Below are 57,671 nucleotides of genomic sequence, written 5' to 3' on the forward strand. Positions count from 1 at the left end.
TAGCCAACCAAGTAATTCGTGTGGACTCTGACCGAAGCATTCGGCTTCGTTTAAGGAGGTGATCCAGCCGCAGGTTCCCCTACGGCTACCTTGTTACGACTTCACCCCAGTCATGAACCACACCGTGGTAATCGTCCTCCCGAAGGTTAGACTAACTACTTCTGGTGCAATCCACTCCCATGGTGTGACGGGCGGTGTGTACAAGGCCCGGGAACGTATTCACCGCGACATTCTGATTCGCGATTACTAGCGATTCCGACTTCACGGAGTCGAGTTGCAGACTCCGATCCGGACTACGACGCGTTTTAAGGGATTGGCTCACTCTCGCGAGTTGGCAGCCCTCTGTACGCGCCATTGTAGCACGTGTGTAGCCCTGGCCGTAAGGGCCATGATGACCTGACGTCATCCCCACCTTCCTCCGGTTTGTCACCGGCAGTCTCCCTGGAGTTCTCAGCTTTACCTGCTAGCAACCAAGGATAGGGGTTGCGCTCGTTACGGGACTTAACCCAACATCTCACGACACGAGCTGACGACGGCCATGCAGCACCTGTCTCAGAGTTCCCGAAGGCACCAATCCATCTCTGGAAAGTTCTCTGGATGTCAAGGCCAGGTAAGGTTCTTCGCGTTGCGTCGAATTAAACCACATGCTCCACCGCTTGTGCGGGCCCCCGTCAATTCATTTGAGTTTTAACCTTGCGGCCGTACTCCCCAGGCGGTCAACTTAGTGCGTTAGCTGCGCCACTAAGACTTCAAGAGTCCCAACGGCTAGTTGACATCGTTTACGGCGTGGACTACCAGGGTATCTAATCCTGTTTGCTCCCCACGCTTTCGCACCTCAGTGTCAGTGTTGGTCCAGGTAGCCGCCTTCGCCACTGGTGTTCCTTCCTATATCTACGCATTTCACCGCTACACAGGAAATTCCACTACCCTCTACCACACTCTAGTCTGACAGTTCGAAATGCCGTTCCCAGGTTAAGCCCGGGGCTTTCACATCTCGCTTACCAAACCACCTACGCGCGCTTTACGCCCAGTAATTCCGATTAACGCTTGCACCCTCCGTATTACCGCGGCTGCTGGCACGGAGTTAGCCGGTGCTTCTTCTGCGAGTAACGTCAATCCTTAAAGGTATTAACTTTAAGGCCTTCCTCCTCGCTGAAAGTGCTTTACAACCCGAAAGCCTTCTTCACACACGCGGCATGGCTGGATCAGGGTTGCCCCCATTGTCCAATATTCCCCACTGCTGCCTCCCGTAGGAGTTCGGGCCGTGTCTCAGTCCCGATGTGGCTGATCATCCTCTCAGACCAGCTACGGATCGTCGCCTTGGTAGGCCTTTACCCCACCAACTAGCTAATCCGACTTAGGCTCATCCAATAGCGCAAGGTCCGAAGATCCCCTGCTTTCCCCCGTAGGGCGTATGCGGTATTAGCAGCCGTTTCCGACTGTTGTCCCCCACTACTGGGCAGATTCCTAAGCATTACTCACCCGTCCGCCGCTCGTCAGCGGGGTGCAAGCACCCCCTGTTACCGCTCGACTTGCATGTGTTAAGCCTGCCGCCAGCGTTCAATCTGAGCCATGATCAAACTCTTCAGTTTAAATCATACAAGAACCCGAAAGTTCTTAATTCTTGCTCAAGACAAAACTCAATATTTCGACGAGTCACTGTCCTGATATTTCGTATCCGAAATACCTCGGCCAGCGCCCACACGAATTACTTGGTTAACTTGTTAAAGAGCGTTTGAGCTGTTGCTCAATCAAGGCCGCGTATTCTACATCGTTCCGCCGCCTTGTCAACCGTTGATTTCGAATAATTTCTGAAGCAATTTTTCGAATACTTTCAATCGGTTATCGCTGAGGTTTTGCTCCGTTTCCGGCGTTGCCCCTCAAGCGAGATGCGCATTCTACAGACCTGGCCGCAGGAGTCAACGGCCAATTTGAAAAAAATTCAGACTGGCCGTTCACCCTCCTTATTCAGGCAACAATTACCACCCGCGCGATCTTCTTCTTGCCCGCCTGGATAACGCAGTCATCACCTTCGGCAAACATCCGCTCGCCTTCAAACTGGGCACCATCTATATAAACAGCACCGCGACCCAACACATCCCGGGCGGCCGCGCCGTTCTTGACCAACCCTGCCAAACGCAGCACCGCCGGCATTGGCAGACCTTCCTGCCCTTCCAGCGAAACTTCGACTACCGGTACATTTTCCGGAATCTCACCCAGGGCCACCCGGTTACCCGCCGATTTATGCGCAGTTTTTGCCGCTTCCTCATCGTGGAAGCGAGTGATCAACTCTTCGGCCAACACCTTCTTATAGTCCTGGGGATTGGCCCCTGCCGCTACAGCAGAACGATATTCTTCAATTTCCGCCATCGGGCGGAAGCTGAGCAATTCGAAATAACGCCACAGCAATTCATCCGGCATGGACAACAGCTTGGTGTACATCTCACCCGGGGAATCACTCACACCTATATAGTTGCCCAGAGACTTGGACATCTTCTGGACGCCATCAAGCCCTTCCAGAATAGGTACTGTGAGAATCGCCTGCGGTTTCTGACCATAGTGCTTCTGAAGAATCCGACCCATAAGGAGGTTGAACTTCTGGTCGGTACCGCCGAGCTCGATATCGGCCTTTAACTCGACCGAGTCGTAACCCTGGATCAGCGGATACAGGAACTCGTGGATTGCAATCGGCTGCTCGGAACGATAGCGCTTGGTGAAATCATCCCGCTCCAGCATCCTGGCAACGGTGTACTGACCCGCCAGCCGGATCATGTCAGCCGCAGACATCTTGCTCATCCACTCGGAGTTGAACACAACCCGGGTCCTGGCAGGATCCAGGATCTTGAACACCTGCTCTTTATAGGTGATCGCATTCTGGCGCACCTGCTCTTCGGTGAGCGGAGGGCGGGTAGCACTTTTTCCGGTCGGGTCACCGATCATGCCGGTGAAGTCGCCGATCAGGAAAATTACCTCATGGCCGAGGTCCTGGAACTGACGAAGCTTGTTGATAAGCACGGTGTGGCCAAAATGGAGGTCCGGCGCAGTGGGATCAAAGCCGGCCTTTACCCTTAAAGGGCGACCTTCCTTTAATTTTTCAACCAGTTCCTCTTCGGGAATCAGCTCGTCAATACCGCGCTTGATGATAGCCAACGCTTCGTCTAGTGATGCCATGAACCTTTTGTCCCCAGTTTTTAGGTGCAACAGGGCCTGCCGGTTACAGAGATCTACAAAAGAAATCTGCGCGTTACCGGCTCCCTTGGTAAAGTAGCCTTTGATCACAAATCGATCAGACTGTATATAATAAGGCCGGCATTATATCAGCGGCACAGCAGGTTGTACGACCAACCAAAGGCGCGAACTGTAATGTTGCGCACTGTCCTGTTTATGTCATATGCGGTAATCTGATGGTCTATACTTGAACTGGCGCTTTAATTAGCCGGCACAAATTACTGGAATACCGATTAAAACGGGTGAGCCACGTGCTGAAAAAATTTCCCAAGACACATATTACTCTGGCTGCAGCCGCCACCGTGGTTGTTACCACCGCTGCGCTCATGAGCCCCAGCGCCGATGTTGAAGCCCGGCGCATGTCTTACACCATCGACCTTGAACAGGGTGCCGCACTGGGCAACCCTGCTCCCATCAAACAAGCTATCAAACAACCGGAGCCTGTCGAAGCTGCCGCAGAAACCGCAGCCGAGACAGCCGAACTGCCGGCCACCAGCGAAGTGCCCGCGGTTGTTGATGCCGAGCCGACGCTGAACTGGAAAGAGTTTGATATCAAATCCGGCGAGACGCTGTCGTCCCTGTTCAAAAAGGCCGGCTTTAACGATGGCGTGATGCTTTCCGTCATTCACGGTGACGGCGAAGCCGACAAGCTTCAGCGCCTGTACGCCGGTGAGCATATCCGCTTCGGCATCGATGACGAAGGCAGCCTGGCCGCTATCGAGTTGCAACGCAGCCTGCTGGAAACCCTGAAGATTGAAAAGACCGATTCCGGCTTTGTTGGCGAAACCGACATCCGCGAACCGGAAGCCCGTCCGGCGTTTGCAACCGGCGTTATCGACGGCTCCCTTTACCTGGCAGCCCGCGATGCCGGCCTTGATGACCGCCTGACCATGGAACTGGCCGGTATTTTCGGCTGGGATATCGATTTTGTTTACGATGTTCGCAAAGGCGACAGCTTTGAAGTGGTCTACGAAGAGTTGTATGTAGACGGTGAAAAGTTCAATACCGGCCGCATTCTGTCTGCCCGCTTTATCAACCGGGGCAAAGAAAACGTTGCCCTGCTGTACACCGACACCAACGGTGACAGCGACTATTACACACCGGAAGGCCAGAGCATGCGCAAGGCGTTCCTGCGGGTACCGATCAACGCCCGGGTATCGTCGCCCTTTAACCTGCAGCGCCGGCACCCGGTTCTGGACGTGGTGCGCCCCCATGAAGGCACAGATTATGCTGCGCCTCCGGGCACACCGATCAAAGCCGCCGGTAACGGTCGTGTTCAGTTTGCCGGTTGGAAAGGCGGCTATGGCCGCACCGTTGTTCTCCAGCATGGTGACAACATTTCCACCCTGTACGCCCACATGAGCAAGCTGGGTAAAGGCATCAAGAACGGAACCCGGGTAAAGCAGGGTCAGACCATCGGCCACGTTGGCTCATCCGGCATGGTTACCGGCCCGCACCTGCACTACGAGTTCCGGATCAATGGCGTAGCCAAGAACTCCCGGACCGTAAAACTGCCAGACGCCCAGCCGGTGCCCAGCACCGAGATGGCCCGCTTCAAGCAGTTTACCGAACAGCGCCTGGCGCAGTTCAATGTGTTCCGCGAAAGTGGCCGCCAGCTGGCATTCGCTTCGGATAACTGATCATGACACTCTGGCTCGGCCTGATGTCAGGCACCAGCATGGACTCAGTCGATGCTGTGCTGGTGTCCTTCGGCGAGCCAGGCGTAAACATCCACAGCACGCTCTCCCTGCCTTACCCTGAACAACTTCGCCACCGCCTGCTGCAGGCGGTGCGTAATCAGGCCGACCCGGATGAAATTGGCGAACTGGACACCCTCACCGGCAAGCACTTTGCCAAGGCCGCCAGCGACCTTATCAACCAGTCCGGAGTCAACCCGCAAGAAATCCGCGCCATTGGCAGCCATGGGCAAACTATCCGCCACCAACCGTCCGGCGCCGCGCCTTTCTCCATGCAGATTGGCAATGCCGCCTGGATTGCCGAGGCCACCGGCGTAACCACCGTTGCCGATTTCCGTTCGCGGGACATGGCTGCCCATGGCCAGGGTGCCCCCCTGGTTCCGGCCTTTCATCGCTGGCTGTTCGGTTCGGCGCAGCAGGATCGCTGCATTTTGAATCTTGGGGGCATTGCGAACATCACCTGGCTCCCTGCCGGGCAACGCAAACCGGTTATCGGTTTTGATACCGGGCCGGCGAACGCACTGCTCGATGCCTGGTGTCTGGACCAGACCGGCCGCCACTATGATGAGAACGGCCACTGGGCCCATGAAGGTGCCACTAACCCGGATCTTCTGGCCAGCCTGTTATCAGATGCCTATTTCAGCAAGGCTCCGCCCAAGAGCACCGGCAAGGAACGCTTCAACCTGGACTGGATTCACACCCACCTTCAGCGTTTTCCGGATTTGCCACCGGAAGACGTGCAAAGAACCCTGCTACAACTGACCACAACCACCATCCTCCAGCAACTGCCCCAGGAGAATGCCGATATGGCCGTGTTCGCCTGCGGCGGCGGCACCTTCAATCCGGTATTGATGAATGAGTTGAGACTGGGTTTGGGGTCGGTACACCTGGCCACAACGGCAGAGCTGGGGCTGGATCCGCAATGGGTGGAACCGGTAGCGTTTGCCTGGCTGGCCCGGCAAACCATAGCCGGCCTGCCGGGAAATCTGCCTGAGGTAACAGGCGCTTCAGGGGAAAGAATTCTGGGCGCGATTTACCCGGCCTGAATGCTCAGATAGAGAAGGAACTACCACAACCGCAGGTGGAACTGGCGTTCGGGTTTTGTACCACAAACTGAGAGCCCTGGAGTCCTTCCTGGTAATCGATGGTTGCGCCAACCAGGTACTGGTAGCTCATGGAGTCCACCAGCAGTTTCACGCCGTCCCGCTCGATCACCGTATCGTCGTCTTCCTGGTTCTCATCAAACGAGAAACCATACTGGAATCCGGAGCAACCACCGCCCGTAACAAATACGCGCAGCTTGAGACCAGGATTCTCTTCTTCCTCGATCAGCTCACGCACTTTGGCAACGGCGTTGTCACTGAAGAACAACGGGGTGGCCATTTGTTGGACTACACTCAAGATCTGCCTCCGGCAACGTATGACTGACTAACGATTATGGTATTCCTGACTAAAACAATCAACTATTCGGATTTACCCTCATCGGCTTCGGGCTTTGCGCCGTCATGGGTCAGCAGGCCACTGTTTTCGGTTTCCCGAACCAGGTTGCCGTTTACCGAAGCCCCCATGGCCATTTCGACCAGTTTGTAATAGACATTACCGGTGATCGACGCTTTTTCCGCCAGCTCAAGGTGGGCAGAGGAACGCACGTCACCCTTCACCTGGCCATTGATGATGATGTGCGGGGCAATCACATCGCCGGTGATCTCGCCAACTTCCGACACGCGGACTACCGCGTCGCTGCCTTCCTCGGCAATGACGCGGCCGCGAATCTTGCCGTCCACATGCAGGCCACCGGAAAAGTGCACATCACCTTCGATGGTGGTCCGGGACGAGATCAGGGTATCGAACTGCCCGGTCGCGCGGCGCGGTTTCTGTTTTTTCTTGCCCATCATCTATTCAGTACTCCGCTATCTGTTGCCAGTCGAAGGTGCGTTCAGCCTGTGACGCCTTGCGCCCTTCAGCCTGAGCCACTACCTGGATTTCAAGGGGTTCAAAGTTTTCAGGAAGCATCAGGCTGCCTTCTACATCCTGAAAATACCGGAACCGGAATGCCACGCCGAGGTCTTCGATTTCATCGGACAGGTCCCGCAGCGCGATCACTTCTTTTTCGCCGTCAAGGTTACCGATAACATTCACCGCCACAACCCCGGAAATGTAGCTTTTGTTATCTCCCACCTGGGTCAGCACCAGCTTGAAATCGAAGGCCCGGTTGTCCCGCCCGGGCAGCAGGGTAAAGCGGTCTACCTGCAGGCCCTCGGCCGTTTCTGAGGGTGCCATGATGTTGCGGTAGAAGGTCAGGTCCGCTTCCAGCTCGGAAATCCGGGTTTCCAGGTTGACCATAGTGTTCCGGGCTTCCCGGAGCGCGTGCTCGTCAATCGCCCGACCCCGCTCCAGGTTGACCATGTTCTGCCGGGCCTCACGATATTGGCCCCGCAACGTCTCTACTTCTTCCACCAGTTGCTCGCTGGATGCCTCGACCGAAGACAGCCGAAAGCCGCCCTGTGCCAGCCCGGCCACGTAGCCTGCCACGGCAGCAACCACGGTAAAGGTGAGCAGAATCACCGTCCGGCGCAGGCGGTGGCCCGGCCGGTGGCGGATAACAACATATTCTTCGGAAGGTTTGCGCGTGTCGCTCACAACTCAGAGCCTCAGGGCAGCAATGCCGGTGCTTGCAGCCCCAGGGTCTCATCCAGGCCGAACATGATATTCATGTTCTGTACCGCTTGCCCGGCGGCACCCTTCACCAGGTTGTCGATCACCGAGGTTACGATCACGATGTTGCTCTGTTCCTGGCGGTGCAGGGCCATACGGCAGCTATTGGCGCCGCGCACACTGCGGGTTTCCGGGTGGCTGCCGAAGGGCATGACATCCACGAACGGCTCGTTGCGGTACCGCTCTTCATACAGCGCCTGCAGGCGGTCGAAATCGGCGGCATCAGACAACTCGGCGTACAGTGTTGCTTCAATACCGCGAATCATCGGCACCAGGTGGGGTACAAAGGTAACACCCACGCCGGTTCCTGCGGCTTGGCTCAGGCCCTGGCGGATCTCCGGCAGGTGACGGTGCCCGGAAGCACCATAGGCCTTGAAGCTTTCCCCGACTTCACCATGCAACATGCCGATCTTGCCCTGCCGGCCGGCACCGCTGGCACCGGACTTGGCATCGGCAATCAACCGGGACGGATCCACCAGCCCGGACTCCAGCAATGGCAGGAAGCCAAGCTGCACGGCTGTCGGATAACAACCGGGATTGGCCACCAGCTGCGCCTGGCGGATTTCATCACGAACCACTTCCGGCAGGCCGTAAACGGCTTTCTCGGCCCACTCCGGGCTTTCATGGGGCATGCCGTACCAATCGGTCCAGACATCCAGGTCTTTCAGGCGGAAATCCGCCGAAAGATCCACCACACGCACGCCGGCTTTCATCAGCTCTGGCACTGCGCGCATGGCTACACCGTGGGGCGTGGCGAAGAAGACCAAGTCGCACTCAGCCAGTACCGCGGGGTCCGGCTCGGAGAAAGCCAGGTCATAGTGACCACGCAGGTTGGGGTACATATCAGCCACCGGCATGCCGGCTTCTGAACGGGAAGTGATGCAGGTAACTTCCGCTTCCGGATGAACTGCGAGGATTCTCAGCAGTTCCACACCTGTGTATCCGGTACCACCCACAATGCCTGTCTTTATCACACTAATCTCCAAGGTGTTCTGGCCAGAATTTGCCTGTAGTCTACCATGATAATCCAAGGACTTATTGCAGCCTTCAGACCCGGAGCTACAATGTCCGCTCAAACCCATTGACCATGCCGTGTCAGCAACCGGAATCCCGCGCCAATGCGTAGTATCAGGCAACAGATTACCGAACACCTGATCCCCGTTTTCCGGCGGAGACTGTCCGGTGTGGATGCCCTGCCCCAACTGGCAGTTCTGGGCCTGTTATCCGGCATTGTCACCGGTGTGGTCATCCTGCTGTTCCGCCTCGCCATCGAATGGCCGCTGGAGCACTTCCTGCCGGGGACCGGTTCCGAGAACTTCGAGCAACTGGATATCCTTACCCGGGGCCTTCTGCCCCTGGCCGGCGCGCTGGGGCTCGGGCTGCTGCTGCACCGGCTCGCCATCCACGATCGCAAGGTCGGGATTGTGCACATCATGGAGCGCCTGAATTACCACCAGGGCTACATTTCATTCCGCAGTGCCGTGGTGCAGTTTGTCGCCGGGGTGGCGACCGTGGTCAGTGGCCAGTCCGCCGGCCGGGAAGGCCCGGCGGTGCACCTGGGGGCTGCGTTTTCCAGCCTGCTCGGCCAGTGGATGCGCCTGCCCAACAACAGCATTCGTACCCTGGTGGCCTGTGGCTGTGCAGCGGCCATTTCCGCCTCGTTCAACACGCCCATTTCCGGCGTTATCTTCGCCATGGAAGTGGTGATGATGGAATACACCATTGCCGGATTTACCCCCATCATCCTGGCCGCAGTGAGCGCCGCCATTGTTACCCAGGTGGTGTACGGTTCCGAACCGGCGTTCAGCGTGCCCGCGCTGACCATGAACTCGATGCTGGAAATTCCCTGGATTATCGCCATTGCGGTGATTATCGGCATTGCTGCAGCGGCGTTTATCCAGCTGGTGGACAGCATGGGGCGCTTCCATCACCGGCCGGTGCTGTTGCGCATTGCCATGGCCGGCCTGCTGATGGTGCCTTTTGCTGTATTCATCCCGGAAACCATGGGCATCGGCTACGACACGGTCAGCCAGACCATTCACGGCGAACTGGCGTTCTGGCTGCTGCTCGGAGTGGGTGCCGCCAAGCTGATCATTACCGGCATTTCCATCGGCCTGGGCATGCCCAGCGGGGTGATCGGCCCCACGGTGTTTATGGGCGCCACCCTCGGCGGTGCCATGGGGCTGATCGGGGCCCAGATTTTTCCGGAGCAGGCATCATCTGTGGGTTTCTACGCCATGCTGGGAATGGGCGCCATGATGGGCGCCGTGCTGCAGGCTCCGCTGGCGGCCTTGATGGCGCTCATGGAACTTACCCGTAACCCGAATATCATATTGCCGGGCATGCTGATCATTACCACCGCCAGCCTGGTAACCAGTGAAGCCTTCGGCAAGAAATCGCTGTTCCTGACGATCCTGAAAAGCCAGGGGCTCAGCTACCAGAACTCCCCGGTGATCCAGGCCCTGCGCCGGGTTTCCGTGGGCGCCATCATGGACAGGAGCATTCTGCGCACAGAACGGGAACTGACGGTTGAGGAAGCCAGGAAGGCGCTCAAGTCCGAACCCAAGTGGCTGTTGATCGACGGCAGCAACGGCCCCACCGCACTGCTGCCGGCGGTAGACCTGGCCCGCTACCTTGAAGACACCGCCAAGCAGGTGGCCGAAGAAGGTATAGAGGCGCCGGAGACGGTTGACCTGATGGAGATTCCGGCTAACCGGCGGGACGTTGCCCCGGTACAATACCAGGCCACCCTGGAAGAAGCCCTGAACGAGTTCGACAACTCCCAGGCCGAAGCGCTATACGTACAACGCCATGTGGCTCCGATGATCCAGCGGGTTTATGGTGTGGTACTTCAATCCGATATCGAAAGTTATTACCAATACCGACGGAGCTGACAGATGCTGTGGGTTAAAGCCTTCCACATAATTTCCCTGGTGTGCTGGTTTGCCGGCATCTTCTACTTGCCCAGGCTGTTTGTGTATCACGCAGCTTGCGAAGACAAGCCCGGGCAGGAACGCTTCAAGATCATGGAGCGCAAGTTGTACCGCGGCATTACCACACCCTCGATGATTGCCACGGTGATCTTCGGTGTATGGCTGCTCAGCTATAACGTATCCGGTTATTTCAGCCAGGGCTGGTTACACGTAAAGCTGTTACTGGTGACCCTGCTGATTGTCTACCACTTCTATTGCGGCCACCTGGTGAAGGTGTTCCGTGATGACAAAAACCACCGCAGCCATGTGTTCTACCGCTGGTTCAACGAAATCCCGGTATTTATCCTGCTGGCCGTGGTGATCCTGGCCGTTGTTAAACCTTTCTGAGGAGGCACAGCATTAACAATTACACCCGCCCCCACGTTCTTGTACTGTCTGGCCTGGATCCTTCCGGCGGTGCCGGCATCCAGGCTGACATCCAGGCCATTACCTCACTGGGCGGCCACCCGTTACCGGTTGTTACCTGCCTGACGGTACAAGATACCCACAACGTGTATGGCGCCGAAGCCGTTGACGCCCAGCTGATCCGCCAGCAATTGCAGTGCCTGGACAAGGACATCACCATCCACGCGGTAAAAACCGGAGCCCTGGGCAACGCCGCCATTGTCGCTGTACTGAAGGACTTCCTGGACAGCCAGGATGACGAACTGCCCCTGATTGTCGATCCGGTCATCAAGGCCGCCGGTGGTGGCGACCTGGCCGATGACGAGCTGGTCCAGGCCATGAAGGACAAACTGTTCCCTCGCGCGGAAATGATCACCCCGAACGGCGAGGAGCTGACACAGCTCGGCGGCAGCGATGATGCCGACCAGGCCGCCTTGAACCTGCTGCAAGCTGGCTGCCGTTCCGTACTGGCAACCGGCGGCCACGGCACCGGCATTCACATTACCAACACCCTGTACAACCACTCCCCGGAACCCATGCACTGGGAAGTCGAGCGGGTTGGCAGTAACGAATACCACGGTACGGGTTGCACCCTGGCTGCCGCCATTGCCACCGGGATGGCCAGTGGGTTATCAGCCCGGGCGTCCATCTCCCAGGCCCAGAACTATGTACACCGCACGCTGCTGCATGCCCTCACCGTGGGTCAGGGCCAGCGGGTTCCGGACCGGGGCATCCTGTGGGAACGCTGAGCCAGAAGTTGCAACCGGGGCTGTATGCAATCACCGACAACCGGCTGACACCCCCGGAAACCCTGCTGGATTCCGTTGAAGCCGCGCTGCGCGGTGGTGCCGTGCTGGTGCAGTACCGGGACAAGGGATCCTCGTCTGCAGAACGGCTGCGCCAGGCTACAGACCTCAACAGCCTGTGCCGCAACGCCGGCGTACCCCTGTTGATCAACGACGACCCGCAGCTGGCACACCGGGTTGGCGCGGCAGGCGTTCACATGGGCCAGGACGACGGTGCTCCGGACGAAGCCCGGCGCCTGCTGGGCCCGGAGGCGATTATCGGCATCACCTGCCATCATCGCCTTGAACTGGCCCGGGCAGCAAAATCCGCCGGCGCCGATTACCTGGCCTTTGGCCGCTTCTACAACTCGGGCACCAAGCCCGGCGCGCCGGCGGCCGAAGCAACCGTGTTGACCGAAGCGAAAACACTGGCCTTGCCGATTACCGCCATTGGCGGCATAACCGCCGATAACGCCGAGCCGCTGATTCTGGCCGGCGCAGACCTGCTGGCCGTGGTCGGCGGTCTGTTCGGCGGCACTCCAACCGAGATTGAAACCCGGGCAAAGCAATTCTGCCAGCTGTTTGCCCGGCACCATCCGCTTTACACACATTCCGACTGACAGGAGCTCACTGTGACTCATTCTGAAGATCTGTTTGAACAGGCCCAGAAATACATTCCCGGCGGCGTTAACTCTCCGGTGCGGGCATTCCGTGGCGTGGGCGGCACCCCGGTGTTTTTCAACCATGCCGAAGGCGCCTACCTTTACGATGAAGACGGCAAGCGCTACATCGATTACATCGGCTCCTGGGGCCCGATGATCCTCGGTCATTCGGACCCGCGCATCAAAGCGGCACTGCACGCCCAGGTCGACCTTGGCGTTGGCTACGGTGCGCCTACCGCCATCGAAACCGAGATGGCCAAGAAGGTGTGCGAACTGGTGCCGTCCATTGAGCTGGTGCGCATGGTCAACTCCGGCACCGAGGCCACCATGAGCGCCATCCGCCTGGCCCGTGGCTACACCGGCCGCGACAAGATTGTGAAGTTTGAAGGCTGCTACCACGGGCACGTGGACTCGCTGCTGGTGAAAGCCGGTTCCGGCGCCCTGACCCTGGGCGTGCCCAACTCCCCGGGCATCCCGGCCAGCCTGGCCGAGCACACCATTACCCTTACCTACAACGACATCGACAGCGTAAGGGAAACGTTCAAAGAGATCGGCGACCAGGTTGCCGCGATCATCGTGGAGCCGGTGGCCGGCAATATGAACTGTATCCCGCCGGTTCCGGGCTTCCTGGAAGGTTTGCGGGAAGTGTGTGACGAGCACGGCACCGTACTGATTTTCGACGAAGTGATGACCGGTTTCCGGGTCTCCCTCGGCGGAGCCCAGGGTTACTACGGCATCACCCCGGACCTGACCGCACTGGGCAAAGTGATCGGTGGCGGCCTGCCAGTCGGGGCCTTCGGCGGCAAGCGGGAAATCATGGAGCACATCTCTCCGCTGGGCCCGGTTTACCAGGCAGGCACGCTGAGTGGTAACCCGCTGGCCATGACCGCCGGCCTGACCACCCTGAATACCATTTCCGAGCCCGGCTTCCACGACAAGCTGATCGAGAAAACCAACAAGGTTCGGGACGGCTTCAAAGCTGCAGCCGACGAAGCAGGCATTCCGCTGGCCGTGCAGTCCGCCGGCGCCATGTTCGGTTTCTTCTTTACCAAGGAAGACTCCGTTACCCGCTTTGACCAGGTCATGGAGTGTGACGTAGAGCGCTTCAAGAAGTTCTTCCAGGGCATGCTGGCCGAAGGCGTGTACCTGGCACCGTCTGCGTTCGAGGCAGGTTTTGTGTGTGCCGCGTTGTCTGAAGAAGACATCGAGTTCACCATCGCCGCTGCGCGCAAGGTAATGGCTACCCTGTAACGGGTAAGCAATCAGTCCCGGCCCGGGTCATAACCGGGCCGGGGCAACCTGTTGCTTTCAGAATACCCCTTCCAGCGAGACCGTCAGCGTATGCCGGTCGTAGTCATACCGGTCAATTCCACTGCCCTGGTTGCGATACAGCCACTGGTTGCGCACCAGCCACTGCCGGTTCAGCCAGTATTCCGCCATCAGCCCCAACTCCAGACGGGTGTCCTTCCGCCTGCGCTCCACCAACACATCCTGTTCCAGCCACTGGTGTGGTGAATCATAGCGGCTGTGCCGCAGCGCGCTCTCTGCGCCTACCAGCACATCCGGGTGTAACGGGTATATCGCCTCGATGCCGATTTCATGGTGGCGGGGCGAGACACTCACCACATAGCCTTCCTGGCTGAAATTGTCCCGGTTGTTGGACTCCCAGCGGTAGAAACCTTCAAGCAACCAGCCCGCAAGGGTCCGGTCCGCCCGGGCTTCAAACAGATACCACTGGCCAGCGTAGGCGCTGTATCCGGGGCCGCCGTTTACCTGCTCTGCCGCCAGCTCAAAGGAACAACCGTGCAACAGGGCCGCCCCAGTACAGGCATCGGTGCGGCCCAGTAACGCCAGCCCGGCCCGGGTTTCCAGTTCATCGCCGCCGAGCCAGGCTCTGGAGCCGCCCCCACGTATTCCCAGTTCCCAGACATCGACCACCTGCAAAGCGGTTATCCGCGCCTGCAGTACCGAGGTGTCATAGTCGCTGTCGTGGTGATAGTCCTGGCCATAGAACACACCATCCCAAACCAGTCGCCAACGCTCCGTGGCCTGGTAGCCAAGGCTGCCAGCCGCCACCAGCTCGGCAAAGGCGCTGCCGCGATTACTGGGAGAATCCTCGGGCACCCCGGCCATGTTGCTGTCGTAGCCCAGACCCGCAGAGAGATAGCCCTGTCGGGCCAACATGGACTGTTGCCGGGAAGCGTTGTCCTGAACTGAAAGGTCCGCAAGCTGGCGCTCCGCAAGCTGCCGCACTTTAACCGGTGGGTCATCGGCTGCCGCCTGGCCAAACCAGTCGCGGGCCTGTCCGGGCCGGCCCTCAGCCAGTGCCACCAATCCGAGGTTATATTGGGCCAGGGCCTGGCTGTCGCCATTGAGTAACGTCGAAAAATGATTACGGGCCGCGGCATAGTCGCCGGTTTTGTAGCAGACCACGCCCAGGTTGTAGCGGAGTGCGGGCGTGTCAGCACCCAGCGCCAGCGAGCGCTCAAAGTGCTCCCGGGCCAGCCGGTAATTGCCTTCGCGGAAATGTTCGATACCGGCGGTCATCGCTTGCCCGGCAGAGTTATCGTCACTGGCACAGGCAGCACCGGCCAGTACCAGCAGGCTCAGAACAAGCAGGAATCTGAACAACAGGAAACCCCGAGGCTAGTGATTAGCAGATAAGCCCGGGTAAGGCCGGGCTGTCAGGGTTTTGAGGTTACCATAAGTGAGAAATTACGGACGTGACGATTGTGGCGGCATATCTGGCTTGCGCTCACGGGCATCCAGAGCCGGCTGTGGCAGCCGGTCAATTCCCGGTTCCGGCTTTTTTTCCCGAGCTTCCCTGGCCCGTTCAGACACTGACTGGCCAAAGTCGCGGCCACGCTCGCGGGCATCTTTTGACACTTCACGCCCCGGAGCATCCGGACGAGCCCGTCCCTGGTCGCTTGCCTTGCCTTGTAACACCGGTAATTCCGGCAGGCGGATTTCGCTGGTAACCGAGTTGGTCAGGTCTTCGCTGTCTTCCACCATACGCATGGTGACATCCAGGTCATTCGCCGCAGCCAAGGGCGCCACAACCAGCAAACTGGTGGTCAGCAGCCAACCGCCAAACGTTAGGTTTTTACCAACACTCATGTTGCCGGTTCCTCCTGCTCATTGGGCACACTGTTACCGGGATGCTGGGGCACAACCGCCCGGAACACCTTCTGTCGCCCGTTGGCATCCAGTTCTGCAATCAGCTCACCGGCACCGGGAAACAGGATTTTCAGGGGCAGGGCCAGCACGTTATCGCCCTGTTCAAGGTTGACCTGCCAGCTAACCCGGCGCTGGCCCGGCAATCCGGACAGTTCCACATGGGGCGGCAACGCCAGGGTAAGCGTGACATTATCCAGGGGCTCACCGGCCGTGAAGGCCAGCCGTACCGTTCTGTCCACGGGCTCCGGCATCGGGCCAGCACTCTGCTCCTCCGGCGCCGGCTCACTGGCCAGTTGCGGCACAGGGTCCGGCTCCGGCATTACACGCCCCAGCATCAGCCCGAGTACCAGGGCGGCAGCTACCGCACCACCCCAGGCCAGGTGAACCTTGCGGCCCTGACCGGAACCGGATGCCGCAGCCAACACCCGGCTTTCGAAATCCGTCGAAGCAGCCGGTACCGCATAGCGACTGGCCAGCTCATCCTTCAGGACCGCTTCGATCTCTGCCTGCCGGGCACAGGACTGGCAGTGTTCCAGGTGCGCGAGCACCTGCTGCGCCTCCCCGGAAGCCAGCTGATTCCTGATAAAGTCAGGCAATTGTGATCGGATTTGCGAACAGGACATAGTCATCACCTCACAGTTCCTGACGCCCGGAACCGGGTTCCGGTTCCATGCATTCCTGAAGAAATTTTCGCAGGTTGGCCCGGCACCGGTGCAAGCGGGATTTTACCGTTCCCACCGGCACACCCAGCACCTCGGCAACATCTTCCTGGCGCCAGCCATCCACATCGTGCAGCAGCAACAACGTGCGCTGATCCGGTGACAATCGTGCCAACGCCTTGTCCAGCATCGGGCCCAGCTGCGCCTGCCCCAGGGCCAGTTCCGGTGAATGGTCGTCCGCTTCCAGTGAATCCAGCCAGTCTGACTGGCTGTCGGCGTCCATCAGGTCACTCACCGGCTGGTCCGCCTGGCGACGCTTCTTGCGCAGGCCATCAATAAACTGCCGGTACAGAACCCGGTTCAGCCACGGGCGCAGCTGGTCTACGGATTCGAGTTCATCAAGCCGGGGGTAAAGTTTGACCACCACATCCTGCACAAGGTCTTCGGCATCCTGGCTGTTGCCGGTCAACCGACAGGCGAAGCTGTGCATAGTTTGCAGGTGCGGCTGCACCATACGCTGAAAACGCTTCTGGGCTGAGGGACGAAACGGAAGGATTGCCAAAAAACGACTGCCTGGTTGCGGTTTCGGGATGCGCGCAGTCTATAACAGCTGCGCCCGCCATGCACTTGCCACGCACTATGGCCAAAACATGTGCAAATGTTAATCAAAGTGATGGAACCCCACCCGCAACGGCTTCGTGAGCTAAATACTGGCGACCACAACGCCGGACTTACAACGGAAAGAATACAAACCGGAGGATTTATGAAGAATTCAACCAAGGTATTCGCAGTTTCCGCCCTCGCCGGCGCCCTGGCTGCCTGCGGTGGCAGTGGCGGCGACGGAGGCAGCAGCGGACAGACCGGCACGGTCTCTGTGGGGCTGACGGATGCGCCTGTAGACCATGCCGAGGCCGTAAACATCGAAGTCACAGCGCTTGTACTCAAGCACCAGGATGGTTCTCCGGTGAGATACGAGCTGGAGATTCCCGAGCCGGTAAACCTGCTTGATTACCAGAACGGCCAAGTAAAGGCCCTTCTGGATCGGGAAGAGCTGGATGCCGGCGAGTACGAGTGGGTAAGACTGGAAATCGGCGAAAACAACAACATCGTGATTGACGGCGGGGAATACCCGCTTACCACTCCCTCAGCCCGAGGCATTCAAACCAGCGGATTCACGGTGCCTGCTGGCGGCGAAGTAGCAATCACCATTGATTTTGACGTCAGGAAGTCGATCGTTAACCCCCAGAACGACCCGAACAGTTACAAGCTGAAGCCGGTACTTCGCCTGGTTGATAACGCCCAGGTTGGTACGATTACCGGCGCAGTCAGTGCGGAACTGATCACTGAGGCTTGCGGGGGCGTGGCCACAACAGATGGTTTCTTGGGCAATATTTATGTGCATGCCGGAGCGGACCAGACCCCTGATGACATTGGCAGTGCCAACGAGCCATTGGTCGTGGTGCCAGTCGAATACGGAGAGGAGTACAGCTACCAGGCAAGCTTCATTCCGGAAGGTGACTACACGGTCAGCTACACCTGCGACAGCGACCTGATCGAGGATACGGAAGGCAACCCATCAGACGATGAACTGAACTTCACCAACGGCCAGAACGCTACCGTAACGGCTGGAGAAACAACCACTGTAAACTTCTAAACCATTACGGGGCTGCCAATTAGCAGCCCCGTTCAGCCTTACAACGCCCGGGCCCGATCCTCCGCCTGGCTGGCCCCCGCAACATTTCCCCTCGCCCGACGGATATCCGCCAGCAACAGCCAGCCTGAACGCTGCAGGCTTGAGTTGTTGCCCGCCAGCGACAGCCCCTTCAGGGTGAACTGCTCCGCCGCACCCAGGTTGTCACCGGCCACATAGGCTTCTGCCAGCTTGAAATAGACCTCTGCAGAACGGGGCGCGATTCGCTGTGCCCGCTCCAGACTGGAGATTGCTCCGGCAGAATCCCCTTGTTGCAAACGCTGGTCGGCATCCCGAATCAGGGTTACCGCCGCTGCAGGCAGGGCGTCCCCGGATTCCCGGTAGCTAGGGGTACGGGACGGCTGTTCCGGCTCGCTCACGGCGGGCTCTTCGCTTTTGCGCCAGACACGAGGCTCCTGTTCAGAATTCCGTTCAGGCTCCGCAGTTCTCGGCGGCTCGGGTGCCCGGGAGGGCTCGCCGCCGCCCATCGGCACATAAATGGAGCCACCACCGGGGCCGCTGGCACAACCCGCCAGGGCCAGCGCCAGGGCAAGCGGTGCGAAACGGATACTGGTTACTTTTATCATTGGAACAATCCTTCAAACCAACTGCGAATTTGCCGGCCGATATCGCCGTTGCAATCTGTGCTCATTACCGGCTCGCTGCCGGTGATAAATGGCACCAGCCGGGCATTGGCACAGCCCTCACCGGTCAGGGCCTGGGCCTCGGCATCTACCCAATGATACTGCACGCCGTCCGGCATTACCGGTGAAAACCCGTGCTGGGGAATCTGCGACATCATGGATGACCACACCGGCAGCGCGCCAGAGGCGCCGGTCAGCACCGTTGGCCCGTTGTCGTCACGGCCCACCCAGGCCACCGCCAGCAAGTCGCCGCTGAAGCCGGCAAACCAGGCATCCCGGCCATCATCGGTGGTGCCGGTCTTACCGGCCAGGGTGAGCTGGTCAGGCAAGGTATAGTAGGCAGAGCGGCCGGTGCCTTCCTGCATGGTTTCCTGCATGGCGTACTGCACCAGGTGCACGGCGGCCGGGTCTGCCACCTGGTCTACTTTCAGGTTGTAGCGGGACAACGGCTCGTTATCGGCATCGGTCACTTCCCGGATGGTGCGCAAGGGCGTGTTGAAACCGCCGGTGGCCAGGCCCTGATACAGCTGGGCCACATCCACCGGAGCCAGGGACACAGAACCCAGCAACATCGACGGGTAATCGGATATCGGCGTGGTTACCCCGAAATCCCGGAGTGTTTGCTGAACATTCGGAATGCCGATATCCAGCCCCACCCGCACCGCAGGCAGGTTATAGGATTTGGACAGGGCCAGGTGCAAGGGCACTTCGCCGCGCTCTTCCTTATCAAAGTTTTTTGGCTGCCAGAGCCGGCCGTCATCGAATTCCAGGGTGAACGCCTGGTCTTTAACCGGCGTGATCAGCGTGTAACGATCCGGCTGTTCCAGGGCAGTCAGGTAAACAAACGGCTTGATCAGAGAACCCATCGGCCGGTGGGCATCCACCGCCCGGTTAAAGCCGGCAAATTGCGGATCCTTGCCACCCACCAGTGCCAGTACCTCACCGGTATCCTTTGCGGTAACCACCAGTGCGGCTTCCAGTTCATCCGCATTGGCCAGTTTCGGCAGGGTTTTGCTGACCGCTGTTTCCGAAGCATGCTGCACTGCAGGGTCCAGTGTGGTGAAAATACGCAGCCCCTCGCTCTGCAGGTCTTCCTGCTGGTAATCCCGGGCCAGGTGCCGGTGTACCAGGTCGATGTAGGCAGGGTAACGGTTCTCGGTAAACGAAGGCTTTGCGCTTACGCCCAGCGGCCGTGATTTCTGCTTCGCCAGCTCCGGTTCGGCCAGCAGCCCGGCCTCGGCCATTTCATCCAGCACCAGGTTCCGGCGCGACGTGGCCCGTTCCGGGTGTCGGCGAGGATTGTAATAGCTGGGGCCCTTTACCATACCAATCAACAGTGCCAGCTGGTGCGGGGCCAGGTCTTTCAGGCTTTCACCGAAATAGAACTGGCTGGCCAGGCCGAAACCATGAATGCTGCGGGTGCCCGCCTGCCCCAGATACACTTCGTTCAGGTAGGTTTCCAGGATGTCGTCTTTGTCGTAATGCAGTTCCAGCAAAATCGACATCAGGGCTTCGTTGCCTTTACGAACCAGTGTCTGCTCCCGACTCAGGAAGAAGTTTTTCACCAGCTGCTGGGTCAGGGTGCTACCGCCCTGAACAATCCCGCCCGCCTTGATATTGGCCAGCATGGCCCGGGCAATGGACAGCGGCGCAACGCCAAAGTGGTCGTAGAAACGGCGGTCTTCCACCGCCATCAGGCCCAGCGGCAGCAATTCCGGAACCTCTTCCAGCTGCACCAGTACCCGGTCTTCCCGATGGGCCGGGTAGATACCCCCAATGCGTGCCGGTTCCAGCCGCACAATCGCAGCCGATGGCCCCGCCAGCACTGAAAACGAGCTGACCCTGTCGCCACTCACCACCAGCGATAACCTGCGCCGGGCTTCTTCACCGTCCGGGAACAGGAAACCACGGGTACTGATGACAAAACGGCCACCATTACGCTGATAAGTGCCGGCCCGCACGCCATCGCCCTTGCGATAACCGGACAGCTCCAGTTCACGCACCAGGCCCCCTGCGCTTACGCTGGCGCCGTCATACAGTTCCAGTGGCCGGGCATACACGCGGGATGGCACCTCAAAGCGCCGGCCTTCGAAACGGGAGGTGACCACTGCATCTAGGTACACCATCCAGCCGGCCAGCAAGACCAGCCCCAGGGCACCGGCCCGGAACATGAAACGCCAGAAGCCGGATTTCTGGTTTCCGGAGCGGGATTTGGGAGATTTTTTACGGGAAGAAGATGATTTACTCATGCCGCGATTATAACGAAGCCACATGGGCGACCGGCAGGCCTGTAATGTGTTATTTCTGTAATCTGCCCGCTATGATAGGCCAAGAAAAATCAACGAGTTCAGGGAACCCAGGAGAACAATGTGAGCGAGAACGCCCCGGATACACTGGTGAAGGCACTGCAGAACCCGGAATTGTACGACCACCCGGTGAAGGATTTCCGGGTTATCGAAACCCATATTTCCCAGGTTCTGCTGACCGGCGACTACGCCTACAAGATCAAGAAGCCTATGGATTTCGGCTTCCTCAACTTCTCGACCCTCGAACGCCGCAAACATTTCTGCGAAGAGGAGCTGCGGCTTAACCGCCGGCTGGCCTCGGAGCTTTACCTGGATGTACTGCCCATCACCGGCAGCCCGGAGCAACCACAAATCGGCGGTGCAGGCGAGCCCTTCGAATACGCCATCCGCATGCGCCAGTTCAACCAGGACGAGCTGTTCGACCGTCGCCAGGAACGGGGCGGGCTGACGGCCGAGCTGCTGGCCAGCGTGGCAAGGCAAGCCGCAGAGTTCCACGACAGCCTGCCCGCCATTACCGATGACAAGCCGCTAGGCACACCGGAAGCCGTCTACGCCGCCATGCAGGAGAACTTCGACCAGGTCCGCCCCCTGCTGGAAGACAAGGCCCTGCTGACCCAGCTGGACGCCCTGGAAGACTGGACCCGCACCACCTTTGAACGCCACCGCGAGCTGATCGCCAGCCGCCGGGCCAACGGCCTGGTGCGGGAGTGCCATGGCGACCTGCACCTGGCCAATATCACCGTATTCAACGACAAGGTAACGGTGTTCGACTGCATCGAATTCAACGAGCCGTTCCGCTGGATTGATGTGATTAACGACCTGGCCTTCCTGCTGATGGACCTGGAATCCCGGAACGAGCCGGCGCTGGCCAACCTGGTTCTGAACACCTACCTGGAATACCGCGGCGACTTCGAAGGACTGGCACTGCTGCCCCTGTACAAAGCCTACCGCGCCATGGTTCGGGCCAAGATTGCCCTGTTCACCATGGGCAATCCGAGCCTGAACGAGCAGGAGCGGGAAGAACTGATGCAGCGCTATCGCGGCTACGCCCAGCTGGCGGAAAACTACGGCGCCATTCCCAACCATTACCTGCTGGCCACCACCGGGCTTTCTGCCAGCGGCAAGACCTGTGTAAGTGCCGCCATGGCCGGCGAGTTGGGGCTGATTCGGCTGCGTTCGGATGTCGAGCGCAAGCGCCTGCATGGCCTGGGGCCGCTGGACAGCAGCAAGTCAGGCCTGGGTGAAGACCTCTACAGCCCGGAAGTAACAGAGCAAACCTATCAGCACCTGGCGAACCTGGCCGGTGACCTGCTGGCCTCCGGCGCCTCCGTGATCGTAGATGCCGCCTGCCTGAAGGAACATGAACGCAACCTGTTTGCCAGTGTCGCGGAAAACCAGGGCGTGCCCTTTGCCCTGCTGCACTGCGAAGCACCGGAACAACTGCGCCGGGAATGGGTGCGCAAACGCAAAGGGGATGCCTCCGAGGCTACCGAAGAGCTGCTGGATGCCCAGCAAAGCTGGTTCGAACCCCTGACCACGGAAGAGAAAACCCACACCGTGCACCTGCACACCGAGCAGGAGCATGTGGCCGAGGCAGTGGCAGACCGTATCCGCCAGCACCTGGGCCTGGCTCCGGCCCAGTAAGCCCTCAGGGTACCGGTCAGGGCTCCAGGTTGACCGGTACCGCTTCTGTCAGGTCCAGCCGGCCGGTGGGGTTACCATCGTCACCGGCCAGGGCAGACCGATAAGCCACCACTTCCACCCCCGCTTCACAAGCCTGGCGCAGTAACTGGCCATAACGGGCGTCGATGTGGTCTGCCGGGCGTACTTCTTCGATACCGGTGTGGTTCACCAGGAAGAACAGCACCCCACGGTCGCCCTTTGCCACCTGCGCCATCAACTCACGCAAGTGCTTCTGGCCCCGCTCGGTGACCGCATCCGGAAAATAGCCCCGCCCGCCTTCGGCCAGGGTGACATTCTTGACCTCCACCCAGGCATCCGGCTCGCTGGCATGGCCGGAGAGCAGCAGGTCAATCCGGCTTTTTTCCTCACCGTACCGCACTTCGCTACGGACCGTACTGTACCCGGCCAACTCCTCTACCACGCCGCTTTCAATGGCATGCCGGGCCTGGGCATTGGGCCGCGCCGTATTCACACAGGCCAGCACCCCGGGTGAGGTTTCCACCAACTCCCAGGTGTATTGCAGCTTGCGCTTGGGGTTGTCGCTGCGGCTGAGCCACACCCTGGCGTTCTCCGGCTGGCACCCCAGCATGGAACCGGTGTTGGGACAGTGAGCGGTTACCTCCTCGCCACCGGGCAGGCGGACATCCGCCAGAAAGCGTTTGTAGCGCCGGATCAGGCGCCCTTCCACCAAAGGTTCAGGAAACTTCACGTGATCTCCCCATAAAGTCGGCGTTACAGGGCTGGCACCCCCGTAACTTATCTGCTATTTTCCGCAAACTCCCGATTCAGGACGAATGCTTTATCCAGGGTTAAACCGCGCAGCCACGCTGGCGCGGCGGAAGCAAAGCGTTCTTGTGAAGTACAAACAAGAGGCCGGGTTCAATGGCAAACACTGCAGAACAACCACGCGAACGTTTTACCAACTTCACCCCTTATGAAATGAAGAAGGGTGAAGAGTATATGAGTGCTGACATGCTGCAGCACTTCAAAGATCTGCTCCTGCAATGGAAACAGGAGCTGATGGAAGAAGTGGACCGCACCATGCACCATATGCAGGAAGACGCCGCAAACTACGCGGATCCCAGCGATCGCGCAACCCAGGAAGAAGAGTTCAGCCTGGAACTGCGCACACGGGACCGTGAGCGTAAACTGATCAAGAAGATTGACCAGACCATCGACCGCATCGACAAAGACGACTACGGTTTTTGCGACCAGTGCGGTGTGGAAATCGGTATTCGCCGGCTGGAGGCCCGCCCGACAGCCACGCTCTGCATCGACTGTAAAACCCTGGCAGAAATCCGCGAGCGCCAGACTGGCATCTGATCACGCCTCAATGGCCGGCAGCACCCGCTGCCGGCCAGATGACTCCCTATGAAGCAACCCCGCTACCGCGGGCGCTTTGCGCCTTCCCCAACCGGCCCCCTGCACTTCGGCTCACTGGTTACGGCCCTGGCCAGCTGGCTGGAAGCCCGAACCGCTGGCGGTGACTGGCTGGTACGAATCGAAGATCTGGACCCCCTGCGGGAACCACCCGAAGCCACCGGACAAATCCTCCATTCCCTGGACTGCCACGGCCTGTTCCCGGACGAACCGATACGCTTTCAGTCAAAGCGCCATGGCGCCTACCAGGCCGCCATCGCCCAGCTGCTGGAATCCGGCAAGGCATATCGCTGCCGCTGTTCCCGCAAACAACTGCAAGCCCATGGTGGCCGGCACCCGAACCACTGTCGCAACGGCACTGCCGGTGTCGGCAACGAGCCTTTCGCCATCCGCTTTGCCCTGCAGGACGAAACCAGCCACTGGCATGATCAGCTGCTGGGCCCGCAGCAACAGCAGGTACATGCCGAAATCGACGACCCGGTCATCCTGCGCAAGGAAGGCTTCTACGCCTACCAGCTGGCGGTGGTGGTGGACGACATCGACCAGGGCATCACCCACATTGTTCGTGGCTCAGACCTGCTGGACATGACCGCCCAGCAGCAACAGATCTACCGGGCCCTGGGCGCACAGCCGCCCCACTGGCTGCATATTCCGGTGATCCTGAATGACCAGGGCCAGAAACTGAGCAAACAGACCCATGCCCCGGCACTGGACGATACCCGCCCGGCAGAGAACCTGGTTCAGGCACTGCAGGCGCTGGGACAAAATCCGCCACCGGAACTGGCCGCTCGCGGTGTGGACGCGATACTGGCCTGGGGCCGGGCAAACTGGCAGCGACAGGCTATTCCCCTGACATCCCGGCAGGCCCGTGGTATAACCCCCGGTACACACACCCGTTCGGACCACTGAGCCGATGTACATTTACCGTCTGGTTTTTCTGCTGGTACTGGCCATCTATATTTTTTCCCCGAACATCCTGGATTGGTGGACGTCGCCGGATAACGTCTGGTACAGCCCCTATGTGATCTGGGGCGGGCTGATAGCCATCGGCGTCTGGCTGGAATGGCGACGGGATCCCAATGAGTTTTAGTGCCACCGGCCTGTTACTGGCCAGCCTTCTTTACCTTGTCCTGCTGTTCGGTATTGCCTGGGGCACCGAACAGGGCACAATGATGCGCCGCTGGGTGCGTCACCCCCTGGTGTATACCCTCAGCCTCGGGGTCTATGCCGGCATCTGGGCCGTGTATGGCGCCATTGGCATGGCAGCGGAGTCCGGCTACGGCTTCCTGGCCTATTACCTGGGCATCAGTGGTGCGTTTTTGCTGGCACCGGTGCTGCTTAACCCCATTCTGAGAATTGCCCGGGCCTACCAGCTCACATCCCTGGCCGACCTGTTCGCCTACCGGTATCGCAGCCAGTGGGCGGGCACCCTGGTAACCCTCTGTTCCGCCGCCGCTATCCTGTCCTTGCTGAGCATGCAGATACAGGCGGTTACCGTATCTGCCAGCCTGCTGGCGCCGGCCACCTCACCGGAAGCCATCAGCGTGATGTTTGCCCTGATCGTGGTGTTGTTCACCATGCTGTTCGGGGCACGACGGCATCAGAGTTCCGGCAACCATCAGGGCCTGGTACTGGCCATTGCCTTCGACTCGCTGGTGAAGGTCATCGCCCTGCTGGTGCTTGGCGGCGTCATCCTGTTCGGTGTCTTCGATGGCACCCGCGGGCTGGACGACTGGCTGGCGCAGAATTCCCACCCGGAAGCGGCCATGACCATGGCTATCAACGACGGCAGCTGGCGCGCCCTGCTGCTGATGTCCTTCGCCGCCGCCCTTGTGCTGCCGCACATGTACCACATGACCTTCAGCGAAAACCCGTCACCCCGGGCGCTGGCCAAGGCCAGCTGGGGCCTGCCGCTGTACCTGCTGCTGGTGGGCCTGCCGGTTCCGCTGATAGTCTGGGGCGCCCAGGCACTGGACGTAACCTCGCCGCCCGCCTTCTTCAGTATCGGCGTTGCCCAGGCGCTGGGCAGCCCGGCCCTGACCATGCTGATGTACATTGCCGGTTTGTCTGCCGCCAGCGGCCTGATGATTGTCAGCACCCTCGCCCTGGCCGGCATGGTGCTGAACCACGTTGTGCTGCCTCTGAAAACCCCGAAGGATCAGGGCGACATCTACCGCTGGCTGCAGTGGGTCAAGCGCCTTCTGATCGCCGTTATCCTGTTCCTGGCCCTGCTGTTCCACGAAACCATCGGCCAGAAGCTGGACCTGTCCATTCTGGGCGCGATTTCCCTGTCCGGCACCCTGCAACTGCTGCCCGGCGCGCTCGGAGTCATCTACTGGCCGGAAGGCAATCGCCGGGGGCTGGTCGCGGGTCTGGTTACCGGCCTGACCATCTGGCTGTTTACGCTGGTACTGCCGTTCTCGTCTGCCACGGATCTGCTGTACTGGCTCGACCTGCCCATCAACCCGGGCTACGACAACTGGCACATCTTTACCTTTATCAGCCTGACGGCGAATATCTCGGTCTTTGCCCTGGTCTCGATCATCAGCCCCGCGTCGGCGGAAGAAACCAGCGCTGCCCAGGCCTGTTCCTTGGGCGCACTGTCCCGGCCCCAGCGCCGGGAACTGCTGGCAGCATCCTCCAAGGAATTCATCCAGCAACTGGCGGATCCGCTGGGCCAGAGCGTGGCACGGCGGGAAGTGGAGCGGGCCCTGGCCCAGCTGAAACTGCCCAATGTGGAGTTCCGGCCGTACCAGCTGCGCCGGCTGCGGGACCAGATAGAAATCAACCTGTCCGGCCTGCTGGGGCCCTCGGTGGCCCGGGATATTGTAAAGCGGCACCTGGGCTTCAAGCCTCTGACCCACGGCGTCACCGGCCAGGATATCCGCTATGTGGAGCGGGCGCTGGGGGATTACCAGAACCAGCTGACCGGCCTGGCCGGGGAACTGGACAACCTGCGCCGGCATTACCGGCAAACCCTGCAGAACCTGCCAATCCCGGCGTGCTCGGTGGGCGAGGACGGCGAAATCCTGATGTGGAACCACGCCATCGAAGCACTCACCGGCATTTCCGCTGACGAAGTGGTGGGCGCCCGGCTGATGGCCCTTCCCGAGCACTGGCACACCCTGCTGGATGACTTTAACCGGGGCTCGGAGCTACACCGCTACAAGCACCGGCTGGACCTGCGGGGCAAGCCCCATTGGCTGAACCTGCACAAAGCGGCCCTGAGCGGCCCGGACCACACCGAAGGCGGTTCCATTATCCTGGTGGAAGACCAGACCGAAACCCGCCTGCTGGAAGACGAACTGATGCACAGCGAACGGCTGGCCTCTGTTGGCCGCCTGGCCGCTGGCGTGGCCCATGAAATCGGCAACCCGGTCACCGGCATTTCCTCCCTGGCCCAGAACCTGAAGCTGGAAACCGACGACCCTGGCATCCTGGAAACCGCAGACCAGATACAGCAGCAGACCCGGCGCATTTCCGCCATCCTCCAATCCCTGATGAACTTCGCCCGTACCGGCAACCATGCCCACGCAAACCGCTATGAGCCGGTCAACATTCACCGCTGCGTGGAAGAATCCATCAACCTGCTGTCACTCAGCGAACGGGGCATGGGCATCCGCTTTGTTAACGACTGCCCGCCCTCCATGCAGGTGCTGGGCGACGAGCAGCGGCTGGTTCAGGTATTTGTTAACCTGTTGGCCAACGCCAGGGACGCCTCGCCAGACGGAGGTACCATAACGGTCAATGGTAAGGGCGACGGCTACTCCGCTATCATCGAGGTGATTGATGAAGGCTCCGGTATACCGGCAGATCAGCTGGACCACATATTCGAGCCCTTTTACACCACCAAGGCCCCCAACAAAGGCACGGGCCTGGGGTTATCCCTGGTGTACAGTATTGTTGAAGAACACTATGGCAACATCCAGGTAGAAAGCCCGGCCGACAAAGCCACCGGCCGCGGCACCTGCATGAGGCTGCGCCTGCCCGCCTACGAGCCAGAAACCGATACCGGCAACAGCAGCCCGAACGAAAGGTCGTGAACGCAATATGCCCCGTATTCTGATAGTTGAAGACGAAGACATTATCCGCTCGGCAGTCCGAAAACTGCTGCAGCACGCCGGCTACGAAGTGGCCGATGCCGTCTCTGTAGAAGAAGCCGAAGGGCTGGACCCCGACAGCTTTGACCTGATCATCACCGATCTGCGCCTGCCCGGCGCGCCCGGCACCGAAATGATCACCCGGGCGCCGGACACCCCGGTGCTGATCATGACCAGCTATGCCAGCCTGCGCTCCGCCGTGGACTCCATGAAAATGGGCGCTGTGGACTACATTGCCAAGCCCTTCGACCATGACGAAATGCTGGCTGCTGTGGAGAACATCCTGGCCCGCGGCCACGAGCCCGCCAGCAGCCGGGCCGATGAAGGCCCTGACCGAACCGCAGACACCCCATCCGGTGATCCATCGACCGTCATGTTTGGCACCTGCGAGCCTATGCAGCAGGTATTCACCCTGATCCGCAAGGTAGCCCCCACAGAAACCACGGTGCTTATCCAGGGCGAATCCGGTACCGGTAAGGAACTGGCCGCCCGGGCCCTGCACCTGCTCAGCCCACGGGCCAACAAGCCCCTGATTTCGGTAAACTGCGCCGCCATCCCCGAGAGCCTGATTGAATCGGAACTGTTCGGCCACGAAAAAGGCGCCTTTACCGGTGCGGTTTCAGCCCGTACCGGCCTGATCGAAGCTGCCGACGGTGGCAGCCTGTTCCTGGACGAAATCGGCGAATTGCCCGCCGAAGCCCAGGCCCGCCTGTTGCGGGTACTGCAGGAAAGCGAAATACGCCGGGTAGGCTCTACCCAAAGCCAGAAAGTAAACGTGCGGATGATCGCCGCTACCCACCGCAACCTGAAAGCGATGACCCGCACCGGCGAGTTCCGGGAAGACCTTTATTACCGCCTGAACGTGATGCAGATCCGTATTCCGCCACTGCGGGAACGCCGGGGCGATGTGCTGGGCCTGGCCAGCCGGTTCCTGAAACGGCAAGCAGAGAAACTCGGACGCCCGGACCTCAGCCTGAGCCCGGAAGCCATGCAAGCCCTGGAGCGTTACCGCTGGCCTGGTAACGTGCGGGAACTGGAAAATGCCATCGAGCGGGCGTCAATCCTGACCGATACCGACGTCATCACCCCCTCTGTGCTGGATCTGGACAGTGATTACGGCGACGAATACATCCCGGAAACCCTGGTGGAAGGCGACAACGAACAAACGCCCACCCGCGACGCAGATTCTGCCAATGACTTGTCCCTGGAAGACTACTTCCAGCACTTTGTGCTTGAAAATCAAGATCGTATGAGTGAAACCGAGCTGGCCCAGAAACTCGGCATCAGCCGTAAATCGCTGTGGGAACGCCGCCAGCGGCTGGGCATCCCCCGTAAAAAAGGCGCCGGCAGTTAACCATCCGAAAGGTAACAAATGAGCCCCTGTTCATTTGTTACCTCCCTGTTCCTCACGGTAACACTCCCTCCCCAGATAACGTGACACAGGTAACACTTCCAGCGGGTACGGGGTAACACTTATATCTGCATTTTTCGTAACCCGCTGTTAATAAACACTTTTCAAAAACTGGCACGCCCCCTGCAACCTATTAAGCGCACAACAACAAAAACAAGAGTGACAACGCGGCGTCAAAACAAAAACAAAAAGCTGCAAGAGCGTCCGGTAACAAAAACAAAAACAGGACGCGAGCGAACTGAGTGTTTTGGGTACTTTGCTTTTTTAGTGGTCCCACAACATGCGCGAGTTGTAGAAGTGGAGAAGAATCGTCTTCCAGGCGACACCGCAACTACTGTAAAGCCCGCGCCATGTTTCTGACTGCTCATGTATTCAAAGCTTTCCGTTTGCGTTGCTTATAAGCCCTGACCTTGGGGCAACACGGTGGGGTAGAAAAATCAAAAAGAATCCCGACAACAACAAGAACAATGCAGATCGTCAACGCTTTCAGGGCGGGTTCGTAATCGCGAACCCGCCTTTTGATTATCTGGCTTCCGCAAAAGCCAAACACCTTCCCGAAACACCCCCTGAAACGACTTTATTGCCAGCGATTCCCGCCAAACGTGTGCAATTCCTGCGCAAACCGTTAAAATCCCCGTTTTTGCGGCTCGCAAACACGGAATTCCATGCCTAGACGACTAGTAGAAAAACTCCGCTCTTTCATGCCCGGCAACGGGAAAAAGAAAGCCAGACACTACCAGCGGCAAGAGATCCCGAGGGATCAGCACAACGTGTCCCGCTCGATGATCAGCGAGCCGGCCAAGAAAGTGCTGCACCGGCTGAACAAAGCCGGCTACGAAGCCTACCTGGTGGGTGGCGGCGTGCGGGACATCCTGCTCGGCGGCAAACCCAAAGACTTCGACATCGCCACCAATGCCACCCCTGAAGAGGTCCACGACCTGTTCCGGAACTCCCGCCTGATCGGCCGCCGGTTCCGTATTGTGCACGTGGTGTTTGGCCGTGAAGTTATTGAAGTCACCACCTTCCGGGGCAATGCCCGGGATGCAGAAGACGATGTTGCCGACGACGAGCACCGCACCAGTGAGCACGGCCTGCTGCTGCGGGACAACGTATACGGCAACCAGGAAGAAGACGCCCTGCGCCGCGACTTCACCATCAACGCGCTGTACTACTGCATCCGCGACTTCAGCATTATCGACTTCGCCAATGGCGTGGAAGATTTGAAAAACCACCAGATCCGCCTGATCGGTGATCCGGAAACCCGCTACCGGGAAGACCCTGTGCGCATGCTGCGGGCCATCCGCTTTGCCGCCAAGCTCGGGTTCGAGATCGAACCGGAAACCGAGGCCCCGATCCGGGAGCTGGCGCCCCTGCTGAGCCACATTCCGCCGGCCCGGCTGTTTGATGAAGTGCTGAAACTGTTCTCCGCCGGCCATGGCGAAGCCACCTATAACCTGCTGCAGCAATACAACCTGCTGGAGCCGCTGTTCCCGGAGACCGCCCGTGCTATTGAAGCCGGCGAACCCGACGAACTGATCCTCCAGGCCCTGCGCAACACCGATGCCCGCATCGCCCAGGGCAAATCGGTAACACCGTATTTCCTGTTTGCCGCCATGCTGTGGCCTGCCCTGCAGGTGGAATGGCGCCGCCGCCAGGACAACGGCGACCCGGTGCAACCGGCGCTGCACGGTGCTATCGGCAAGGTTATCGGCCGCCAGGTTCAGGCCACATCCATTCCCAAGCGTTTCTCCGGCCCCATGAAAGAAATCTGGGAAATGCAGATGCGCCTGCCCCGGCGCCAGGGCAAGCGGGCCTTTGCCACGCTCACCCACCCCCGCTTCCGGGCTGCCTACGACTTCCTGTTAGTACGGGAATCTGCTGGTGAGATTGAACCCGGCCTCGGCCAGTGGTGGACCGAATTCCAGAGAGTGGACGAGCGCGGCCAGGAAAGAATGCTGTCCCAGCTTGGCTCTGCCACGGCGCCCCGCAAACGCCGGCACAAGCGCAGCCCGGTGAAACGGCCGCCTCAGTCATGACGGTGCTGGCTTACGTCGGTCTGGGCAGCAACCTGCAGGACCCCGCTGCCCAGCTTGCTCGCGCCGTTGCCGAGCTGGCCAGCCTGCCGGACACCACACTGATGGCGCAGTCGCCGTTCTACGCCAGCCGCCCCGTGGGCCCGCAAGATCAACCGGATTTTGTGAATGGCGCTGTCGAACTGCGCACGGCCCTGCCGCCACACCAGCTGCTGGACCACCTGCAAACTATCGAACAGGCCCACGGCCGGGAGCGGCTGCGCCACTGGGGGCCACGCACCCTGGATCTTGACCTGCTTCTGTATGGCGACCAACAGCTGGCAGATGAGCGGCTGACGATACCCCACGCCGAGCTGGCAAACCGGGACTTCGTGCTGCAACCCCTGCTGGACCTGAACCCGGAACTGAGCCTGTCCGATGGCCGCCGCGTCGACCAGCTGCGGTCCGAGTGTCCGGACAATCAGCTGCGCAAACTGCCACCCACAGGCGGAAGCAACTGATTAACAGCTGGCAACTCCGTGCTACTCTTGTAACAGGTATACCCCGGCATTCATCTATTCAAAGGCAAGGATTCTATGGCAGTTACCATCAACACCCTGCGGGAATACAAGCAAAAGGGCGAAGCCTTTTCTGCCCTCACCTCCTATGACGCCACCTTTGCACAGGTGGTCAGTGAAGCGGGCGTAGACGTGATCCTGATTGGTGACTCGCTCGGCATGGTTCTTCAGGGCAATGACAGCACCCTGCCGGTAACCATGGAGCACATGGTCTACCACACCAGCTGCGTTGCCAGGGGCAACCGTGGCGCACTGATCATGGCGGACATGCCCTTCATGTCTTACGGCACCGTGGCCGACGCCCTGGACAACGCCGCAGAACTGATGCGTGCCGGCGCCCACATGGTGAAACTCGAAGGCACCGACTGGATGCGCGACACCATCGAGGCCCTGAGCGAACGCGGTGTGCCGGTCTGTGCTCACCTGGGCCTTACCCCCCAGTTCGTCAACAAGTTCGGCGGCTACAAGGTACAGGGCCGTGACGACAAAGCCGCCGAGGCGATGATCGAACACGCCTGCGAACTGGAAGCCGCTGGCGCCGACGTTATCCTGCTGGAATGTGTGCCCGCACCGCTGGCTGCCCGCATCACCCAGGCGGTCAAAGCCCCGGTCATCGGCATCGGCGCCGGCAACGGCACCGACGGTCAGGTGCTGGTGCTGCACGACATGCTCGGCGTCACCACTGGCCGTAAGCCGCGCTTTGTGAAAAACTTCCTGGCAGAGACCGACTCCATTCCGGAAGCCATTGCCGCCTACGCAAAAGCCGTTAAAGACCGCTCATTCCCGGCCGAGGAGCATACGTTCAAGGCATGAGAACCGTACATTCACTGAAAGAACTGCGCAGCATCCTGAAGGCGTTCCGTCAGCAGGACAAAACCATTGCGCTGGTGCCCACCATGGGCAACCTGCATGAGGGCCACATTTCCCTGGTGCGCAAGGCCACAGAAGCCGCTGATATCGTGGTCACCAGTATTTTCGTGAACCCGATGCAGTTCGGTGCCAGCGAAGACCTGGACAAGTACCCTCGCACCCTGGCAGAAGACCAGGCCCAGCTGGAAGCTGCCGGCAACACCCTGGTGTTTGCGCCCACGGTTGACGAGATCTATCCGGAAGGCCTGGCCAACCAGACCAAGGTTTTGGTGCCGGAAGTCAGCGAAGGCCACTGCGGCGCCAGCCGCCCCGGGCATTTCGAAGGCGTAGCCACGGTGGTGACCATGCTGTTCAACATGGTACAGCCTGACATCGCCATCTTCGGCGAGAAGGATTTCCAGCAACTGGCGGTGATCCGCAAGATGGCGCGAGACCTGATGATGCCCATCGAAATTATTGGCGCCCCGACCATCCGCGAAGACGACGGCCTGGCCAAGAGCTCCCGCAACGGTTACCTGTCTGACCAGGAGCGAGCCATCGCTCCGGTGGTGTACAAAACACTCACCAGCGTCGCCAGCCAGCTGGAGCAGGGCCGTTCGGACTTCAACACGCTGGAGCAGGAAGCCAAAGAGGCACTGGCCGGTGCCGGGCTGCGCCCGGATTACTTTAATATCGTGAACAGCCTGAGCCTCAAACCCGCAGCGGAAGCCGACCGCGAGATCACCCTGCTGGTCGCCGCCTTCCTGGGCACCACAAGGCTGATCGACAATATTTCCGTAACCCGCTGAACCCGGAACTGCCGCCTGCCCGAACGGGGAAGGCGGCAGACAGAAAGGACACTCTGATGCCAGACATCACGGCAGCACTGACCCAAAAGCCCGAGTGGCAGGCGCTGATCCGGCACAAAGAAAAACTTGCCGAAACCCCGATGCGAGACCTGTTCCGGGACGATCCCACGCGCGCCACCCGCTACCTGATCGAAGCTGCGGGCCTGACCCTGGACTTCTCCCGCAACCGGCTGACCGATAATACCCTCAGCGCACTGGCCGACCTGGCCCGGGCCTGTGGCCTGGAGCAGCGCACAGAAGCCCTGTTTACCGGCGGCATCGTCAACATCACCGAAAACCGGCCGGCCCTGCACACGGCACTGCGCCAGCCGGCCGATACCGACGTACAGGTAGATGGCTGCAACATCATGCCGGAAGTGCACAGCACACTGGCCCGCATGGAGCAGCTGGTTGAAGCGATACACAGGGGCCAGCATCGTGGCCACACCGGCAAACGCTTGACCGATGTGGTGAGCATTGGCATCGGCGGCTCCTTCCTGGGCCCGAAACTGGTGGTCGAGGCCCTGAAGCCTTACTGGCAGGGCGGCCTGAACTGCCACTTTGTTGCCAACATCGACGGCACCGACATCTCCGAAACCCTGAAGGCCCTGGACCCGGAGACCACCCTGTTCCTGGTGCAGTCCAAATCCTTCCGCACCCAGGAAACCCTTGATAACAGCCTGGTGGCCCGGCAATGGTTCCTGGCCAATGGCGGCTCCGATACGGCTATCGCCAGCCACTTTATGGCTGTCACCACCAACATCGAAGCAGCAACCGGCTTTGGCATTGCCGCTGACAACATCTTTCCCATGTGGGACTGGGTGGGCGGCCGTTATTCCCTGTGGTCGGCCATTGGCCTGCCCATCGCGCTGACGCTGGGCATGGAACACTTCCGTTCCCTGCTGGCCGGCGCCCATGCCATGGACTGCCATTTCCGCAACACCCCGGCCGAGCGAAACCTGCCGGTGGTGATGGCCATGCTGAGCGTCTGGTACAACAACTTTTGGGGGGCCGGCAGCCACGCGGTACTGCCCTACGACGAGTACCTGAAACACCTGCCGGAACACCTGCAACAGCTGGATATGGAAAGTAACGGCAAGCGGGTAACCCAGCAGGGTACCCCGGTGGACTCCACAACCGGCCCGATTCTCTGGGGCGGTGTGGGCGCCAACGGCCAGCATGCCTATCACCAGCTGATCCATCAGGGCACCCGGCTGATTCCCGCCGACTTTGTGATTCCGCTGAAGTCCCACAACCCCGTGGAACACCACCACGCCACCCTGTTTGCCAATTGCCTGAGCCAGGCACGGGCGATGATGGCGGGGAAAACCCGGGAGGAAGCCGTTCAGGAACTGCGGGATAGCGGCATGGCTGAAGATGCGGCGCAGGAGCTGGCCCCGCACAAGGTGATCCCCGGCAACCAGCCCAGCAACATCCTGATGATGGAACAGCTAACGCCGGAGACACTGGGTGCGCTGGTTGCGCTGTATGAGCACCGCACCTTTGTGCAGAGCGTTATCTGGGACGTGGACTGCTTTGATCAGTGGGGCGTGGAGCTGGGCAAGCAGATTGGCAACGAAATCCTGCCGCGCCTGCTGGGCGAAAAGAGTGACGGCACGGCAGGAGACAGCGCCACCGATCACCTGATTGAGCGGTTCCGGTCAGCCAACGGCCTGTGAAATCCGCCGCCCCTGCCAGGTGAAATCCACCGGCCAGAGTTTCTGGTCGGTGCTGTAGGCCTGCCACAGACTCTCATAGCGCTTGCCACACACCGGATGCACCTCATCCGGCGCAATATCTGCCAGTGGACGCAGCACAAAGGCATTCTTCAGAATCTCGGCCCGGGGCAATTCAACGCCATCGGTTACGCCGGTAACACTGCCCCAGGTCAGGATATCCAGGTCCAGCGTTCGCGGGCTGAACTTGGGAGCATCCGGCTTGCGCCCGTTTTCCCGCTCCAGTTGCTTGAAACGGGCAGATAACTCGCCAACCGGCAAGTCGGTCTCCACCCCCACCACCAGGTTCAGAAAGTCCGAACCGTCAAAGCCCACCGACTCGCTCTCGTACACCGGCGAGATCACCAGCTCACCAAACCATTTTTGCAAGGCATCCAGTGCTGCCGTTACGTGCCGGTAGCGGTCGATGTTACTGCCGATACTGATATACACCCTGGCCATCACCGCTCTCCCCTTTCAATTTTTACACCCACCGCCCTGGCCGCCGGCACGGCGCCAGGCTTTCGCAGGGTTAATCGCAACCAGCGTACCCCGAACTCATTCTGCAGCACCCCGGCCAGCTCTTCCGCCGCCCGCTCCAGCAACTTTGGCTGCAGCGCCTGCAGCACGGCAGTTACCCGCTCGCTCACCGCAGCATAGTCCAGGGCATCGGCCACATCGTCACTGGCACCCGGGCGACGGTTGTCCCATGCCATTTCAAGGTCTACCAGCAGCCGCTGGGTGACGTCGCGTTCCCAGTCGTACACGCCGATAACGGTCTCTACCGCCAGGCCTTCGATGAAGACGATGTCTGTTGAAGCATCTGCCAAACCGGACTCCAGGATGTTCCACTCAAGGCTGATTGAATAATGCACAGGCAAGCGATACTGTGGCTGTTCGCCTGTCTGCCGGATTTAAGGGCCGGCATTTTCTCACAGAACACCCGGTGCCGTCTGCGCACCTGCGATGCAGCCATGGATGTAACCAGCAACCCGATTGTGATTGTACTGCTCTGCTTCGGAGCCTACCTGGCCGGCTCGGTGCTGTTTGCCGTGCCCGTATGCCGCGCATGGCAGTTGCCCGATCCGCGCGCGCTGGGTTCCGGCAACCCCGGAGCCACCAACGTGTACCGGGCCGGCGGCTGGAAACCGGCGCTGATCACCCTGGCGCTGGATGCCTTCAAGGGCTGGCTACCGGTGTGGCTGGCGCACCTGGCGGGACTGTCCATCCTGGTGCAGGCCATGGTGGCCCTGTGCGCGGTAACCGGCCATATGATTCCGCTGTTCTACCGGTTCAAGGGCGGCAAGGGCGTGGCAACAGCCCTCGGGGCCGGCCTTGCGCTGGCACCGGTCACAACCCTGATCATGGCCGGCATCTGGCTGGTGATCATGTGGCGCTGGCGTATCTCTGCGCTGGCCTCATTGATTGCCATTGCCAGCGGGCCGGTCATCAGCGCCCTGCTGGAGCCGGACACCCTGCCCCTGTTTGGCCTGCTTACCCTGTTGATTGTGGTGCGCCACCGCAATAACCTGATCCGCCTGGCCCAGGGCCGGGAAACCGGTTTGTAATACTCAGTCTACAAGGCCGTTAGCCCGGGGCTCATTCACCGCCGGCAGGGTGTTCATCGGCCAGCGCGGCACCGACACAATCCGTTCACCGTCACGCTGCCCGGCCCGCAGCCGCTGGGCACCGGCGTAGGCAATCATGGCCCCGTTATCGGTGCAGAATTCCGGGCGGGCATAGAACACAGAGCCGCGCAGCCTGGCGGCCATCTTCTCCAGCCCGGCCCGCAGCCGCTTGTTGGCACTTACGCCACCGGCAATCACCAGCCGCTTGCAGCCGGTCTGCTCCAGTGCCCGCTTGCATTTGATGGTCAGGGTATCCACCACCGCCGCCTCGAAGGCCAGGGCGATATCGGCTTTTACCTGCTCGTCCAGGTTGCCGTTATCCCGGGCCGCATTCACGGTATTCAGGGTAAAGGTTTTCAGGCCGCTGAAACTGAAGTCCAGGCCGGGGCGATCGGTCATCGGGCGCGGAAACCGGTAGATGCCATCGCGGCCCTTTTCGGCCAGCGCCGCCACCCGGGGGCCGCCGGGGTAATCCAGGCCCAGCATCTTGGCGGTTTTATCGAAAGCCTCACCGGCGGCGTCGTCTACCGATTCGCCGAGCATTTCATACTCGCCAATGCCGTCTACCCGCACCAGCTGGGTGTGGCCGCCGGATACCAGCAGCGCCACAAACGGAAATTCCGGCGGGTTGTCTTCCAGCATGGGCGCCAGCAAATGGCCTTCCATGTGGTGCACACCCAGTACCGGAATATCCAGCGCAAAACCCAGAGCATGGGCCACCGAGCCTCCCACCATCAACGCGCCGATCAGGCCCGGGCCGGCGGTGTAGGCAATGCCCTCAAGATCCTTGCGGGTTTTGCCGGCCTCGGCCAGCACCTGGTCGCACAGGGGCAACAATTTGCGCACGTGATCCCGCGAGGCCAGCTCCGGCACTACCCCGCCGTAGTCGGCGTGCATGTCAATCTGGCTGAACAGGGCGTGGGCCAGCAGCCCCTGCTCGTCATCAAACAGGGCAACGCCGGTTTCGTCGCAGGAGGTTTCAATACCAAGAATCAGCATAGTCAGGCCGTATCCGCAGGAGGAGAAATGAAAGCTGGCGGCATTTTAGCAGAAACCCGAATGCCTCCGGCAGTTTCGTTGAACAATGATTGACCTCGGCAGGCCCAGCCGTTATCATTGCCGCCCTAAATTAGCACTGGTCGAGTTTTAGCCAATCTGACCAGGGATCGAGCCCGCATGGCAAAGGCCGGCGGAACCAATTGAAACCGAATCTATCAGGTAGGTGATTTTCGAATGCCAGCTGTTAAAGTGAAAGAGAATGAGCCGTTTGATGTAGCACTGCGTCGCTTCAAGCGTTCCTGCGAGAAGGCCGGTGTACTGTCTGAAGTACGTCGTCGTGAGCACTACGAGAAGCCGACCGCTGTACGTAAGCGCAAAGCAGCTGCCGCCGTTAAGCGTCATCTCAAGAAGCTTCAGCGTGAGCAGCGTAAGTTCGAGCGTCTGTACTGAGTTCAGAACGCATCGACAGCAAGACTGATTGCCGGAACGGCGTTTCGCCCTACCCGGCAAACTGAAAATGCCGCCGAGGCCTGGCTTCGGCGGCATTTTTGGCTATGGTGAATAGCGTTTTACCCCGGCACCCAGGCTGAAGTGGAGCCACCATGAGCGGACTGATCCCTCAACGATTTGTTGAAGACCTGCTGGATCGTATCGACCTGGCGGAGCTGATCGGTTCCCGCATTACCCTGAAAAAAGCCGGCGCAAATTACAAAGCCTGCTGCCCGTTCCACGACGAAAAAACACCTTCGTTCAACGTTCGGCCAGACAAAGGCTTCTATCACTGTTTCGGATGCGGCGCCCACGGCGATGCCATCAGCTTCGTTCGTGAGTTCGAGGGCCTCGGGTTTACCGAAGCAGTGGAAGAACTGGCCAGGCGCGCAGGGCTTGAAGTGCCTTACGACAAGGCCGCCAAGCAGGAAATGCAGCAGGCCCGGACGCTGACCGATGCGCTGGACTTTGCCAATCGCTTTTACCAGTCGGCCCTGGCCGGCCAGCAAGGCGCCTACGCCAGGGACTACCTGACACAGCGCGGACTGGATAATTCGATTATCCAGCAATACCAGATCGGCTTCGCCCCGGGCACAGGCACCGCCCTTTACGACGCAGCCCCGAAAGATCTGAAGGGCCCGCTGATTGAAACCCGGACGGTTTCCGATCAATACGGCCGCCCCAGAGACCTGTTTCGCAACCGGGTAATGTTCCCGATCCGGAACACCCGGGGCAAAACCGTCGCTTTCGGTGGTCGCACACTGGGCGACGACAAAGCCAAGTACATCAATTCGCCGGAATCGGACGTATTCCACAAGAGCCGTGAAATCTACGGCCTGTTCGAGGCCCGGCAAGCCATCCGCCAGCTGGACAAACTGCTGGTGGTGGAAGGCTATATGGACGTGATCGCCCTGGCCCAGCACGGCATTCACTACGCCGTTGCTACCCTGGGCACAGCGACCAACCAGGACAGCCTAAACGCCCTGCTGCGGCAGGTAAGACACATCGTATTCTGCTTTGACGGCGACCAGGCCGGCTTCCGTGCTGCCGACCGGGCCATGGAAAATGCCCTGGAACTGATGGCAGACGGCCTGCATCTGCAGTTCCTGATGCTGCCGCAAGGCGAAGACCCGGACACCCTGATCCGAAAAGAGGGTGCCGAGGCCTTCCAGAAACGCATAGACAGCGCTACTCCGCTCTCGCGCTACCTGTTTGACCGCCAGAGCGAAGGGCTCGACCTGCAACTGCCGGAACACCGGGGCGAACTGAGAGCCCGGGCCGAGCCGCTACTGAACAAAATGCCCCGCAGCACGCTGCGGGACGCCATGTGGCACGAAATGCTGCGACTGTGCGGCGGCCGCAACCAGTGGCAGAACCGCCAGCAAGGCCAGAACTACAAGGCCCGGGGCTGGCGCAACGAAGGCCAGAACCGGCCGTCAGAAGAACGTATTGACGTAAAACTCAGCAAAGACAGTACCTTGTGCCTGGCCCTGCTGGAGGCGCCGGAACTGGCCACGGAAGTGAAAACCCTGGCCGACCGCACAAGGCAACTGGAGCAGGCCGGCCGACTGGCCCGCTGGCTGCTGGAAAACAACATCCAGACCCGCAAAGCACTGGTAGCGGGACTGGCAACCGATAAGCAGGCCCGCGACAGGTTCTACAACCTGTTCGACGGACTGGAGCACATACCGGCACGGGAAAGCACACTGGCTGCTGCCAGAGAGCTGTTAAGCCCGAACGAAGAAGCCGCGCGCCAGCAAAGACTGGCAACCCTGCTCCGGAACCTGGCAACGCTCACCCCGGAACAGCGGGAAGAGCTGAGAACCCTCAGCGCGGGTACGTTAAACCCGAAAGCCGGGGAGTAAAAACTTGAAACTATCGCAATTGATCACCATCTAACCGGTTGGTGGCAGCAAAACCAAGCGACAGCTATAATGGCTGTTTAACTTTTTTCCTTTTTAAAAGCGAGTTCACAGGGTGTCTATGTCAGGCAATTCGCAGAAATCACGTTTGAAAGACCTCATCGCACGAGGCAAGGAACAAGGTTACCTGACTTACGCCGAGGTAAACGACCACCTGCCGGAAGATATCGCAGACCCGGACCAGGTTGAAGATATTATTCGGATGATCAACGACATGGGTATCCAGGTGTGCGAAGAAACACCGGACGCCGATACCCTGCTGATGACCGAAGGCGATTCCACCGCAGACGAAGCCGCTGCCGCAGAAGCCGCCGCAGCCCTTGCCGCCGTGGAAACCGACGCCGGCCGCACCACCGACCCGGTGCGCATGTACATGCGCGAAATGGGTACTGTTGAACTGCTGACCCGCGAAGGCGAAATCGTTATCGCCAAGCGCATCGAAGAAGGCATCCGCGACGTCATGGCCGCCGTTGCCCACTTCCCGGGCACAGCTGGCACCGTAATCCAGGCCTACGACCGCATCATCGAGAACGAAGGCCGCATCAGCGACATCGTAACCGGCTTCCTTGACCCGGACGACGCCGAGCCGTTCATGGGCGAAGAAACCACCGAAGATACCTCTTCGGACGATTCCGACAGCGATGACGATGACGACGACACCTCCAGCGATGACGACAACGACAACGGCCCGGATCCGGAAGAGACCCGCCTGCGCTTCGAACTGCTGAAAGAAAAGCTCGACGCCGCCAACAAGGCCCTGGACAAGCACGGCCGCGGCCACAAGAAAACCCAGGAAGCCCTGAACGAACTGGGCCAGGTTTTCGCCCCGTTCAAACTGGCCAACAAGGCGTTTGACGAGCTGGTGAACGTGGTTCGCTCCACCAACGACCTGGTGCGCGAGAACGAGCGGGCGATCATGCAGATCTGCGTACGCGACTGCAAAATGCCCCGCAAAGACTTCATCAAGTGGTTCCCGGGCAACGAAATCGACCTTGAGTGGGCGAAAGAAATCGCCGCCACCAAGAAGCCATACGCCGCTGCCATCGGCGAGCGCATTGACGAAATCGTACGCCTGCAGAAACGCATCCAGAACGTGCAGACCGAAGTGGACCTGGACGTGGTCGACATCAAGGAAATCAACCGTCGCGTTTCTATCGGCGAAGCCAAGGCCCGCCGTGCCAAGAAAGAAATGGTCGAGGCCAACCTGCGTCTGGTTATCTCCATTGCCAAGAAGTACACCAACCGTGGCCTTCAGTTCCTGGACCTGATTCAGGAAGGCAACATCGGCCTGATGAAGGCCGTCGACAAGTTTGAATACCGTCGTGGCTACAAGTTTTCTACCTACGCCACCTGGTGGATCCGTCAGGCCATCACCCGCTCTATCGCGGACCAGGCCCGCACTATCCGGATTCCGGTGCACATGATCGAGACGATCAACAAGCTGAACCGCATTTCCCGCCAGATGCTGCAGGAAATGGGCCGCGAGCCCACACCGGAAGAGCTTGGCGAGCGCATGGAAATGCCGGAAGACAAGATCCGCAAGGTACTGAAGATCGCCAAAGAGCCGATCTCCATGGAAACGCCAATCGGTGACGATGAAGACAGCCATCTGGGCGATTTCATCGAAGATATCCAGGCCCTGTCGCCGGTGGATTCCGCCACCGCCGAAGGTCTGCGCGAAGCGACCCGCTCCGTGCTGGCCGGCCTGACCGCTCGCGAATCCAAGGTGCTGCGCATGCGCTTCGGTATCGAGATGAACACCGACCACACCCTGGAAGAAGTCGGCAAGCAGTTCGACGTAACCCGTGAGCGTATCCGTCAGATCGAAGCCAAGGCCCTGCGCAAACTGCGCCATCCTTCCCGCTCCGATCACCTGCGCGGCTTTATTGACGATCAGGGCAACGGTTAATCCGCAACACAGTAGCGGGCGCCACCCCTCGCGGGTATAATGGCGCCCGTTTTCCTTTCCGGGCCTATAGCTCAGTTGGTTAGAGCAGGGGACTCATAATCCCTTGGTCGCTGGTTCGAGTCCAGCTGGGCCCACCATTTCTTTCTATTCTCCCGCTGCCTTCCGAAGCCGCCACAACCACACCGTCAAAAAACTTTACACATCACTTTCAGAACTTCCAAAAACACTCCTGAATACAAACAACTACGAAGCTGGCACACATACTGCTACCTTTCTAGCGAGAAAGGACAAGGTTGCGAACCGCAACGAAGGAGTGTCACGTGAACCGTTCAACGATAACCAAAACACTATTGCTTGCCGGTATGGCTGCGGCCGGCTCGCTTGGCATGGCCGGCGCCCATGCTGCTACCATCGAGATTCTCTGCACGGCATCCGAGCCTTGCGGCCAATCGTCTGGCACTACCGCCGACGGCACCATCTTCGAAGCTGCTGCGAACCCGACAGAGCCTTCCACCGGAACCGGGGTTTTCAAGCCCTTTGTTCGGGTTCAGGCCCAAGGCAATAGCGACACCCAAAGCGGCTACAATACCGACTATTCGCCAGACAATGGTATAAATTTTGACACTAAATCCGGCATCTGGACCCACTCCGTCTTGTTTGGCGATCTGGGCACCGTCGACATCGGGGGGCTGTCCTACTACCAGTTTTCCATGGACGCCAATGAAGAAGGCGGAAGGAAAAACCAGATTGACCTGACCGAAATCCAGATTTTCCTCGGTGGTGACGACCTTCGAATTCCAGAAAACAATGGCGGCTACACCGGCACCCAGTTCGATGGCAGCGCATCGGACAACTTCCTGGCGGGCTATGCCCCGGTCTGGAACCTGGATAATGCTCTGAACGGAGACGTTACTGTTATCCTGCAGGCCAGTATCTGCGACAATCCGGGGCAGTGCGGTAGCGGGAAGGGAGACCTCAATTTGTTCATTCTCGACAGCCTGCTGCAAGGCGATACCGATGATTACTTTGTATTCTACACAGAGTACGACCGGGTGGGCTCTGGCTTCGAGGAATGGAATTACCTCGCAAGAACCATCCCCGTCCCCGAGCCCGGAACCCTGGCCCTGTTCGGCCTGGGCCTTGCTGGCCTGATCGCCTCACGCCGCAAACTGCAGAAGTAACCAAAAGCCTGTGTCGGGAAACTTTACATAGCACCCCGGCACAGGTTTTTACCCGACTATTACGCTACATAACACCCCGTCACATTTATCAAACAACACGATTTATCCCTTTCTTTTTGCCCCGCCCAAGAAACATTACGCTACAAAAAATCACACCTGACACCTGTTATTTCAATGGCTTAGCGCTAACTTGAAGTCACGGGCTAGCACTACGTGGTTTTACCGACACTGACCTGTGTCAAAAATGCCAAAGTCCTCATCGGACAAGCCCAATACACTTGCCACTGAACCAATGTAGCCAAACCCGAGGTCCGCGATGGCGCAGGGTGTCAGGTTTGAATACAACAATAATGAGCGAACGGAGTGTATCAATGGTCCCCTCTCCCCGATTTTCCGTACGGGCAGTGTCCCTAGCAGTTGCAGCAGTTTCCGCCAGCCTTACCATGAACGCCTCGGCGAGCATGGGCAACCTGGGCACCACTTACGGCGTAATGCCCATAGATGTGGCAACCGCCCAGTCGCTGTCCATGTTCAACGACCAGGTATCCGCCACCTACTACAACCCCGCGTCTCTCACCAAGGACACCCGGGGTGAGCTGACTACCGGCATACTGCACGCCGAGCAGGAGCTGCGTTCAGCCAACCCCAATGCCAACGGCGATGTACTGGCTAACTCCCCCAGCCAGCACGTGCTGATCGGCATGAAAACCAACCTGGGTTCCCTCACCCGCTTCAAGCACCCCATTTACCTGGGCTTTATTGCCGGTGTGGAGAAGTACGGTAAGGAAATGCTGGCGTTCAACTCGCAAACTTCCGAGAACGGCCAGTTCCTGCAATATGGTAAAGAGCCGCTGTTCCTGAACGTGGGTGGCGCTACGCCGCTGTGGCGCGGCATTTCTGCTGGCCTGTCTGTGCGGGTGACCCTGGATGCTACGGCGCAGCTGGATGCGGTATCCACACTGGGCGGCGAAACCAGCCGCGAACGCCTGGCGGTGAACGCAGAGCCCGCCATGAAGACGATTCTGGGCACCACCGTAGATTTCGGCAGCACCTTCTGCCCTGAAAACGATTGCTTCCTGGACGGCTGGGAAGCGGCCTTTGCTTACCGCACCAAGTCTTCCGCTTCCACCACGGTAGACTCCAACATCATCGTTACCCAGACCATTCCGGACCCGGGCCTTAGCCTGGCGGTTTCCACCATCGACTCCTTCCAGCCGGAAACCTATGTCGCCGGTATGCAGTACGCCGGTGACGGATGGCGCGTAGGTGGTAGCGTGGAGCAGCAGAACTGGTCCGAGCTCGGCGATGCATTTGATAGCGACACCATTCGCATGCAGAACGGCGTGAATGGCCCGAAGATTGAGTTCGACGACATCCTCATTCCGCGTCTCGGTGCAGAATATCAGCTCAGCGAACACTTCGCCCTGCGCGGTGGTGTGGCCTACGAAGAATCTCCCCTGAAAACCACCCGCAATCCGGACCTCAACTATCTGGACACCGACAAGATTGTGGTTGGCCTTGGTGTTAGCGCCACATACGACCGTACCCGCCTGCTGGCCTACCCGGTTCGCCTGGATCTGGGCTACCAGTACCAGCAACTGCAGGAGCGTGACTTCACCCTGGTGGACTACGACGGCAACGAAACCGACGTAACCGCAGACGGCGACGTGCACGTAATCAGCGGCTCCATCACCCTGAAGTTCTGAGGAGAAGCAGGCCATGAAACAATTCAAGACTCTGGCACTGATTCCCGCCATGCTGCTGGCAGCCTGTGGCGGCGACAATGATACCCAGACCATGAAAGAAAAAACCACGCCGGGCGCGATGGTGTATTCCTTCCCGATGGACGGCCAGAATGATGTCAGCCCGAAAGCGGATATCGTACTGCGCTTTTCCCATGCCGTAGTGGATGATGAAGCCACCCTGGCAGAAAAAATCAAGGTAGAATCTGACGGCACTTCCGTAGACTTCACCGTTACAGTCATTGATGGCGGCAAAAGCCTTAAGCTGGAGCCCGCAACTGCCCTGGCAAGCGGCAGCGACTTCAATGTCAGCTTCAGTGAACCCCTCGCAGCTGAAGGTGGCCGGATTATCGGCACACCAAATGCCGTTGGCGAAGATGGCATACAGTTCAATACCCGTGCCGAGTTCAGCGGCGTTGCAAGCCTGGGCACTACTTCCGACCAGTTCGGTGTAGCCTGGCAGGTGCCGGCTAATGGCAGCGCTTTCCAGGCCATGAACTTCTCCACGTTCCGGCTGGCCATGACCCAACCGGTTCATCCGGAGTGGGAACAACTGGGCGGTAGTATCGAACTGCTGGACCAGAATGGCGAAGCCGTGCCGGCCACCGTGCTGGTAAAAGGTAACCGCATCACCGTCGACCCCTGCGTGGCAGACCGTTGCGGCAGTAAGGAAGACATTCTGGCGGCCGGTGAAACCTACACCCTGAAGATCAGCAACCTGGCCAGCCTGACCAACAGCGCAGAAGACAACCGCTTCTCCGCTGAATACAGCTACACGCCGCGAGACACAGGCCCGACGGTGATGCTGGAACAGCAAGCTGTGGACTCCAACGGTGGCGCTATTAAGTCCGTGCTGAATGACGAAGCGGTAAACGGGGTTGTTCTGAACTCTGTCCTGCAGGGCGTAACCGACTCCTCCCAGCAAACCGGCTCGCTGTTTGCTGAACTGGCTTACTCACCAAGCTTTGAAGCGAATGAAGCGCTGCCACTGCGGATTCCGAAAGGCAGCGTGCTGGAAAGCACCAGCCTGAACGTAAAAGTGGGTGGCAAGGTACAGGTACTGGATGCCGCAACCGGCGGCAAACAGCAGACCGGAACCATCAAGGTAACCATGCTGTCGGATGCCTCCGGCTACATGAGCCCCAACCCCTACACCGACGACCTGAACGCTCCGCGGCACATCACCCTGTTTATGGACGTATCCATGAACACCGAAGAGGCACAGCCCAACGCGGCCCTGTCTCAGGACCTGATGGGCGTGGAGCTGCGGGGTATTGCGCTGGTTCAGGACGGCGTACTGACCATCGATGCCATCGGCATGGTCGAACCCAACCTGCTGGGCCAGGAGTTTACTGACTCCACCATCGCCTTCCAGCTGAAAGCCGCCACCGACGTTAACTCAGCACTGGATGCTGAAGACGACTGGCTGCGAGATATGGACACCACACCGCCCCAGCTGGTGAGCTGGATGCCGGGCGCGGAAGATGCCATTCCGGCTACTCGTCAGTCCATGCAGCGGCCGGGTGACCCGGTGATTTTGTTCTTTGATGAGCCGCTGGATCCTGCGTCGGTGGCCAATGGCGTAACGCTGACTGCTGACGGTAATTCCGTCGAAAGCCTGAACACCAAGCTCGACGGCACGACTCTGGTGATTAACCCGGAAGGTGGCCTTGAACACGGCGTCAGCTACAACGTGAATATCAGTGGTCTGACTGATCTGGCCGGCAACGCCGCCCAACTACCTGCCCTGACCTTTGAGCTCGACCGTATCGACCGTGCGGACGATCCGGTAGAACAGCGCCCGCCGCTGGCTCTGACCACTTACCCAGGGTTCCCTTGCGAAACTGATTTTGCACAAATGAATCTTCTGGAAGGCGCCCTTGGCGAGTGTTACTCAATCAAAGAACCCGGGCACAACAAAGGCAATGCTCCTCTTGAGGTTGACCTCCTGCCTGTCAGCACAATGCCTGAAGATCGCCCGATTACTGTAGTGTTCTCACAGTCCATGCAGCCTGAATCCATCCGGCTTGGAGTGGACGGCACCTTTATCGTAGAAAAAATTACGGTAAATGAATCCGGACAACCGAACGAAGCCGAGATAGGAAGCGGAGAAATTGTTGAAGGTCGCCTCGAATTTAACAACCAGCAGGTTCGATTCTTCCCGAACACACCGTGGCAACCGGGCGAGTTTTATCGCTACACCATGAAATCGGTAGAGGATGATAATGCGAGCACATGTGCGCTGGAGACTCCGACTTCCGTATGTGGCACCAATGGCATCGCACTGAAAACTGACATTCTGGAAGGACTGGATGATGGGAATGGTGCCAACGGCGCAGACAACCTAACCATTTACTTTGAAGGCACAGAGAAGCTGGAAACAGTTTTCACTCCGCTCAGAAACTTCCCGGTAAGGGATACTAACTCGAACTTCCTGATTGATTGTGAAGACAACAATGATGCTAACTGCCTTGAGCCATTCGAAACTGCCCACACTGGAAGTGATGAGACCGGATGGAATGCGGCGGCAAACTCTACAAAATTGTCAGTGATCGGAGGGAAAGCCACTGCAAGACTGCTCGATACTGGTGATACTGGCGTCCCTCTCACCGATCCGGCTGCCCGGGTTGGCTGTGAGGCGGGTACGACAGGCTCGACAATCCTAAACAGAGGAGACGATCACCCTGATTGCCCTCGAAATAAATTCATTTACCAAACTTATGCCCTGAATACTGAGGTACTTGGTCCAGGAACTTACGATCCAACACCAGAGGACCCTACCAACGGTGATGAAATCGAAGGCATAAGAGTTGACCTGTACCCCACGTTGCTCACAACCACCTCGATTAGCGTCTTTACGCAACTGGAAGTATTGGGACTTCTACTGCAGGAAGAGTCCATCACAAACACTCAGGTTTTGAGGATGCGCTACGCCAAAGATGATCCAACTTGTACGATCGATTGCAGCCGCAACTCATTAATTCCAGGAATAATTACAGAAGGAGATGAGGGCCAGCCGATCTTTGTTACTAGCGCGGATCTTCTGATCGATGCGCCAGACATGGAAATACCACTTGGTGGTACACATGATCTTTACGGGCGCCCATTCACCCTCGAACTGGATGGTAATATTACGTTCTTCGATGATGGAAGAATGCAAATCGAACAACGTAACAGTAACTGGATTGGTGAAATGGATGAACTGCTGGTCACAGCAGACGCCCTGGGAATAAGCAATGCCGGGCTAGCAACGATCCGCCTGCCCCTCGAAATCCCGGTCGGCGGCACCTACCTAAACTTCATCTCCAACCCGGTAAAAGACCTGCCGGCCCAATACGAGCAGCAAACCGCTCAGTAAGTTAACCAGGTAATACGGACCCTCCTCAGGCCAGCCTTCGGGCTGGCCTTTTTTGTCGGGCTTATCGGGTCACATTTACAAAAACCCTTTTCCCATTGCGGTTCGTTTCCTGATAATCTGGTTTCAATTTGAAACCTAAAAACAAGAGTTCCGGAGAATCCTTATGCACAACGGCACCCACTACCGCACCTGCCACCTTTGCGAAGCCATGTGTGGCGTGGCTATCGAGGTTCAGAACGGCAAGGTTGCCGCTATCAAAGGCGACGAAAACGACCCGCTCAGCCGGGGCCATATTTGCCCGAAGGCGGTGGCGCTGCAGGACCTGCATGAAGATCCGGAACGGCTGCGCCGGCCGGTTCGCAAAACCGCCACCGGCTGGGAAGAAATGAGCTGGGACGAGGCCTTCGACCTGGTCGCCCGGCGGCTGCATGAGGTGCGCAAGGCCCACGGCCGGAACAGTATCGGGGTGTATCTGGGCAACCCCAATGTGCACAACCACGGCGCCGCCATGACCATTACGCCGTTGCTGCGGGCCATAGGCACCCAGAACCGCTTTTCAGCCACCTCGAACGACCAGCTGCCCCATATGCTGGCCAGCCTGGAGATGTTCGGGCACCAGGTGCTGTTCCCCATTCCGGATATCGACCGCACCGATCTGTTTATCTGTATCGGTGGCAACCCCATGGCCTCCAACGGCAGCCTGATGACGGTGCCGGATTTCCGGGGGCGGGTGAAGGAGCTCAGGAAACGTGGCGGCAAGCTGGTCGTCATCGACCCGCGCCGCACGGAAACCGCCCGCATTGCCGATGATTTCCATTTTATCCGCCCGGGCACCGATGCCCTGCTGCTGATGGCCATGGTGCACACGCTGTTTGCGGAGAACCTGGTCAGTACCGGCGCGGCCACCGGGCTGGTAAAAGACCAGGACCTGCTGCAGCTGGCTGCCCTGAGCTTTACGCCGGAAGCCGTCGCAAGCCATACCGGCATCAGCGCCGATACCATTCGCGGCCTGGCACGGCAGCTGGCCACCACGCCAAGGGCAGCCCTGCACACCCGAATGGGGACCAGCACCCAGGCCTTTGGTGGCACCACCACCTGGCTGGCTTACTGCCTGAATATCCTGACCGGCAAGCTGGATGCCCCGGGCGGGGTGATGTTCACCCAGCCTGCGGTGGATCTGGTAGCGCTGGGCGCACTGGTGGGCCAGGCCGGCCACTTCGGCAACCGTTACAGCCGGGTGCGCAAGTTGCCGGAATTTGGCGGTGAATACCCGTCCAGCACCATGGCCGATGAAATCCTGACCCCGGGCGAGGGGCAAATTCGCGCCTTTGTAACCGTGGCCGGCAATCCGGTGCTGTCGAACCCCAATGGTCAGCGCCTGGATGAAGCCCTGGCCGGGCTGGATTTCATGGTGTCGGTGGATTACTACCTGAATGAAACCACCCGCCACGCCGATGTGATTCTGCCGCCCACAGCGGCGCTGGAGCGCAGCCATTACGACCTGATTTTCAGCATGATGGCGGTACGCAACCAGGCCAAGTACAGCGAAGCCCTGTTCGAACCGGCACCGGACAGCCGCCACGACTGGCAGATCAACCTGGAACTGGCCCACCGTCTTGAACGGCAGCGCAAGGGCGGGAAGTTGCCATTGCAGGCGGAACTGGGCTGGCAGGCGTTCAAGAAGCTGGGGCCAGACCCGATCCTAGATGTGCTGCTGCGCACCGGCCCCTACGGCGCCAACCCGGGCCGGGTGGGCGGTGTGATCAAGCCGCTGCTGGACAAAGTGCTCGGCATTCTGCCGGAACGCCACCCCCTCAAAGGCCTGGCGCGGCTCAGCCCGCTGAACCCGCAGTGGCAGCACATGCCCAAGGGGCTATCACTGTCCGCCCTGAAGAAATCACCCAGCGGGGTGGACCTTGGCCCGTTGCAGCCTACCCTGCCCCAGCGGCTGTTTACCCGGGATGGCAAGGTCAACCTGGCGCCGCGCCGCTACCTGGCGGATGTGGAGCGCCTTCAGGCCCTGCTGGACCAGCCTGAAGCCAGCACCAGCCTGCAGCTTATCGGCCGTCGCCATGTACGCAGCAACAACTCCTGGATGCACAACAGCCAGCGACTGGTGAAAGGCAAAAGCCGCTGTACGGTGATCATGCACCCGGAAGATGCCCAAAACCGCAAGCTCGAAGACGGCGCGCAGGTACAGGTACAGAAAGACGGCAGGGCCGTGGTGCTGCCGCTGGAGGTATCGGAAGATATCATGCCCGGAGTGGTGTCGATTCCCCACGGCTGGGGCCATAGCCGGCCCGGAACAGGGCAGTCGGTTGCCAGCGCCCACGCCGGTGCCAGCATCAACGATATCCTGGATGACACCGAAACCGACCCGGTTTCCGGCACATCGGTACTGAACGGGCAGGCAGTGGAAGTGAAAGTCTGGCAAACTGGCGCCCAAAGCAAACAGGCCTGACCCACCGGGCAGGCCCCGCCATTCATTGATACGAGGTTCAACAATGCCCAGAGGACTGCAACTGTCGTTTATTGTTGTCGGGCTGGTGGTGATCGGGATTCTGCTGTTCTACATCTGGCGGCAATCCAGGGTGCTGAACGAAAACCGGATGCGCCAGAAGAAGGCGGAAGAGTTCCAGGCCAAGCGGCGCGACGAGATGATCGAAAGCATCCGCATTATTGCCCTCGCGGTGGAAGAAGGACAGGTGGAACATTCTGAAGCCTGCCTGCGCCTGAAGGGCCTGCTGGATTACGTGGCCCCGGAACTGCTGGACCAGGCGCCCTACCGGGTGTTTCAGGAAGTGCACGACAAGATCCAGCACATGCCCACCCACCGCGCCCGAAAGGCCACGGATGCCAAGCTGGTTCAGAAGATGGACAAGGAACGCTTCGCGGTAGAACGGCAGCACGCCGAGGATGTGCGCAAGGCGGCTACCGCCATTCGCCATTACCGGTTCGACTGAACCGCAGTTACCGGGCCAGCGGCATCATTCCGGCCATGGCCATGATGCCGTCCCGGTTATGAACCAGCGCATCAAACTGCTGCTCTACCCTTTGCCGGCTCAGGCCCAGTTCTTCAAAAACAGACTGGGGCACTGGCTCCGCCCGGCCCGGCATCACGCCCCGGGCGGTTAGCAACTGCCGGCCCAGCCAGACAATTCTGGCCAGGTAATGATGAGGGCCGCTGTAGTCGGCATCCGCCTGGTGTCGTACGGCCAGGGTCACTTCATCGGGCATGCCCCAATTCTCCAACAGGCGGGCGGCGATCTGTTCCCGGCTGAACCCCATCAATTTCTGTTCCTGGGCGGCGCGGTCACCGGCCGGGTTATCTCCCTGCCAGCGCATCAGTTGCTCGTGGTAGGGCGGGAACACCTGCACCAGCACCAGGTCGCCAAAGTTGTGCAGCAAACCGGCCAGGTAGGCCAGCCCGAACAGGGGCCGCTTTGTTCTGGGCATCATCCCCGCGAGGATTCCGGCAGACTGGGCCTGCCAGGTGGCTTGCTGCCAGTAGTCCCGGTAGCCTTCGGGCTGATCCAGCGGCGCTTTGAGGGTACGGCCAAGCGCAAGGCCCATGGCCAGGTTCATCACGGTATCGAAGCCCAGCACCCGGGAGATGGCATCGTGCACCGAGCGCACCTGCCCGGCGGAGGCGTAAAAGGAGGACGAGGCCCAACTCACCACCTGGGCGGCCAGGCCCGGGTCGCTCTCCACAATGTCGACCAGGTCTCCCATGACGGCTTTCGGGTCTGACCGAAGGCGCATGATGCGCTGGGTGGTTTCCGGCAAGGGCGGCAGCTCCAGGGTGTCTTCAAGGCGCTGCAGAATGCGCAGACTGGTGAATTTGCTGGAGGCCGGGAAGTGCATGGTCAGACCTCTCCGTACCGGGTGTTTTCACCGAGCCAGCGGCGCACCAGGGCTTCGGCCACGCCGGGCTGTTTCACCAGCGCCGGCGCCATTTCCTTGACCGGCTCTATCCAGCCCCTGTCTCGCTCGAAATCGGCCAGGCGGAACTGCATCAGCCCGGTCTGGCGGGTGCCCAGCACTTCACCGGGGCCGCGGATTTCCAGGTCTTTCTCTGCGATGAAGAAACCATCCTGGCTGTCCCGCAGGGCCTGCAGGCGGGCTTTACCATTATTCGACAGCGGCGGGTGGTACATAAGTACGCAAAAGCTGGCCTGGTGGCCCCGGCCTACCCGGCCACGCAACTGGTGTAGCTGGGCCAGGCCCAGCCGTTCGGGGTTCTCGATGATAATCAGCGATGCGTTGGGCACATCCACCCCCACCTCGATTACGGTTGTCGCCACCAGCAAGTCCAGTTCACCGTTCTTGAAGCGTTCCATCACTTCGGCTTTTTCCTGGGCTTTCAGGCGACCATGCACCAGGCCCACTTTAAGATCCGACAAGCGCTCGGAAAGTTCCTGGGCCGTCACTTCAGCTGCCTGGCACTGCAGGGCTTCGGATTCTTCAATCAGTGTACACACCCAGTAGGCCTGGCGCCCCTCCCGGCAGGCGCTCCGTACCCGTTCAATAATATCGTCACGCCGGCTGTCGGGCACTACGATGGTCTCTATGGGTTTACGACCGGGGGGCAGCTCGTCGATCACCGATGTATCCAGGTCAGCATAGGCGCTCATGGCCAGGGTGCGCGGAATGGGTGTGGCGGTCATGATCAGCTGGTGCGGGGCCAGCGAGCCGCCTACACCTTTTTCCCGCAGGGCCAGTCGCTGGTGAACCCCGAAACGATGCTGCTCATCCACAATCACCAGGGCCAGCCGGTTGAACTTTACTTCATCCTGAAACAGGGCGTGGGTGCCGATGGCTACCCGGGCTTCGCCGCTGGCAACGGCATCCAGGGCCTCCTGCCGGGCCTTGCCTTTGACCTTGCCAGACAACCACGCCAACCGGATGCCCAGGGGCTCCAGCCAGCCCCGGAAATTATTGTAGTGCTGTTCGGCAAGGATTTCCGTGGGCGCCATCAGGGCCACCTGGGCACCGGCTCCGATGGCCTGCAGTGCGGCCAGGGCCGCCACCACGGTTTTACCGGAACCGACATCCCCCTGCACCAGTCGCAACATGGGCAATGGCTGGCTCAGGTCCTGCCGGATTTCCTTCATCACCTGGCGCTGGGCGCCGGTCAGGCTGAAGGGTAATTCTTCCAGAAAACGCTCGGTCAGATCACCGGTGGGCAGCAGGGGTAAGGCCTGCCGCGCCTGTATCTGTTCCCGCACCTGCAGTAGGCTGAGCTGGTGCGCCAGCAACTCTTCCATCACCAGGCGCTGCTGGGCCGGGTGCCGGCCTTCCACCAACTGGGGTACCGGGGCACCGGCCGGGGGCTTGTGGACCAGTTTTACGGCTTCAGTAATGCCCGGCAGCTGGTAGTCCGCCAGCAGTTCCGGTGGCAACCAGTCTTTGATGGGGTAACGGTCCAGGTACTGCAGCGCCTGCTGGCACAGCCCGCGCACCCGGGGCTGCTGTATGCCTTCGGTGAGCGGATACACCGGGGTAAGCGTGGCTTCATCACCCGCCGGCATGGGCGGCGGGTTCACCTGGTATTCAGGGTGGTAAAACTCGTAACCGGCGCGGCCCGGGCGGACTTCGCCAAAGCAACGTACCCGGGTGCCTTCGGTCAGCTGGTTACGCTGGGCGGCATTGAAGTGGAAAAACCGCATTACCAGAAAACCGCTGTTGTCCCTCAGGGTGACCTGCAGGCTACGGCGCCGGCCCATCATCAAGTCGGTTTTCATAACCTCCCCTTCCACCACCGCAACATCGCCTATGCGCAGGCTGCCCATGGGGATTACCCGGGTGCGGTCTTCATAGCGGTGAGGAAGGTGGAACAGCAGGTCCTGTACGGAATGGATGCCGAGTTTTGCCAATGTTCCGGCCAGGGCGTTTCCTACGCCCTTGAGCTGGGTAACGGAGATGTCTTCCAGTGACGTCATAGTGGCACTCAGGCGCCTTTGGCAACCGCCGGCGTTTCGGTTTTGGCTTTTTCGATCACCCGGCACTGGCTGGCCGCCAGCGACAGCACATCAATGGCCTTGGGCCGCGGGAAGGTTACCCGCCAGGCCAACGCCACGGTCCGGAAAGGCACCGGCGCGGCAAACGGGCGAACCGCCAGGATATCTTCGTGGTATTTCATTCCGGTGGCCGCAGACAGTGGCAACACGGTAATACCAAGGCCGGATGCCACCATGTGGCGGATGGTCTCCAGGGAGCTACCTTCGGTCACCAGGTCCGGTTTGTCACCATCTGCCCGCTTGGTAATGGCATCCACCAGCGGCGGGCAGGATTCCAGTACCTGGTCCCGGAAGCAGTGGCCCGGGCCCAGAAGAAGCAATTGCTCCCGGGACAGTTCGTCTGCGGTTATCTCATCTTTTGCGGTGAGCGGATGATCCGCCGGCAGCAATACCACGAAGGGTTCGTCGTACAGCGGCATGGTGACCACTTCCGGCTCTTCGAACGGCAAGGCGATGATGATGGCGTCCAGGTCTGAATGGCGAAGCTTCTGGCGCAGGTTGGCGGTGTAGTTCTCTTCGATATACAGCGGCATTTCCGGCGCCGCCCGGCGCAGTTCCGGCAGCAGGTGCGGGAACAGGTAGGGGCCGATGGTGTAGATGGCCCCCACTTTCAGCGGTGAGTTCAGCTGGTTTTTGCCGTCCTGGGCCATGTCTTTGATCACGCCCACCTGGTCCAGCACCCGCTGGGCCTGCTCGATGATGCGCTGCCCGGTTTCGGTTACCCGGATGCTGCTTTTGCTGCGTTCGAACAGGGGAATACCGAGTTCGTCTTCCAGCTTCTTAACCGCCACACTGAGGGTGGGCTGGCTGACGTGACAACGCTCGGCCGCGCGGCCAAAATGCCTTTCCCGGGCAAGCGTAACAACGTATCGTAACTCGGTGAGTGTCATGGTGAGCTCCGGTCGGATCGATCAGGTCGAAGTTTCACATACTTTATCAGCCAAAGCATAAGGATTGAAATTGTCTATGGCAATGACAGATCGCAACCCATCTGCACGAATTCTGGTGGCCGGCTGCGGCAAGCTTGGTGGCGACATTGCCCTGGCCCTGACCGGCGCCGGCCAGGTGTACGGTTTACGCCGCAATCCGGACAAGGTTCCGGCGGGAATTACCGGGATCGGTGCAGACCTCACCCGGCCGGAAACCCTGCAAGGCAAGCTGCCGGACAACCTGGACATTGTGATCTACTGCCTGACACCTTCAAGCTATGACGACGAGGGCTACCACAACGCCTACGTCGCCGGCCTGCAGAACCTGCTGGATGCCATCGGCAACAACCCGCTGACCCGCCTGCTCTTCATCAGCAGCACCAGCGTGTACGCCCAGGACGACGACAGCTGGGTGGATGAAAACAGCCCCGCCGAGCCGGACCGGTTTACCGGCCAGCACATTCTGCAGGGCGAGCAAACGGCACTGAACAGCATTCACCCGGCTACCGTGGTGCGCTTCAGCGGCATCTACGGCCCTACCCGCCAGCGGTTCCTGGAAGAAGTGCTGGAAGGCCGGATGAACCCGCAACCACCGGCACCGTTCAGCAACCGGATTCACGAACAGGATGCCGCCGGGGCCATCGCGTACCTGGGCCAGCAGGCATTGCAGGGCCAGGAGCTGGAAAACCTGTATATCGCCAGTGATTGCGAGCCGGTGCGGCTGGATGAGGTGGTGAACTGGGTTCGGCAGCAGGTGCCGTGCAAAGATCCGGTAGAGGGTGCCCGTAAGGGCGGACGTGCGGGGAGTAAGCGGTGTAACAACCAGCGGTTGCTGGCCAGCGGTTTCGAGTTCCGGTACCCCGACTACAAGGCGGGATACCGGGAGATGATCAACAACCTCAGCTGAGCACCATTACCGCTTCCATTTCCACCGGCACGCCTTTCGGCAGCGCTGCCACGCCTACGGCGGCGCGGGCCGGGTACGGCTCCTGGAAGTAGGTGGCCATGATCTCGTTCACCGTGGCGAAGTTGGCCAGGTCGGTCATATAGATGTTCAGTTTTACGATGTCTTTCAGTTCACCACCAGAGGCTTCGCACACAGCCTTCAGGTTTTCGAACACCTGACGGGTCTTGGCGGCAAAGTCACCGGGCACCACTTCCATGGTTTCAGGGTCCAGGGGAATCTGGCCAGACAGATACACGGTATCTCCGGCTTTGACTGCCTGGGAGTAGGTACCAATCGCCTGCGGGGCGTTTTCGGTCTGGATAACAGATTTATTGGTCATGACCTGCGTTTTCCTCTCGTTCAAAACGCCAATCCTCTCCCTTCAGCGTGGCGACTGTCAACCACGCTAAAGTCGCACTCAGTGGCGAACCCGGCTGATGTGAGTAACCGCACGGATATTGCGCACCCGGCGCATCACCCGGGCCAGGTGCCGGCGGCCATTCACGTGCACCACCAGGCTGACAATACCGAACTTCGCGTTCTGGTCTTCCACGTTGATGCGTTCGATATTGCCATCGGCCATGGCCACGGCGTTAGCCACTTCGGCAATCACACCGCGCTGGCGCTCCAGTTCTACCCGCAGCTCTACCGAGAACTCATCGGTGATGTCCTTGGCCCACTTCAGGTGGGTCAGACGGGCGCGCCCTTCGTCGTCTTCCGGCAGGCTGGAGCAGGTGTCGGAGTGGATTACCATCCCGTTCCCGGAATCCATAATACCCACGACCGGATCACCCGGAATGGGTTTGCAGCAGCTGGCAAAGCGCACCAGCATGCCTTCGGTTCCGCGAATGGTCACCGCGCCCTGCTTTTCGGCCGGGGCATTTTCCAGGTTGGCGGTAGTTTCCAGCCCTTCACCGCCACTGACCAGCTGCCGCGCCACCAGGTAAGCCATGCGATTACCCAGGCCGATGTCACTGACCAGGTCATCAAAACTGTTCACCTGGTTATGGCTGACCACGGCCTGGCGCTGGA

48 protein-coding genes, 1 tRNA gene, 1 rRNA gene and 1 pseudogene (1 of these 51 running past the window's edge) are annotated in these 57,671 nt (G+C 59.7%); 30 read left to right on the forward strand and 21 right to left on the reverse strand.

The features are described 5' to 3' along the window. Positions 1 to 51: 51 nt before the first annotated feature. Together AQ621_RS00850 and tyrS are read right to left on the reverse strand one after the other, a co-directional pair. Positions 52 to 1,592, reverse strand: a 16S ribosomal RNA gene (locus AQ621_RS00850). Positions 1,593 to 1,968: 376 nt separating this feature from the next. Further along, the gene (gene tyrS, locus AQ621_RS00855; RefSeq protein WP_058340002.1) at positions 1,969 to 3,171 is read right to left on the reverse strand and encodes a tyrosine--tRNA ligase; all 1,203 of its coding nucleotides are present in this window, start codon (positions 3,169 to 3,171) and stop codon (positions 1,969 to 1,971) included. Positions 3,172 to 3,479: 308 nt separating this feature from the next. Between tyrS and AQ621_RS00860 the strand changes: the two genes are divergently transcribed. Both AQ621_RS00860 and AQ621_RS00865 read left to right on the forward strand, forming a co-directional pair. Continuing rightward, positions 3,480 to 4,868: a peptidoglycan DD-metalloendopeptidase family protein gene (locus AQ621_RS00860; RefSeq protein WP_058340003.1), complete on the forward strand. Its 1,389-nt coding sequence runs from the start codon at positions 3,480 to 3,482 to the stop codon at positions 4,866 to 4,868. Positions 4,869 to 4,870: 2 nt separating this feature from the next. Then, a complete protein-coding gene (locus AQ621_RS00865) occupies positions 4,871 to 5,971 on the forward strand; it encodes an anhydro-N-acetylmuramic acid kinase (protein ID WP_058339882.1) in 1,101 nt (366 codons plus the stop codon). A 4-nt stretch (positions 5,972 to 5,975) separates the two neighbouring features. On the opposite strand, the gene erpA is transcribed toward AQ621_RS00865, so the two are convergent. The 4 genes from erpA to argC form a co-directional block, all read right to left on the reverse strand. After that, on the reverse strand, positions 5,976 to 6,308 hold the full coding sequence (gene erpA / locus AQ621_RS00870; RefSeq protein ID WP_022990255.1) for an iron-sulfur cluster insertion protein ErpA: 333 nt from the start codon (positions 6,306 to 6,308) through the stop codon (positions 5,976 to 5,978). A gap of 80 nt (positions 6,309 to 6,388) precedes the next feature. After that, positions 6,389 to 6,820, reverse strand: a complete 432-nt coding sequence (locus AQ621_RS00875) for a bactofilin family protein (protein ID WP_058339883.1) — start codon at positions 6,818 to 6,820, stop codon at positions 6,389 to 6,391. Between the two features lie 4 nt (positions 6,821 to 6,824). Next, positions 6,825 to 7,565: a DUF6776 family protein gene (locus AQ621_RS00880; protein ID WP_022990253.1), complete on the reverse strand. Its 741-nt coding sequence runs from the start codon at positions 7,563 to 7,565 to the stop codon at positions 6,825 to 6,827. An 11-nt stretch (positions 7,566 to 7,576) separates the two neighbouring features. After that, positions 7,577 to 8,614 (reverse strand): N-acetyl-gamma-glutamyl-phosphate reductase, encoded by a 1,038-nt coding sequence (gene argC / locus AQ621_RS00885; protein WP_058339884.1) that lies wholly within the window; start codon positions 8,612 to 8,614, stop codon positions 7,577 to 7,579. A gap of 144 nt (positions 8,615 to 8,758) precedes the next feature. On the opposite strand from argC, the gene AQ621_RS00890 reads away from it, so the two are divergent. From AQ621_RS00890 to hemL, 5 genes are read left to right on the forward strand one after another with little or no spacing between them, the layout of a single operon-like run. After that, the gene (locus AQ621_RS00890) at positions 8,759 to 10,534 is read left to right on the forward strand and encodes a chloride channel protein (RefSeq protein WP_058339885.1); all 1,776 of its coding nucleotides are present in this window, start codon (positions 8,759 to 8,761) and stop codon (positions 10,532 to 10,534) included. A 3-nt stretch (positions 10,535 to 10,537) separates the two neighbouring features. After that, positions 10,538 to 10,960 (forward strand): protoporphyrinogen oxidase HemJ, encoded by a 423-nt coding sequence (hemJ, locus tag AQ621_RS00895; protein WP_058339886.1) that lies wholly within the window; start codon positions 10,538 to 10,540, stop codon positions 10,958 to 10,960. A gap of 44 nt (positions 10,961 to 11,004) precedes the next feature. Further along, positions 11,005 to 11,766 (forward strand): bifunctional hydroxymethylpyrimidine kinase/phosphomethylpyrimidine kinase, encoded by a 762-nt coding sequence (thiD, locus tag AQ621_RS00900; RefSeq protein ID WP_058339887.1) that lies wholly within the window; start codon positions 11,005 to 11,007, stop codon positions 11,764 to 11,766. After that, a complete protein-coding gene (gene thiE, locus AQ621_RS00905; RefSeq protein WP_058340004.1) occupies positions 11,763 to 12,422 on the forward strand; it encodes a thiamine phosphate synthase in 660 nt (219 codons plus the stop codon). Before thiD ends, thiE begins: the two co-directional genes overlap by 4 nt. A gap of 12 nt (positions 12,423 to 12,434) precedes the next feature. Then, positions 12,435 to 13,715 carry a glutamate-1-semialdehyde 2,1-aminomutase gene (gene hemL, locus AQ621_RS00910; protein WP_058339888.1) on the forward strand — a complete coding sequence of 427 codons (1,281 nt, stop codon included), beginning with the start codon at positions 12,435 to 12,437 and terminating at the stop codon, positions 13,713 to 13,715. Positions 13,716 to 13,772: 57 nt separating this feature from the next. Here hemL and AQ621_RS00915 read toward each other — a convergent pair whose 3' ends face one another. The 4 genes from AQ621_RS00915 to AQ621_RS00930 form a co-directional block, all read right to left on the reverse strand. Then, positions 13,773 to 15,095, reverse strand: a complete 1,323-nt coding sequence (locus AQ621_RS00915) for a tetratricopeptide repeat protein (RefSeq protein WP_058339889.1) — start codon at positions 15,093 to 15,095, stop codon at positions 13,773 to 13,775. Positions 15,096 to 15,179: 84 nt separating this feature from the next. After that, positions 15,180 to 15,581, reverse strand: a complete 402-nt coding sequence (locus AQ621_RS00920; RefSeq protein WP_058339890.1) for a hypothetical protein — start codon at positions 15,579 to 15,581, stop codon at positions 15,180 to 15,182. After that, positions 15,578 to 16,264, reverse strand: a complete 687-nt coding sequence (locus tag AQ621_RS00925) for an anti-sigma factor family protein (RefSeq protein ID WP_227508191.1) — start codon at positions 16,262 to 16,264, stop codon at positions 15,578 to 15,580. Before AQ621_RS00925 ends, AQ621_RS00920 begins: the two co-directional genes overlap by 4 nt. 10 nt (positions 16,265 to 16,274) lie before the next feature. Next, on the reverse strand, positions 16,275 to 16,862 hold the full coding sequence (locus AQ621_RS00930; protein WP_227508192.1) for an RNA polymerase sigma factor: 588 nt from the start codon (positions 16,860 to 16,862) through the stop codon (positions 16,275 to 16,277). 201 nt (positions 16,863 to 17,063) lie between these two features. On the opposite strand from AQ621_RS00930, the gene AQ621_RS00935 reads away from it, so the two are divergent. Further along, on the forward strand, positions 17,064 to 17,954 hold the full coding sequence (locus tag AQ621_RS00935; protein ID WP_058339891.1) for a DUF4382 domain-containing protein: 891 nt from the start codon (positions 17,064 to 17,066) through the stop codon (positions 17,952 to 17,954). A 38-nt stretch (positions 17,955 to 17,992) separates the two neighbouring features. Here AQ621_RS00935 and AQ621_RS00940 read toward each other — a convergent pair whose 3' ends face one another. Beyond that, positions 17,993 to 18,577, reverse strand: a complete 585-nt coding sequence (locus AQ621_RS00940; RefSeq protein ID WP_058339892.1) for a tetratricopeptide repeat protein — start codon at positions 18,575 to 18,577, stop codon at positions 17,993 to 17,995. Next, positions 18,574 to 20,883 carry a penicillin-binding protein 1B gene (gene mrcB / locus AQ621_RS00945; protein ID WP_058340007.1) on the reverse strand — a complete coding sequence of 770 codons (2,310 nt, stop codon included), beginning with the start codon at positions 20,881 to 20,883 and terminating at the stop codon, positions 18,574 to 18,576. The genes AQ621_RS00940 and mrcB overlap by 4 nt, the downstream gene beginning before the upstream one ends. Positions 20,884 to 21,003: 120 nt before the next feature. Between mrcB and AQ621_RS00950 the strand changes: the two genes are divergently transcribed. Continuing rightward, positions 21,004 to 22,584, forward strand: coding sequence for a bifunctional aminoglycoside phosphotransferase/ATP-binding protein (locus tag AQ621_RS00950; protein ID WP_058339893.1), 1,581 nt, complete (start codon positions 21,004 to 21,006; stop codon positions 22,582 to 22,584). A 16-nt stretch (positions 22,585 to 22,600) separates the two neighbouring features. Here the strand turns inward: AQ621_RS00950 and sfsA are convergent, their stop codons facing one another. After that, entirely contained in the window at positions 22,601 to 23,332 is a 732-nt protein-coding gene (sfsA, locus tag AQ621_RS00955) for a DNA/RNA nuclease SfsA (RefSeq protein ID WP_022990238.1), read from the reverse strand. A 173-nt stretch (positions 23,333 to 23,505) separates the two neighbouring features. Between sfsA and dksA the strand changes: the two genes are divergently transcribed. From dksA to pgi, 10 genes are all read left to right on the forward strand, one after another. After that, entirely contained in the window at positions 23,506 to 23,946 is a 441-nt protein-coding gene (gene dksA / locus AQ621_RS00960; protein ID WP_022990237.1) for an RNA polymerase-binding protein DksA, read from the forward strand. A 48-nt stretch (positions 23,947 to 23,994) separates the two neighbouring features. Next, on the forward strand, positions 23,995 to 24,912 hold the full coding sequence (gluQRS, locus tag AQ621_RS00965) for a tRNA glutamyl-Q(34) synthetase GluQRS (protein WP_058339894.1): 918 nt from the start codon (positions 23,995 to 23,997) through the stop codon (positions 24,910 to 24,912). Positions 24,913 to 24,916: 4 nt separating this feature from the next. Next, on the forward strand, positions 24,917 to 25,093 hold the full coding sequence (locus AQ621_RS17665) for a hypothetical protein (RefSeq protein ID WP_022990235.1): 177 nt from the start codon (positions 24,917 to 24,919) through the stop codon (positions 25,091 to 25,093). Further along, a complete protein-coding gene (locus AQ621_RS00975; protein ID WP_058339895.1) occupies positions 25,083 to 28,046 on the forward strand; it encodes an ATP-binding protein in 2,964 nt (987 codons plus the stop codon). Before AQ621_RS17665 ends, AQ621_RS00975 begins: the two co-directional genes overlap by 11 nt. 7 nt (positions 28,047 to 28,053) lie before the next feature. After that, entirely contained in the window at positions 28,054 to 29,457 is a 1,404-nt protein-coding gene (locus AQ621_RS00980) for a sigma-54-dependent transcriptional regulator (RefSeq protein WP_058339896.1), read from the forward strand. A gap of 722 nt (positions 29,458 to 30,179) precedes the next feature. Further along, complete coding sequence (pcnB, locus tag AQ621_RS00985) at positions 30,180 to 31,550, forward strand: polynucleotide adenylyltransferase PcnB (protein ID WP_058339897.1); 1,371 nt, start codon at positions 30,180 to 30,182, stop codon at positions 31,548 to 31,550. Continuing rightward, positions 31,547 to 32,047 carry a 2-amino-4-hydroxy-6-hydroxymethyldihydropteridine diphosphokinase gene (gene folK, locus AQ621_RS00990; RefSeq protein WP_058339898.1) on the forward strand — a complete coding sequence of 167 codons (501 nt, stop codon included), beginning with the start codon at positions 31,547 to 31,549 and terminating at the stop codon, positions 32,045 to 32,047. The genes pcnB and folK (AQ621_RS00990) overlap by 4 nt, the downstream gene beginning before the upstream one ends. Before the next feature lie 75 nt (positions 32,048 to 32,122). Next, positions 32,123 to 32,917, forward strand: a complete 795-nt coding sequence (gene panB / locus AQ621_RS00995) for a 3-methyl-2-oxobutanoate hydroxymethyltransferase (RefSeq protein WP_058339899.1) — start codon at positions 32,123 to 32,125, stop codon at positions 32,915 to 32,917. Next, positions 32,914 to 33,762: a pantoate--beta-alanine ligase gene (gene panC, locus AQ621_RS01000; RefSeq protein WP_058339900.1), complete on the forward strand. Its 849-nt coding sequence runs from the start codon at positions 32,914 to 32,916 to the stop codon at positions 33,760 to 33,762. The genes panB and panC overlap by 4 nt, the downstream gene beginning before the upstream one ends. Positions 33,763 to 33,818: 56 nt before the next feature. Beyond that, positions 33,819 to 35,480: a glucose-6-phosphate isomerase gene (gene pgi, locus AQ621_RS01005; protein ID WP_058339901.1), complete on the forward strand. Its 1,662-nt coding sequence runs from the start codon at positions 33,819 to 33,821 to the stop codon at positions 35,478 to 35,480. Here pgi and folK (AQ621_RS01010) read toward each other — a convergent pair. Further along, positions 35,463 to 35,978, reverse strand: coding sequence for a 2-amino-4-hydroxy-6-hydroxymethyldihydropteridine diphosphokinase (gene folK / locus AQ621_RS01010; RefSeq protein ID WP_058339902.1), 516 nt, complete (start codon positions 35,976 to 35,978; stop codon positions 35,463 to 35,465). The two genes, pgi and folK (AQ621_RS01010), sit on opposite strands and share 18 nt — an antisense overlap. Continuing rightward, complete coding sequence (gene folB, locus AQ621_RS01015) at positions 35,978 to 36,346, reverse strand: dihydroneopterin aldolase (protein ID WP_058340008.1); 369 nt, start codon at positions 36,344 to 36,346, stop codon at positions 35,978 to 35,980. The genes folK (AQ621_RS01010) and folB overlap by 1 nt, the downstream gene beginning before the upstream one ends. 144 nt (positions 36,347 to 36,490) lie before the next feature. Between folB and plsY the strand changes: the two genes are divergently transcribed. Next, positions 36,491 to 37,084: a glycerol-3-phosphate 1-O-acyltransferase PlsY gene (gene plsY, locus AQ621_RS01020; RefSeq protein WP_058340009.1), complete on the forward strand. Its 594-nt coding sequence runs from the start codon at positions 36,491 to 36,493 to the stop codon at positions 37,082 to 37,084. 3 nt (positions 37,085 to 37,087) lie between these two features. Here plsY and tsaD read toward each other — a convergent pair whose 3' ends face one another. Further along, on the reverse strand, positions 37,088 to 38,143 hold the full coding sequence (gene tsaD, locus AQ621_RS01025; protein ID WP_058339903.1) for a tRNA (adenosine(37)-N6)-threonylcarbamoyltransferase complex transferase subunit TsaD: 1,056 nt from the start codon (positions 38,141 to 38,143) through the stop codon (positions 37,088 to 37,090). A gap of 234 nt (positions 38,144 to 38,377) precedes the next feature. On the opposite strand from tsaD, the gene rpsU reads away from it, so the two are divergent. The 9 genes from rpsU (at position 38,378) to AQ621_RS01070 (ending at position 51,707) form a co-directional block, all read left to right on the forward strand. Next, positions 38,378 to 38,593: a 30S ribosomal protein S21 gene (gene rpsU, locus AQ621_RS01030; protein ID WP_007153483.1), complete on the forward strand. Its 216-nt coding sequence runs from the start codon at positions 38,378 to 38,380 to the stop codon at positions 38,591 to 38,593. 152 nt (positions 38,594 to 38,745) lie between these two features. After that, positions 38,746 to 40,497: a DNA primase gene (gene dnaG, locus AQ621_RS01035; protein ID WP_058339904.1), complete on the forward strand. Its 1,752-nt coding sequence runs from the start codon at positions 38,746 to 38,748 to the stop codon at positions 40,495 to 40,497. Positions 40,498 to 40,615: 118 nt separating this feature from the next. Next, positions 40,616 to 42,463 (forward strand): RNA polymerase sigma factor RpoD, encoded by a 1,848-nt coding sequence (rpoD, locus tag AQ621_RS01040; RefSeq protein WP_058339905.1) that lies wholly within the window; start codon positions 40,616 to 40,618, stop codon positions 42,461 to 42,463. 60 nt (positions 42,464 to 42,523) lie between these two features. Then, positions 42,524 to 42,600: transfer RNA gene (locus tag AQ621_RS01045), tRNA-Ile, on the forward strand. A gap of 183 nt (positions 42,601 to 42,783) precedes the next feature. Beyond that, entirely contained in the window at positions 42,784 to 43,644 is an 861-nt protein-coding gene (locus tag AQ621_RS17735) for a PEP-CTERM sorting domain-containing protein (RefSeq protein ID WP_058339906.1), read from the forward strand. Positions 43,645 to 44,015: 371 nt separating this feature from the next. Beyond that, positions 44,016 to 45,350: an alkane uptake protein AupA gene (aupA, locus tag AQ621_RS01055; protein WP_058339907.1), complete on the forward strand. Its 1,335-nt coding sequence runs from the start codon at positions 44,016 to 44,018 to the stop codon at positions 45,348 to 45,350. Positions 45,351 to 45,363: 13 nt separating this feature from the next. Next, complete coding sequence (locus AQ621_RS01060) at positions 45,364 to 48,744, forward strand: Ig-like domain-containing domain (protein ID WP_058339908.1); 3,381 nt, start codon at positions 45,364 to 45,366, stop codon at positions 48,742 to 48,744. Between the two features lie 163 nt (positions 48,745 to 48,907). After that, complete coding sequence (locus AQ621_RS01065) at positions 48,908 to 51,205, forward strand: molybdopterin-dependent oxidoreductase (RefSeq protein ID WP_058339909.1); 2,298 nt, start codon at positions 48,908 to 48,910, stop codon at positions 51,203 to 51,205. 43 nt (positions 51,206 to 51,248) lie between these two features. Continuing rightward, positions 51,249 to 51,707 carry a DUF2489 domain-containing protein gene (locus tag AQ621_RS01070; RefSeq protein ID WP_022988801.1) on the forward strand — a complete coding sequence of 153 codons (459 nt, stop codon included), beginning with the start codon at positions 51,249 to 51,251 and terminating at the stop codon, positions 51,705 to 51,707. A 7-nt stretch (positions 51,708 to 51,714) separates the two neighbouring features. Here the strand turns inward: AQ621_RS01070 and AQ621_RS01075 are convergent. From AQ621_RS01075 to AQ621_RS01085, 3 genes and pseudogenes are all read right to left on the reverse strand, one after another. Then, positions 51,715 to 52,596 (reverse strand): annotated as a pseudogene (locus tag AQ621_RS01075) (HDOD domain-containing protein); the annotation flags it as partial. Between the two features lie 14 nt (positions 52,597 to 52,610). After that, positions 52,611 to 54,686 carry an ATP-dependent DNA helicase RecG gene (gene recG / locus AQ621_RS01080; protein ID WP_058339910.1) on the reverse strand — a complete coding sequence of 692 codons (2,076 nt, stop codon included), beginning with the start codon at positions 54,684 to 54,686 and terminating at the stop codon, positions 52,611 to 52,613. A gap of 8 nt (positions 54,687 to 54,694) precedes the next feature. Then, positions 54,695 to 55,654: a hydrogen peroxide-inducible genes activator gene (locus AQ621_RS01085; RefSeq protein WP_022988804.1), complete on the reverse strand. Its 960-nt coding sequence runs from the start codon at positions 55,652 to 55,654 to the stop codon at positions 54,695 to 54,697. A 76-nt stretch (positions 55,655 to 55,730) separates the two neighbouring features. Between AQ621_RS01085 and AQ621_RS01090 the strand changes: the two genes are divergently transcribed. Continuing rightward, entirely contained in the window at positions 55,731 to 56,600 is an 870-nt protein-coding gene (locus AQ621_RS01090; protein WP_058339911.1) for an NAD-dependent epimerase/dehydratase family protein, read from the forward strand. On the opposite strand, the gene AQ621_RS01095 is transcribed toward AQ621_RS01090, so the two are convergent. Both AQ621_RS01095 and AQ621_RS01100 read right to left on the reverse strand, forming a co-directional pair. Further along, the gene (locus tag AQ621_RS01095; protein WP_022988806.1) at positions 56,593 to 56,979 is read right to left on the reverse strand and encodes a RidA family protein; all 387 of its coding nucleotides are present in this window, start codon (positions 56,977 to 56,979) and stop codon (positions 56,593 to 56,595) included. The two genes, AQ621_RS01090 and AQ621_RS01095, sit on opposite strands and share 8 nt — an antisense overlap. Before the next feature lie 78 nt (positions 56,980 to 57,057). After that, on the reverse strand, positions 57,058 to 57,671 hold the final stretch of the coding sequence (locus AQ621_RS01100) for a RelA/SpoT family protein (protein ID WP_058340010.1). The gene runs 1,528 nt beyond the window's last position; 614 of the gene's 2,142 nt are visible here — the last part of the coding sequence; its start codon lies off the right edge, out of view; the stop codon is at positions 57,058 to 57,060.

Origin of the sequence: Marinobacter sp. P4B1 (assembly GCF_001447135.1) — a bacterium.
GTDB classification, from domain to species: Bacteria; Pseudomonadota; Gammaproteobacteria; order Pseudomonadales; family Oleiphilaceae; genus Marinobacter; species Marinobacter vinifirmus.

Bases quoted from the DNA above. Each gene is read 5' to 3' on its own strand.
- tyrS (WP_058340002.1), bottom strand. From the start codon at position 3,171: ATGGCATCACTAGACGAAGCGTTGGCTATCATCAAGCGCGGTATTGAC.
- AQ621_RS00865 (WP_058339882.1), top strand. From the start codon at position 4,871: ATGACACTCTGGCTCGGCCTGATGTCAGGCACCAGCATGGACTCAGTC.
- erpA (WP_022990255.1), bottom strand. From the start codon at position 6,308: ATGGCCACCCCGTTGTTCTTCAGTGACAACGCCGTTGCCAAAGTGCGT.
- AQ621_RS00875 (WP_058339883.1), bottom strand. From the start codon at position 6,820: ATGATGGGCAAGAAAAAACAGAAACCGCGCCGCGCGACCGGGCAGTTC.
- AQ621_RS00890 (WP_058339885.1), top strand. From the start codon at position 8,759: ATGCGTAGTATCAGGCAACAGATTACCGAACACCTGATCCCCGTTTTC.
- hemJ (WP_058339886.1), top strand. From the start codon at position 10,538: ATGCTGTGGGTTAAAGCCTTCCACATAATTTCCCTGGTGTGCTGGTTT.
- AQ621_RS00920 (WP_058339890.1), bottom strand. From the start codon at position 15,581: ATGAGTGTTGGTAAAAACCTAACGTTTGGCGGTTGGCTGCTGACCACC.
- AQ621_RS00925 (WP_227508191.1), bottom strand. From the start codon at position 16,264: ATGTCCTGTTCGCAAATCCGATCACAATTGCCTGACTTTATCAGGAAT.
- AQ621_RS00935 (WP_058339891.1), top strand. From the start codon at position 17,064: ATGAAGAATTCAACCAAGGTATTCGCAGTTTCCGCCCTCGCCGGCGCC.
- AQ621_RS00940 (WP_058339892.1), bottom strand. From the start codon at position 18,577: ATGATAAAAGTAACCAGTATCCGTTTCGCACCGCTTGCCCTGGCGCTG.
- mrcB (WP_058340007.1), bottom strand. From the start codon at position 20,883: ATGAGTAAATCATCTTCTTCCCGTAAAAAATCTCCCAAATCCCGCTCC.
- dksA (WP_022990237.1), top strand. From the start codon at position 23,506: ATGGCAAACACTGCAGAACAACCACGCGAACGTTTTACCAACTTCACC.
- gluQRS (WP_058339894.1), top strand. From the start codon at position 23,995: ATGAAGCAACCCCGCTACCGCGGGCGCTTTGCGCCTTCCCCAACCGGC.
- AQ621_RS17665 (WP_022990235.1), top strand. From the start codon at position 24,917: ATGTACATTTACCGTCTGGTTTTTCTGCTGGTACTGGCCATCTATATT.
- AQ621_RS00975 (WP_058339895.1), top strand. From the start codon at position 25,083: ATGAGTTTTAGTGCCACCGGCCTGTTACTGGCCAGCCTTCTTTACCTT.
- AQ621_RS00980 (WP_058339896.1), top strand. From the start codon at position 28,054: ATGCCCCGTATTCTGATAGTTGAAGACGAAGACATTATCCGCTCGGCA.
- pcnB (WP_058339897.1), top strand. From the start codon at position 30,180: ATGCCTAGACGACTAGTAGAAAAACTCCGCTCTTTCATGCCCGGCAAC.
- folK (WP_058339898.1), top strand. From the start codon at position 31,547: ATGACGGTGCTGGCTTACGTCGGTCTGGGCAGCAACCTGCAGGACCCC.
- panB (WP_058339899.1), top strand. From the start codon at position 32,123: ATGGCAGTTACCATCAACACCCTGCGGGAATACAAGCAAAAGGGCGAA.
- panC (WP_058339900.1), top strand. From the start codon at position 32,914: ATGAGAACCGTACATTCACTGAAAGAACTGCGCAGCATCCTGAAGGCG.
- pgi (WP_058339901.1), top strand. From the start codon at position 33,819: ATGCCAGACATCACGGCAGCACTGACCCAAAAGCCCGAGTGGCAGGCG.
- folK (WP_058339902.1), bottom strand. From the start codon at position 35,978: ATGGCCAGGGTGTATATCAGTATCGGCAGTAACATCGACCGCTACCGG.
- plsY (WP_058340009.1), top strand. From the start codon at position 36,491: ATGGATGTAACCAGCAACCCGATTGTGATTGTACTGCTCTGCTTCGGA.
- tsaD (WP_058339903.1), bottom strand. From the start codon at position 38,143: ATGCTGATTCTTGGTATTGAAACCTCCTGCGACGAAACCGGCGTTGCC.
- rpsU (WP_007153483.1), top strand. From the start codon at position 38,378: ATGCCAGCTGTTAAAGTGAAAGAGAATGAGCCGTTTGATGTAGCACTG.
- dnaG (WP_058339904.1), top strand. From the start codon at position 38,746: ATGAGCGGACTGATCCCTCAACGATTTGTTGAAGACCTGCTGGATCGT.
- rpoD (WP_058339905.1), top strand. From the start codon at position 40,616: ATGTCAGGCAATTCGCAGAAATCACGTTTGAAAGACCTCATCGCACGA.
- aupA (WP_058339907.1), top strand. From the start codon at position 44,016: ATGGTCCCCTCTCCCCGATTTTCCGTACGGGCAGTGTCCCTAGCAGTT.
- AQ621_RS01060 (WP_058339908.1), top strand. From the start codon at position 45,364: ATGAAACAATTCAAGACTCTGGCACTGATTCCCGCCATGCTGCTGGCA.
- AQ621_RS01065 (WP_058339909.1), top strand. From the start codon at position 48,908: ATGCACAACGGCACCCACTACCGCACCTGCCACCTTTGCGAAGCCATG.
- AQ621_RS01070 (WP_022988801.1), top strand. From the start codon at position 51,249: ATGCCCAGAGGACTGCAACTGTCGTTTATTGTTGTCGGGCTGGTGGTG.
- recG (WP_058339910.1), bottom strand. From the start codon at position 54,686: ATGACGTCACTGGAAGACATCTCCGTTACCCAGCTCAAGGGCGTAGGA.
- AQ621_RS01085 (WP_022988804.1), bottom strand. From the start codon at position 55,654: ATGACACTCACCGAGTTACGATACGTTGTTACGCTTGCCCGGGAAAGG.
- AQ621_RS01090 (WP_058339911.1), top strand. From the start codon at position 55,731: ATGGCAATGACAGATCGCAACCCATCTGCACGAATTCTGGTGGCCGGC.
- AQ621_RS01095 (WP_022988806.1), bottom strand. From the start codon at position 56,979: ATGACCAATAAATCTGTTATCCAGACCGAAAACGCCCCGCAGGCGATT.